The sequence below is a fragment of the Ruegeria sp. F5 genome (assembly GCF_056533845.1).
Map to the genome: position 1 here is coordinate 109,249 of NZ_JBQFOU010000010.1, position 57,349 is coordinate 166,597.

At 62.9% G+C, this 57,349-nt stretch carries 47 protein-coding genes and 1 pseudogene (2 of these 48 running past the window's edge); 27 read left to right on the forward strand and 21 right to left on the reverse strand.

The features are described from left to right. The 4 genes from ACR0K1_RS16145 to ACR0K1_RS16160 all read right to left on the reverse strand — a co-directional run. Positions 1-552: the 5' portion of a queuosine precursor transporter gene (locus ACR0K1_RS16145; RefSeq protein ID WP_480612058.1), read on the reverse strand. It extends 96 nt beyond the left edge of the window; 552 of the gene's 648 nt are visible here — the first part of the coding sequence; it begins with the start codon at positions 550-552; its stop codon lies beyond the left edge, outside the window. A gap of 91 nt (positions 553-643) precedes the next feature. After that, complete coding sequence (locus tag ACR0K1_RS16150; RefSeq protein WP_480851274.1) at positions 644-1,528, reverse strand: esterase-like activity of phytase family protein; 885 nt, start codon at positions 1,526-1,528, stop codon at positions 644-646. After that, the gene (gene mepA, locus ACR0K1_RS16155) at positions 1,501-2,364 is read right to left on the reverse strand and encodes a penicillin-insensitive murein endopeptidase (protein WP_480612056.1); all 864 of its coding nucleotides are present in this window, start codon (positions 2,362-2,364) and stop codon (positions 1,501-1,503) included. The genes ACR0K1_RS16150 and mepA overlap by 28 nt, the downstream gene beginning before the upstream one ends. Continuing rightward, positions 2,361-3,728 (reverse strand): MFS transporter, encoded by a 1,368-nt coding sequence (locus tag ACR0K1_RS16160; RefSeq protein ID WP_480612055.1) that lies wholly within the window; start codon positions 3,726-3,728, stop codon positions 2,361-2,363. Before ACR0K1_RS16160 ends, mepA begins: the two co-directional genes overlap by 4 nt. A gap of 129 nt (positions 3,729-3,857) precedes the next feature. Between ACR0K1_RS16160 and ACR0K1_RS16165 the strand changes: the two genes are divergently transcribed. From ACR0K1_RS16165 to yaaA, 3 genes are all read left to right on the forward strand, one after another. Further along, positions 3,858-4,145 carry a YggT family protein gene (locus tag ACR0K1_RS16165; RefSeq protein WP_480612054.1) on the forward strand — a complete coding sequence of 96 codons (288 nt, stop codon included), beginning with the start codon at positions 3,858-3,860 and terminating at the stop codon, positions 4,143-4,145. Between the two features lie 78 nt (positions 4,146-4,223). Then, positions 4,224-6,263 carry a DNA helicase RecQ gene (gene recQ, locus ACR0K1_RS16170; RefSeq protein ID WP_480612053.1) on the forward strand — a complete coding sequence of 680 codons (2,040 nt, stop codon included), beginning with the start codon at positions 4,224-4,226 and terminating at the stop codon, positions 6,261-6,263. A gap of 33 nt (positions 6,264-6,296) precedes the next feature. Continuing rightward, positions 6,297-7,067 (forward strand): peroxide stress protein YaaA, encoded by a 771-nt coding sequence (gene yaaA, locus ACR0K1_RS16175; protein WP_480612052.1) that lies wholly within the window; start codon positions 6,297-6,299, stop codon positions 7,065-7,067. Here yaaA and ACR0K1_RS16180 read toward each other — a convergent pair. Together ACR0K1_RS16180 and ACR0K1_RS16185 are read right to left on the reverse strand one after the other, a co-directional pair. Next, positions 7,058-7,192 (reverse strand): hypothetical protein, encoded by a 135-nt coding sequence (locus ACR0K1_RS16180; protein ID WP_480612051.1) that lies wholly within the window; start codon positions 7,190-7,192, stop codon positions 7,058-7,060. The two genes, yaaA and ACR0K1_RS16180, sit on opposite strands and share 10 nt — an antisense overlap. Positions 7,193-7,620: 428 nt before the next feature. Continuing rightward, positions 7,621-9,833, reverse strand: a pseudogene (locus ACR0K1_RS16185) (response regulator). A 117-nt stretch (positions 9,834-9,950) separates the two neighbouring features. Here ACR0K1_RS16185 and ACR0K1_RS16190 point away from each other — a divergent pair. The 3 genes from ACR0K1_RS16190 to pbpC are packed head-to-tail and all read left to right on the forward strand — an operon-like array spanning position 9,951 to position 17,966. Continuing rightward, a complete protein-coding gene (locus tag ACR0K1_RS16190) occupies positions 9,951-15,377 on the forward strand; it encodes an alpha-2-macroglobulin family protein (protein WP_480612049.1) in 5,427 nt (1,808 codons plus the stop codon). Next, on the forward strand, positions 15,374-15,937 hold the full coding sequence (locus tag ACR0K1_RS16195; protein ID WP_480612048.1) for a putative glycolipid-binding domain-containing protein: 564 nt from the start codon (positions 15,374-15,376) through the stop codon (positions 15,935-15,937). Before ACR0K1_RS16190 ends, ACR0K1_RS16195 begins: the two co-directional genes overlap by 4 nt. Beyond that, positions 15,930-17,966 carry a penicillin-binding protein 1C gene (gene pbpC, locus ACR0K1_RS16200; protein WP_480851277.1) on the forward strand — a complete coding sequence of 679 codons (2,037 nt, stop codon included), beginning with the start codon at positions 15,930-15,932 and terminating at the stop codon, positions 17,964-17,966. The genes ACR0K1_RS16195 and pbpC overlap by 8 nt, the downstream gene beginning before the upstream one ends. A 95-nt stretch (positions 17,967-18,061) precedes the next feature. Here pbpC and ACR0K1_RS16205 read toward each other — a convergent pair whose 3' ends face one another. The 4 genes from ACR0K1_RS16205 to ACR0K1_RS16220 are packed head-to-tail and all read right to left on the reverse strand — an operon-like array spanning position 18,062 to position 24,739. Further along, on the reverse strand, positions 18,062-20,104 hold the full coding sequence (locus ACR0K1_RS16205) for a hypothetical protein (protein WP_480851278.1): 2,043 nt from the start codon (positions 20,102-20,104) through the stop codon (positions 18,062-18,064). Continuing rightward, a complete protein-coding gene (locus tag ACR0K1_RS16210) occupies positions 20,101-22,863 on the reverse strand; it encodes a DUF4159 domain-containing protein (RefSeq protein WP_480612045.1) in 2,763 nt (920 codons plus the stop codon). The genes ACR0K1_RS16205 and ACR0K1_RS16210 overlap by 4 nt, the downstream gene beginning before the upstream one ends. Further along, a complete protein-coding gene (locus tag ACR0K1_RS16215; RefSeq protein WP_480612044.1) occupies positions 22,860-23,735 on the reverse strand; it encodes a DUF58 domain-containing protein in 876 nt (291 codons plus the stop codon). Before ACR0K1_RS16215 ends, ACR0K1_RS16210 begins: the two co-directional genes overlap by 4 nt. After that, positions 23,732-24,739, reverse strand: a complete 1,008-nt coding sequence (locus ACR0K1_RS16220; RefSeq protein WP_480612043.1) for an AAA family ATPase — start codon at positions 24,737-24,739, stop codon at positions 23,732-23,734. Before ACR0K1_RS16220 ends, ACR0K1_RS16215 begins: the two co-directional genes overlap by 4 nt. A gap of 64 nt (positions 24,740-24,803) precedes the next feature. Between ACR0K1_RS16220 and ACR0K1_RS16225 the strand changes: the two genes are divergently transcribed. Further along, positions 24,804-25,385 carry a DUF1285 domain-containing protein gene (locus tag ACR0K1_RS16225; protein WP_480851279.1) on the forward strand — a complete coding sequence of 194 codons (582 nt, stop codon included), beginning with the start codon at positions 24,804-24,806 and terminating at the stop codon, positions 25,383-25,385. Here the strand turns inward: ACR0K1_RS16225 and ACR0K1_RS16230 are convergent. Then, on the reverse strand, positions 25,371-26,315 hold the full coding sequence (locus tag ACR0K1_RS16230; protein WP_480612041.1) for a DMT family transporter: 945 nt from the start codon (positions 26,313-26,315) through the stop codon (positions 25,371-25,373). The genes ACR0K1_RS16225 and ACR0K1_RS16230 overlap by 15 nt on opposite strands. A gap of 175 nt (positions 26,316-26,490) precedes the next feature. Here ACR0K1_RS16230 and ACR0K1_RS16235 point away from each other — a divergent pair, with 175 nt between their 5' ends. Continuing rightward, the gene (locus ACR0K1_RS16235; protein WP_480612040.1) at positions 26,491-27,246 is read left to right on the forward strand and encodes a hydroxypyruvate isomerase family protein; all 756 of its coding nucleotides are present in this window, start codon (positions 26,491-26,493) and stop codon (positions 27,244-27,246) included. Positions 27,247-27,308: 62 nt separating this feature from the next. Then, positions 27,309-27,539, forward strand: coding sequence for a DUF2798 domain-containing protein (locus ACR0K1_RS16240; RefSeq protein WP_480851282.1), 231 nt, complete (start codon positions 27,309-27,311; stop codon positions 27,537-27,539). A gap of 43 nt (positions 27,540-27,582) precedes the next feature. Here the strand turns inward: ACR0K1_RS16240 and polA are convergent, their stop codons facing one another. Beyond that, a complete protein-coding gene (gene polA / locus ACR0K1_RS16245) occupies positions 27,583-30,384 on the reverse strand; it encodes a DNA polymerase I (RefSeq protein ID WP_480851283.1) in 2,802 nt (933 codons plus the stop codon). On the opposite strand from polA, the gene ACR0K1_RS16250 reads away from it, so the two are divergent. Beyond that, positions 30,346-30,903: a hypothetical protein gene (locus ACR0K1_RS16250; RefSeq protein WP_480851284.1), complete on the forward strand. Its 558-nt coding sequence runs from the start codon at positions 30,346-30,348 to the stop codon at positions 30,901-30,903. The genes polA and ACR0K1_RS16250 overlap by 39 nt on opposite strands. A 30-nt stretch (positions 30,904-30,933) precedes the next feature. Here ACR0K1_RS16250 and ACR0K1_RS16255 read toward each other — a convergent pair whose 3' ends face one another. From ACR0K1_RS16255 to ACR0K1_RS16265, 3 genes are all read right to left on the reverse strand, one after another. Further along, positions 30,934-31,404, reverse strand: coding sequence for a hypothetical protein (locus tag ACR0K1_RS16255; protein WP_480851285.1), 471 nt, complete (start codon positions 31,402-31,404; stop codon positions 30,934-30,936). Positions 31,405-31,485: 81 nt separating this feature from the next. Next, positions 31,486-32,148 (reverse strand): YrbL family protein, encoded by a 663-nt coding sequence (locus ACR0K1_RS16260; RefSeq protein ID WP_480851286.1) that lies wholly within the window; start codon positions 32,146-32,148, stop codon positions 31,486-31,488. Between the two features lie 67 nt (positions 32,149-32,215). After that, positions 32,216-32,395, reverse strand: coding sequence for a zinc-finger domain-containing protein (locus tag ACR0K1_RS16265; RefSeq protein ID WP_480815607.1), 180 nt, complete (start codon positions 32,393-32,395; stop codon positions 32,216-32,218). A gap of 87 nt (positions 32,396-32,482) precedes the next feature. Here ACR0K1_RS16265 and ACR0K1_RS16270 point away from each other — a divergent pair, with 87 nt between their 5' ends. Then, positions 32,483-33,475 carry an ABC transporter ATP-binding protein gene (locus ACR0K1_RS16270; protein ID WP_480612398.1) on the forward strand — a complete coding sequence of 331 codons (993 nt, stop codon included), beginning with the start codon at positions 32,483-32,485 and terminating at the stop codon, positions 33,473-33,475. On the opposite strand, the gene ACR0K1_RS16275 is transcribed toward ACR0K1_RS16270, so the two are convergent. Next, positions 33,472-33,939, reverse strand: coding sequence for a DUF1203 domain-containing protein (locus tag ACR0K1_RS16275; protein WP_480612034.1), 468 nt, complete (start codon positions 33,937-33,939; stop codon positions 33,472-33,474). The two genes, ACR0K1_RS16270 and ACR0K1_RS16275, sit on opposite strands and share 4 nt — an antisense overlap. Before the next feature lie 120 nt (positions 33,940-34,059). Between ACR0K1_RS16275 and ACR0K1_RS16280 the strand changes: the two genes are divergently transcribed. From ACR0K1_RS16280 to ACR0K1_RS16290, 3 genes are all read left to right on the forward strand, one after another. Next, positions 34,060-36,978 (forward strand): error-prone DNA polymerase, encoded by a 2,919-nt coding sequence (locus ACR0K1_RS16280; RefSeq protein WP_480851287.1) that lies wholly within the window; start codon positions 34,060-34,062, stop codon positions 36,976-36,978. 49 nt (positions 36,979-37,027) lie between these two features. Further along, complete coding sequence (locus ACR0K1_RS16285) at positions 37,028-37,441, forward strand: group III truncated hemoglobin (RefSeq protein ID WP_480612032.1); 414 nt, start codon at positions 37,028-37,030, stop codon at positions 37,439-37,441. 137 nt (positions 37,442-37,578) lie between these two features. Next, complete coding sequence (locus ACR0K1_RS16290) at positions 37,579-38,514, forward strand: DMT family transporter (protein WP_480612031.1); 936 nt, start codon at positions 37,579-37,581, stop codon at positions 38,512-38,514. Between the two features lie 51 nt (positions 38,515-38,565). On the opposite strand, the gene ACR0K1_RS16295 is transcribed toward ACR0K1_RS16290, so the two are convergent. Further along, entirely contained in the window at positions 38,566-39,678 is a 1,113-nt protein-coding gene (locus ACR0K1_RS16295) for an S-(hydroxymethyl)glutathione dehydrogenase/class III alcohol dehydrogenase (protein ID WP_480851289.1), read from the reverse strand. 130 nt (positions 39,679-39,808) lie between these two features. On the opposite strand from ACR0K1_RS16295, the gene ACR0K1_RS16300 reads away from it, so the two are divergent. Beyond that, the gene (locus ACR0K1_RS16300) at positions 39,809-40,099 is read left to right on the forward strand and encodes an I78 family peptidase inhibitor (protein ID WP_480612029.1); all 291 of its coding nucleotides are present in this window, start codon (positions 39,809-39,811) and stop codon (positions 40,097-40,099) included. A 62-nt stretch (positions 40,100-40,161) separates the two neighbouring features. Next, on the forward strand, positions 40,162-41,814 hold the full coding sequence (locus tag ACR0K1_RS16305) for a DUF6504 family protein (RefSeq protein WP_480612028.1): 1,653 nt from the start codon (positions 40,162-40,164) through the stop codon (positions 41,812-41,814). A gap of 17 nt (positions 41,815-41,831) precedes the next feature. Here the strand turns inward: ACR0K1_RS16305 and ACR0K1_RS16310 are convergent, their stop codons facing one another. Next, positions 41,832-42,557, reverse strand: a complete 726-nt coding sequence (locus ACR0K1_RS16310) for an SDR family NAD(P)-dependent oxidoreductase (RefSeq protein WP_480612027.1) — start codon at positions 42,555-42,557, stop codon at positions 41,832-41,834. 188 nt (positions 42,558-42,745) lie between these two features. Between ACR0K1_RS16310 and ACR0K1_RS16315 the strand changes: the two genes are divergently transcribed. Genes ACR0K1_RS16315 through ACR0K1_RS16335 form a run of 5 tightly spaced genes read left to right on the forward strand, consistent with a single transcriptional unit; the run spans position 42,746 to position 46,952 of the window. After that, positions 42,746-44,077, forward strand: coding sequence for an NAD(P)/FAD-dependent oxidoreductase (locus ACR0K1_RS16315; RefSeq protein WP_480612026.1), 1,332 nt, complete (start codon positions 42,746-42,748; stop codon positions 44,075-44,077). Next, complete coding sequence (locus ACR0K1_RS16320; RefSeq protein WP_480612025.1) at positions 44,031-44,576, forward strand: hypothetical protein; 546 nt, start codon at positions 44,031-44,033, stop codon at positions 44,574-44,576. The genes ACR0K1_RS16315 and ACR0K1_RS16320 overlap by 47 nt, the downstream gene beginning before the upstream one ends. Further along, on the forward strand, positions 44,576-45,799 hold the full coding sequence (locus tag ACR0K1_RS16325; RefSeq protein WP_480612024.1) for an MFS transporter: 1,224 nt from the start codon (positions 44,576-44,578) through the stop codon (positions 45,797-45,799). The genes ACR0K1_RS16320 and ACR0K1_RS16325 overlap by 1 nt, the downstream gene beginning before the upstream one ends. After that, positions 45,796-46,413, forward strand: coding sequence for a DUF3833 domain-containing protein (locus tag ACR0K1_RS16330; RefSeq protein ID WP_480612023.1), 618 nt, complete (start codon positions 45,796-45,798; stop codon positions 46,411-46,413). The genes ACR0K1_RS16325 and ACR0K1_RS16330 overlap by 4 nt, the downstream gene beginning before the upstream one ends. Then, positions 46,410-46,952, forward strand: a complete 543-nt coding sequence (locus ACR0K1_RS16335) for a DUF3833 domain-containing protein (RefSeq protein ID WP_480612022.1) — start codon at positions 46,410-46,412, stop codon at positions 46,950-46,952. Before ACR0K1_RS16330 ends, ACR0K1_RS16335 begins: the two co-directional genes overlap by 4 nt. Before the next feature lie 24 nt (positions 46,953-46,976). Here ACR0K1_RS16335 and ACR0K1_RS16340 read toward each other — a convergent pair whose 3' ends face one another. Continuing rightward, a complete protein-coding gene (locus tag ACR0K1_RS16340; protein WP_480612021.1) occupies positions 46,977-47,150 on the reverse strand; it encodes a hypothetical protein in 174 nt (57 codons plus the stop codon). Positions 47,151-47,273: 123 nt separating this feature from the next. After that, on the reverse strand, positions 47,274-47,483 hold the full coding sequence (locus tag ACR0K1_RS16345; protein WP_480612020.1) for a hypothetical protein: 210 nt from the start codon (positions 47,481-47,483) through the stop codon (positions 47,274-47,276). Positions 47,484-47,964: 481 nt separating this feature from the next. On the opposite strand from ACR0K1_RS16345, the gene ACR0K1_RS16350 reads away from it, so the two are divergent. Then, positions 47,965-48,171, forward strand: coding sequence for a hypothetical protein (locus tag ACR0K1_RS16350; RefSeq protein WP_480612019.1), 207 nt, complete (start codon positions 47,965-47,967; stop codon positions 48,169-48,171). Positions 48,172-48,670: 499 nt separating this feature from the next. On the opposite strand, the gene rtcR is transcribed toward ACR0K1_RS16350, so the two are convergent. Beyond that, positions 48,671-50,233 carry an RNA repair transcriptional activator RtcR gene (gene rtcR, locus ACR0K1_RS16355; RefSeq protein ID WP_480612018.1) on the reverse strand — a complete coding sequence of 521 codons (1,563 nt, stop codon included), beginning with the start codon at positions 50,231-50,233 and terminating at the stop codon, positions 48,671-48,673. Positions 50,234-50,406: 173 nt separating this feature from the next. On the opposite strand from rtcR, the gene ACR0K1_RS16360 reads away from it, so the two are divergent. From ACR0K1_RS16360 to ACR0K1_RS16380, 5 genes are all read left to right on the forward strand, one after another. Continuing rightward, positions 50,407-51,963, forward strand: a complete 1,557-nt coding sequence (locus ACR0K1_RS16360; RefSeq protein WP_480851291.1) for an RNA-binding protein — start codon at positions 50,407-50,409, stop codon at positions 51,961-51,963. Between the two features lie 696 nt (positions 51,964-52,659). Then, a complete protein-coding gene (locus ACR0K1_RS16365; RefSeq protein ID WP_480612016.1) occupies positions 52,660-53,010 on the forward strand; it encodes a hypothetical protein in 351 nt (116 codons plus the stop codon). Continuing rightward, positions 53,003-54,418: an RtcB family protein gene (locus tag ACR0K1_RS16370; protein ID WP_480612015.1), complete on the forward strand. Its 1,416-nt coding sequence runs from the start codon at positions 53,003-53,005 to the stop codon at positions 54,416-54,418. Before ACR0K1_RS16365 ends, ACR0K1_RS16370 begins: the two co-directional genes overlap by 8 nt. A 502-nt stretch (positions 54,419-54,920) precedes the next feature. Then, complete coding sequence (locus tag ACR0K1_RS16375) at positions 54,921-56,660, forward strand: ABC transporter substrate-binding protein (protein ID WP_480612014.1); 1,740 nt, start codon at positions 54,921-54,923, stop codon at positions 56,658-56,660. Between the two features lie 81 nt (positions 56,661-56,741). After that, on the forward strand, positions 56,742-57,349 hold the 5' portion of the coding sequence (locus ACR0K1_RS16380; RefSeq protein WP_480612013.1) for an ABC transporter ATP-binding protein. The gene runs 442 nt beyond the window's last position; only the first 608 of its 1,050 coding nucleotides appear in the window; its start codon is at positions 56,742-56,744; its stop codon lies off the right edge, out of view.

Below are 57,349 nucleotides of genomic sequence, written 5' to 3' on the forward strand. Positions count from 1 at the left end.
GGCCAGCGTCACCCACAGCGGGGCCATCGGGCCGGACAGCATGAAGGGCACCGGTTCCCACGCCCAGTTGATCGCGGCGTCGGCATTGGCCCCAAAGAATGTGACCGAGGCGGAAAAGGCGATGGTGAAGAACAGCGCGGTGTCCAGCGCCGAGCCCACAAGGGTCGACACCAGCGGCGCGCGCCACCAGCGGCCGCCGCGCAGCGAATTGAACACGGTCACGTCGGTCAGTTGCGCGATCAGGAAGGCGGTACCCGAAGCCACGGCAATCCGCAGCGGCACGGCGGCATAGGTGAAGCCATCGCCCTGCAGCATGATCTGGCTGCCGATCAACGAGCAGATGATGCCGGTGATGAAGCCTGCGAAAACGACCTTGCGGGCAGTGGCCACGCCGTAGACGCGGTTCATGATGTCGGTGACCAGAAAGGCCAGCGGATAGGTGAAGGCACCCCAGGTCAACAGCCCGTCAAAGATCAGGAACTGGACCAGAATGTTCGAGGCCACGACGATGGCGGCCATGGCAAGGATGCCGGGAATGTAAGCGCGTTGCATGTTTTGATGCCCGTTTTGACAAGGTAGCGGCGACTTGGCCAAGGGCTCATCCCAAGGCAGGCCGTGCGTTTAGACCTTTGCAGGGGCCCTGTCAATCGGGCAGCAGATATTCGACCAGTTCGGTGCGCTGCAGGGACAGAAAGTTATCGTCCGAGATCATCGTGGCGCGCAGCCGGCCCTGATCGTCGCGCCAGACCGACAGCCCTTCGAGGTTGTCATGGGTGCCGGTGGCGGTTTCAAACAGAACCTCCTCGGCACTGGGTTGGTCGTCGGTGAGGGTCCAGCGCCGCAGGCGCGACCGGAAGCCGGGCACGGACACCGCGCGTTCCAACACATAAAACCGCCCGTCCGGGCCGAAATCGGCGGATACGGGCAGGAACTTGCCCCGCTGCGGCAGAACAAAAGGCGTGGTCCACACCCGCCCGTCCCAGCGGTACACCGGGATGTCGCCCTGTTCGGTGCGGCTTTTTTCGGTCAGGGTGTAAAGACGGGCCTGGTCGTCGATGGCCAGCCCCTCGAACGAACCATTGCCATCCAGCCGGTCAAACGCCGCAGGGCGTGGCAGAACGCGGGCCGTGCTGCCCGGTGCCGCGTAATAGGCCACGCGGTGGACCCCTTCGAACGAGATGTAGAAGCCGCCATCCGGCGCAATCGCGATCCCCTCGGAATCGCCGACATAGCCCGGCAGTCTGCGCCCGGTGCTGGACAGAACCGGCCAATGTTCTGAAATCCGAAGGCCCGTGATCCGGTCCCCGTCCCGTTCGATCTGCGCCGAGGCCAACAGGGCGCGGTCGCTCAGCACCATCGCGTCGCGCCCGTCCGCTGAGAGATGCAGCGCCGAGAACCCTCCGAACCAATCGGCGCTGTGGTGCCACGTAAAACTGTCCAGCAGGGTTGCGGTTTTGATCTCAACCGCCTGCACAGGCAGGGCCAGCAGCAAAGCCGCAATCAGTTGGACTGCAAAACAGCGGCGCATTGCTGGGGCAGATCGGCCAGCCGGTATTCCCGGCGTTTCTTGGGCGGCGGGGCGTTCGGGTCGGGGGGCGGCGGGTTCAGGATATTCTGCACCCATTGCTGCGCCTCGGCGCAGCCATCGCCCTTGGGCGGCGGGTCCTGATTGACGCAGCCGCGCGAGCCGCGCGGGCATTTCAGGCGCACGTGGAAATGATAGTGATGCCCCCACCACGGCCTGATTTTGCGCAGATAGGCCTTGTTGCCCTTTTCATCGTTGCACATCTGAACTTTGGCGCCGGGAAAGACAAAGATCCGCGCCACGCGCTTGTCCTTTGCGGCCTCGCGCAGCACCGCATGATGCTGTTTGGTCCAGTTGCCGTTCACATAAGCCCCGCCCGCGCGGCGCAGGGAGATGGACGAGATATTCTCGCGCGCCTTGCGGCTCAGCCGCATGTTGTCGCCGGGCAGCATCCAGATATCGATATCCAGACCCAGCTGATGCGAGCGATGGCCCGAGGTCATCGGCCCGCCCCGCGGCTGGCTGATATCCCCGACATAAAGCCCGTTCCACCCCGGCTGTTTCGCCGCAAACTTACTCAGGTCCTGTACATAGTCGATCGCCTGCGGATGCCCCCAGTTGCGGTTGCGTGACAGGCGCATGGCCTGCCATGTCGGCCCCGTTTCCGGCAACTGCACCGACCCGGCGGCGCAACCGCGCGAATAACTGCCGAAAGCGGCCGGTTTTTGCTGCGAGTTGACCTTTTGCGCCCCGAACAATTGCTTGGCCAAGGGTTGCGCACCCGCCGCCCCGGCCAGTGTCATTGCGGCCAGAACGGCCAGAAAACGTAATAAAATCATCTGCTCTGATCCCCTTCCGGCCTCACCCAGCGCATCAGGATTAGGCCCAGAATAAACAACCCGATGATCGGTGACACCCCCAGACGCGCGTCTCCGGTCACGGTTGTGGCAATCCCGATCAGCAGCGGCGCGGCAAAGGCGGTGGCGCGGCCCGACAGGCCATAGAGGCCAAAGCTTTCCACCGGCGCGTCGGGATCGGTATGGCGCACCATCAGCGACCGGCTGGCCGATTGCAGGATGCCACCCATGCCCCCGATCAGGATGCCGCAGCCAAAGAACACGATGTCCGGCAGGCCCGATCCTGCGGGCAGCGAGATGCCGAAAATCTGCGTCCGGTCCATCGACACAACGGTCAGGCAGACAAAGATCAGCACCCAGATCGCCACCAGAATCACCGGTTTAGGGCCGTATTTCTTGTCCGCCTTGCCTCCGATCCAGGCAAAGAGGGCCGAGGCCAGAACGCTGACAATGCCAAAGACGCCGATCTTGATCAGCCCCCATTCCAGCACCAGCCGCGCATAGATGCCACCGAAGCTGTAAAGCCCGTTCAGCGCATCGCGGTAGAACATGGACGAGCCCAGATAGGTCGCCAGACTGACCCGGTGGCGCAGGTCGGAGATGGATTTGCCCAACAGCCGCAGCGCCTGACCCAGCGATCCCTGCTTGCCGCTGTCCGGATCATCCCGCACCCACAGGAAGTACGGCACCATGAACAGGATGAACCAAATGGCGGTAAACGGCCCGACGAACCGCGTGCCCTGCTGCTGCGCCGCGTCCAGCCCAAAGGCCGGATCAATCCCGATCAGGGTCTTGCCGTTGGGCTGTTCGACAAACAGCGTCAACATGATCGCCAATGAGATCAGCCCGCCGAAATAGCCAAAGGCAAAGCCCGAACCCGAAATCTCACCCACCTCATCGTCATCGCCCAGTTCGGGCAGTTGCGAGTTGATGAAGATCAGCGCGTATTCGGCCCCCACAAAGCCCAAACCAAAGGCCGACAGCATCAGCCACATATTCGACCCGTCCGGCATCGTGTACCACAGCGCGGCCGAGCCCACCGCGTACATCACCGAAAACGCGAAAATCCACGGGATACGCCGCCCCGAGACATCCGCCATCGCGCCCAGAAAGGGGGCCCCGAACGCGATGATCAATCCGGTTATGGTCAGGCAGTTGGCCCAGACCGTCTGCGCCCGCGCTGCCGCCGCCTGCGCATCCAGACCGGTGCCTGCGAAATACCCCGCCGCAACCCCGGCAAAGTAGGGCCCGAACACAAATGTCACCAGCAATGAGTGATAGGGCTGCGATGCCCAGTCAAAAAACCACCAGCCCCAAATGCGCCTGCGCCTGGAAATCTCAGCCATGACTGCCCCTGTTATCGTTGATTTCATAAGACGGGGCTTTGGGGCAATTCGCAAGCGTTCTGTTGGCGCGCACTTGCTCTTTGACGCGGGGGCGCTTAGGTCTCAGGGCAATTGAAGACCGGAGGGCCCATGCTGTCGCTGATCCAAATCCTGCTGCTGATCCTGGACATTGTCTGGTTCATCATCCTTGCCCATGTGATCATGAGCTGGCTGATCAACTTTCAGGTGCTGAACCTGCATCAGCAACTGGTGGCGCAAATCTGGTACGGGCTGAACCGCTTGTTAGAGCCTATCTATGGCCCGATCCGCCGTATCCTGCCGAATATGGGCGGGCTGGATCTGACGCCTCTGGTCGTTCTGATTGCGGTTTACGCGCTGCGGATCATCCTGATCAACAATGCGGTCTATTTCGTCTGACCTCTTGTTCACCGAATCTTAGTATGTGATTGTCCTGTCTTAAGAGCAGATAAACCTTAATACAGGGCCTCCCGACGCATGTTCGACTCCGCACCCTTGTTGCGAGACGTCTTTGGATTCGACGCCTTCCGCCCTGGGCAGGAAGAGATTGTCGATGCCGTGACCTCGGGCGAAAACGTGCTGGCGATCATGCCCACCGGGGGCGGAAAATCCTTGTGTTTCCAGCTGCCTGCCCTTTTACGCGACGGGGTGACGGTGGTAATCTCGCCGCTGATTGCCCTTATGCGCGATCAGGTGCGCGGATTGCAGGAAGCGGGCGTTGAAGCCGGGGCGTTGACCTCGGGCAACACGCCCGAGGAAACCGACGCTGTGTGGGAGGCGCTGGAGGCCGGACGCCTGAAGCTGCTCTACATGGCCCCCGAACGTCTGGCCGCGGGGTCGGCCTTGGGTATGCTGCGCCGGATCAATGTCAGCCTAATTGCAGTCGATGAGGCCCATTGCGTCAGCCAATGGGGTCACGATTTCCGCCCCGACTACCTGCGGATCGGAGAGCTGCGCCGCGCCTTGGGCGTGCCGCTGGCTGCCTTCACCGCCACGGCGGATGCAGAAACGCAAGACGAGATTGTCGAGAAACTGTTCGACGGCACCGCGCCGCGCAAATTCCTGCGCGGGTTCGACCGGCCCAATATCCATCTGGCCTTTGGTGCCAAGGACGGACCGCGCAAGCAGATCCTCGACTTCGCCTCTGCCCGAAAAGGGCAATCCGGCATCGTCTATTGCGGCACCCGCAACAAGACCGAGGTGCTGGCGCAAGCCCTGCGCGCCGAAGGGCACTCGGCCTGCCACTATCACGGCGGCATGGACCCCGAAGACCGCCGCATCGTCGAGACCCGCTTCGCCCGCGAGGACGGGTTGATCGTCGTCGCCACCGTGGCCTTCGGCATGGGTATCGACAAGCCCGACATCCGCTGGGTCGCCCATGCGGACCTGCCCAAATCCATCGAAGGGTACTATCAGGAAATCGGCCGCGCCGGGCGCGATGGCGGCCCTGCGGAAACACTGACCCTGTTCGGCCCCGACGATATCCGCCTGCGGCGGTCCCAGATCGACGAAGGGCTCGCCCCGCCGGAACGCCGCATGGCCGATCACGCGCGGCTGAACGCGCTGCTGGGTCTGGCCGAGGCGTTGGTCTGCCGCCGCCAGACCTTGTTGGGCTATTTCGGTGAACAGGCCGCGCCCTGCGGCAAATGCGATCTGTGCGACACGCCTCCGGAAGTGTTCGACGGCACCACCCCGGTCCGCATGGCCCTGTCCGCCATCCTGCGCACCGAGGAATGGTTCGGCGCGGGCCATCTGATCGACATCCTGCTGGGCAATGAGACCGACAAAATCCGCGCCCGCCGCCATGACAACCTGCCGACCTACGGCATCGGCAAAGACTGGTCGCGCCCGCAATGGCAGGCGATTTTCCGGCAGATGATGGGCCACGATCTGGTCCGCCCCGACCCCGACCGCCACGGCGCGCTGCGCATGACCGAGGCGGCCAAGCCGATCCTGAAAGGCGCGGCGCAGATCGACCTGCGCAAGGATACCATCCGCAAAGCCACCCGCCGCCCCGCCGTCAAGGCCATGGTATCCGAGGAAGACGCGCCGCTGCTGTCGGCGCTCAAGGCCAAGCGCCGCGCGCTGGCGGAATCCCAGCGGGTTCCGGCCTATGTCATCTTCCCCGACCGCACCCTGATCGAAATGGCCGAGACCCGCCCGATGACCCTGGACGACATGGCCCGGATCGGCGGCGTGGGCGCGAAAAAGCTGGAACGCTATGGCGACACCTTCTTGGAAGTGATCGCCGGAGAGGCCGAAGCGGTCCACCCCGCTCGCCGCAAGCTGGCGGGCCGGGAACAGGGCGAGATCTATGACCAGTTGCTGGCCGTTCAGAACGATCTGGCGCGCGGGCCCGACGGCATCGACAAACCGCTGACCTGCACCGCCTCGCAACTGGCGAAGGTGGCGCAGCTGCGCAGCGATGATCCGCGCGGGATGGAGCAGGTGCTGGGCGACCGCCGCCACGAAAGGTTCGGGGCCGCCTTTCTGGACGTGCTGCGGCAGGCGGGCTAGGTAGCAGCCAACAGGCAAGGAACGAGGGCGGATATGCTGACAGTGATTTCCCCGGCCAAACGGCTGGACTGGGCCGAACGCGACGTTGCGATCACGCAACCCGATTTTCAGAACGACGCGATCCGGCTGTCGAAAACCGCCCGCAACCTGACACTGGGCGATCTGAAAAAGCTGATGGACCTGAGCGATGATCTGGCCCGCCTGAACCGCGACCGCTATCGCGCGTTTTCCGATGCGCCGGGCACGGACGTCACCCGCCCCGCCGCGCTGGCCTTTGCAGGCGACACGTATCAGGGTCTGGAAGCGGCCTCGCTGGATGCCGAGGAGCTGGCCTGGGCGCAGGACCACCTGCGCATCCTGTCCGGCCTTTACGGGGTGCTGCGCCCGCTGGACGCGATTCAGCCCTACCGGCTTGAGATGGGCAGCAGGCTGAAAACCCGGCGCGGCAAGAACCTGTACGAATATTGGCGCGATCAGCTGAGCAAAGCCCTGAACGCGCAGGCCGGCGAGATTGGCAGCGATGTGCTGATCAACTGCGCCAGTCAGGAATATTTCGGCGCGGTCGATCTGAAAGCGCTGAACCTGCGGGTGATCACGCCGGTGTTTATGGAGGACAAGGCGGGCACGCCCAAAATCGTCAGCTTCTTCGCCAAAAAGGCACGGGGCGCGATGGCGCGGTATATCATCCAGCATCGCCTGAGCGACCCGAAAGGCCTGCTGGATTTCGACACCGGCGGGTACGCATACCGCCCCGACCTGTCGGATGAGGACAAACCGGTTTTCGTGCGCCCCTATCAGGCCTGATCCGACAGCGACGGGTCGCAGGGGGCCTGCGTGGCCGTTTTGCCTTTTTGGTCCGAGGTTAGTATCCGGCGCTGGCCAATCCCGCCACCGGGTCTTAACCCTGTAGGGTTGTCCGATGCCGTCATACCAGCGCGCCACTTTCCCCTGTTCCGCAACTGGCAGGGCGGGGCGTTTTAAGGCTGATACGACCCTTACCGGTCACAGGCTGCGTTTCGCTGGTCGGATGCAGACCGGGGCACGGCCTTGCGCTGGGATGGAACAAGGCCAGACCCTGCATGTACACGCCAAACCCTTCGGCAATGTGGCATTGCCACGTCGTGATCCCGGTGCAGACGCTCAAGTCCGGTGACGCGTTCGTGGAACGCACCCATCACCCGCATATCAGCACAGCGGATGGCACTCTCGCCCAAGGCGCGCGAGGGCGGAATTCGCGGATGTTTGACCTCCGCTCAACCCAAAACGCTTTGGGCTTGATCTGAGTCGAAATACGCCGTCTCTCCCATTGGCCGACCGTGCATTTCGATAGAACTGCCTCAGACAAACGCAATACGCCTCAATCCGCCTGTTCAGGCTCTGCAGTCAACGGGCTGGCCTCCTTGGGCATATGCTGCCGGATCATCTGATGGATCAGGTTCTTGTGCAGCGGCTTCGTCATATAGTGATCCAGCCCGGCGGCCAACACGCCCTGATCGTCACCGGCCTGCGCATGGGCGGTCAGCGCCACAATCGGCACGTGCCGCCCGGTCTCGACCTCTTGCCGCCGGATTTCGGCGGTGGCCTGTTTGCCGTCCATGCCGGGCATCGAGATATCCATGAAGATCAGATCCGGGTCGAAGTCCCGATAAGCCTCGACCGCTTCGATCCCGTTATCGGCAAAGCGCAACTCGATGGACAGGTCCTTGACCATCTTCTTCAGGATCAACTGATTGGTCCGGTTGTCCTCGGCGGCCAGCACCCGCGTCAGGCGTTGGCCTGTGGGGGGTGCGCCCGGCGGTTCAGAGGGCGTGCCGGGATCGTCCTGCCCCCCCGGCTGCCTTGCAGGGCTCTTGAACGTTTTCAGTTTTGCATAAAGCTCGGCCCGTGAGATCGGCTTTTGCAGCACGCCTTCGATCAACTGGCGGGCCGGGTTTGCATGGATCAGAGCCGGATTGGCCGACATCACCACCACCGGCAGGTCCGCCCACCCCCGATCCCTGAGAAGGGTTGCCAGTTCCAGCGCATCCATGTCCGGCAGATCGTGATCGCAGAGCAGCAGATCGACAGAGGCGCTCATCTGCGACAGCGCGTCCCGGCCCGATGTGCAGACCGTGACCCGGACGCCAAGGCGGCCCAGTTGCTTGGTCAGGATGGCGCGGTTCACCACCATATCCTCGACAATCATGACATGGCTCAGATGCCCGGCCAGATCCGGCGGTGCGGGCTGGGCCCCTTCGGCAATCGGCAGCGACACCCGGAACCCGAAACACGAGCCCTGACGCGGTTCGCTTTCGACCCAGACCGTGCCACCCATCAGGGTGATGAGGCGTTTGGTGATGGCCAGACCCAGCCCGGTGCCCTCAAAGCGGCGGTTCCGCTCATCCTCGACCTGATTGAACTCGCCAAAAATATCCGCGACCTTGTCGGCCTCGATCCCGATGCCGGTGTCTTCGATCGCCACATGAATGTCACAGCTTTGCCGGTCGGCATGCGGCACGCCCGTGACCCGCACCAGAACGTGGCCCCTGGCGGTGAACTTGACCGCATTGCCCATGAGATTGGTCAGAATCTGCCGGATGCGCCCGGGGTCGCCATGAACAGCGTCGGCATGAACAGGTCGTAATCCACCAGCAGGTTCAGCCCCTTTTCGCGCACGCTGGGCTGCATCAGCATCGCGACCTCAAGGATACAGCGTTCAAGATCGAACTGTTCGGGGTGCAGGATCAGCTTGTCCGCCTCGATCTTGGAGTAATCCAGAACGTCGTTGATGATGACCAGCAGCGCCTCGCCCGAGTTGCGGATCGTGTTCACGTAAAGCCGCTGATCTTCGTCCATGGGCGTCTCAGACAGCAGTTCGGTCATCCCGACAATGCCATTCATTGGGGTCCGTATCTCGTGGCTCATATTGGCCAGAAAGGCCGATTTCGCCCGGTTTGCGGCCTCGGCCCGTTCGCGGGCGGCTTTCAGCTCGGCCTCATGCCGGACCGAGGCGGTGATGTTGAGCGCAAGGCTGACCACATCGCCGCTGTTGCCGCGCTGGTCGATCAGCCGGATATAGTGACCGTTCCACAATTGGATCACCACCGGCGGTGGGTTCGGGCGCGCCCAGCGGTCGAGCATTCTGGCCCGCCAGTCCGCCGCCGGTTCCGGGCCGATATCGACGATCCCCTCGGTCGTCAGCAGGTCCAGAATGCGGGGGTAGGAAATCCCCGACGCGACCTCATCCAGTCCTTCGAACACGCTCAGATAGGCCGCGTTGGCGCTGATAAGCTGGCTGCTGCCATCAAAGAATGCGAACCCGTCCTGAATGGTCTGGATCGAGTGCCACAGCCGCCGCTCGGCCAGTTCGATCTTGGCATTGGCTTCGGTCAGATCGGATTTGACCTTTTCGTTCTCATCCCGGACGGTTTCAACCTCGGCCTGGGTTTCACCGATGCGTTTGGTCAGAGCGATGGCGTGGCGGCCCAGCTTGCGGTTGGCGGCGGACAGTTCCGCCTGTTTCAGATGCAGCAACCGCTCAGCCGCCAGCCGCGCGCGTCGTTCCTGTGCCAATTTGTTTGCAAGACTCATTTTTTCGCGATTCCGGATCAGCCTGCGGCCACCATCGCGGCAGAGCGTGAAAAAGTGTTTAAGCCGTTGCGCAACCGGCGCGCGCCATGCAAGGCTGAGTGCAAAGAGGAGGCCGCAATGCACCGCTTTGCCCTGATTTCAATTACTTACGTTTTTCTGCATCTTATTCTTCCCGCAGTCGTCTGGGCGCAAAACGCAGTGCCCGAGTTTCGCTATATCGCCACGCGGGATGCGGATTTTTACGGCTCGGATCTGGATGCGCTGTTCGATACGGACCTGAAATCCTGCATTCAGGCCTGCTCGGCCAATGACCTTTGCACCGCCTTCACCTACAATTCCCGGTCCAATGCGTGTTTTCCCAAAAGCGGGGTGAACCGTCAGGAGGCATATGAGGGCGCGCTGTCTGCCCGCAAAGCCTTGACGCCTGAATCGACCCTAACATTGGGAAAAACGCAGGCAGATGCGCTGGATATCCTGCGGGCCGCCGACCTGAGTCAGGCCGAAAAACAAGCGCGTGACCTTGGCTTTTTCCATCCTGCAGGCGGGTATGATCTGGAAACCGTTCTGGATGCAGCCCGTAGTGCAGGCAACGTGACGCAGGCGATGCAGTGGACAGGCGTTGCCGTGTCGCTCAGCGATGCGCCGGATTTGTGGGTCGAATATGCACGGCTGCTGCTGGCGATGAATCCGTCGGATTGGAACGAAAAACGCGCCCTGCGCGGCCGCGCGCTGAATGCGGCGATCAACGGGTATCTGCGGTCCGACACGCAAGGCGCGCAGGTCGCGGCGCTGATGACCCTTGCAGAAGCGCTGGAACAGGTTGAGCGTGGCCGGGATATGATCCCGGTTCTGCGGCTGGCCGAACAGTTGCAACCGCGCGAGGATGTGCTGGCCGCGCTGAACGATGCCATCGGGAAATACGGTTTTCGGGTGCTGGACAGCACGGTGGAAAGCAATGCCGAGGCCCCGCGCATCTGCGTCACCTTCTCGGAACCTCTGGTCAAGGCCGGGGTCGATTACGACCCCTTCGTGCAGCGCAGTGCTGAGGGGCTGATCGTGCAGGTCGACGGCTCGGGCCTGTGCGTCGATGGTGTGGCGCATGGCGAGCGGTACCGGCTGACCCTGCGCGCGGGCCTGCCTGCGGCCTCGGGCGAGGTGCTGAACCGCAATGTGGACCTAACCCATTACGTGCGCGACCGCGCGCCCTCAGTCCGGTTTCCGGGGCGCAGCTATGTGCTGCCCAAATCCGCCGACGCTGCCCTGCCGGTCGAGACCGTGAACCTGTCGGAACTGGACCTGACCCTGCGGCGCGTCAGTGACCGCAACCTGCTGCGCGCGGTGCAACAGGATTTCTTTGGCCGCCCGCTCAGCCAGTGGCAAGAGCGGGAGTTTTCGGACGAGATTGCCGAGGATATCTGGACCGGCACCGCCGAGGTTCCAACCCGGCTGAACCAGACCATGACCGCCCGCCTGCCGATGGCCGAGGCGATCACGGACCAGCCCGCCGGTATCTATGCGCTGACCGCGCGGGTTCCGGGGGCCGATCCCTATGACGATCCCGGCGCGACCCAATGGTTCGTGCTGACCGATCTGGGCGTCAGCACGGCGCTTGGAACCGACGGCCTGCATGTGACGGTGCGCGGGTTGCACGACGCCCTGCCGCGCGCGGGGATCGAGGTTTCTCTGGTGTCCAAGGCCAACGCGGTGATCGCCACATCACTGACCGATGCCACCGGCTATGCAAGGTTCGAAACCGGCCTGACCCGCGGCACCGGGGCCAGTGCGCCGGCGCTGGTGATGGCCGCCGACGGCGATCGGGACTTCAGCTTCCTGTCCCTGACCGACCCGGCCTTTGACCTGTCCGATCGCGGGGTCGAGGGGCGCGCGCCTGCGGGCCCCGTCGATGTGTTCCTGACCACAGACCGGGGCGCTTATCGCGCCGGTGAGGTGATCCACCTGACCGCCCTGTCCCGCGATGCCGAGGCGCAGGCCATCGACGGCCTGCCGCTGACCGCGATTCTGTATCGCCCCGATGGGGTGGAATACCGCCGCTTCGTCTCGGATGGCGGCGTTGCCGGGGGGCATGTATTTGCCCTGCCTGTCGCAGCCGACGTGCCGCGCGGGGCCTGGAAGATAGAGGTCAAATCCGATCCCAAGGGCGATGCTCTGGCCCGGCAAACGGTGCTGGTCGAAGACTTCCTGCCGGAACGCATTGATTTCACCCTGTCCCTGCCCGACGCGCCCCTTCGCCCCGGCGACAGCCCGCCCCTGCGGATCGACGCGCGGTATCTGTTTGGCGCGCCGGGCGCGGACCTGAGCATCGACGGGCAGATGATCGCCCGTGCATCCGACAGCGTTCCGGGATTCGAGGGCTACCATTTCGGTCGTTATGACGCGGATATTCAGACCAAGAGCACCTATTTCGGCGATGCCCGCACGGATGCCGCCGGTCAGGCCACGGTTGCGGTAAAAATTCCTTTGTTAGAGACCGAAGGCAGACCCGTTGAGGCCACCGTGATCGCCCGTCTGGCCGACGGATCGGGCCGCCCGGTGGAGCGCAGGTTGGTCGCCCCTGTCCAGCCCTCGCAACCGGTGATCGGCGTCAAACGCCTGTTCGACGATGTGATCCCCGAAGGCACCGAGGCCGCGTTCCAGATCGTCGGCCTGTCGCCTGATCTGACCCCCAGCCCGATGCGCCTGCGCTGGACCCTGAACCGGGTCGAGACGCGCTATCAGTGGTATCAGCTGTACGGCAACTGGAACTGGGAACCCACCACGCGCCGCACGCGCATCGCCACGGGTGAGGTCGATTTCACCGCCGACCCGCTGACACTGACCCAACCGGTCGATTGGGGCCGGTATGAGCTGGTGGTGCAAAGCGTGGGTGGCGCCTATGCCGAAACGGCGGTGGATTTCTACGCGGGCTGGTATCAGGGCGGTGATACTTCGACCACGCCGGACCGGTTGGAGCTGTCGCTGGACCGCGACAGCTACCGTGCAGGCGACACGGCGCAGTTGCGCATCGTCCCGCGTATGGCGGGGGTGGCGCAGATCGAGGTTCTGTCGAACCGCCTGATCCAGCGCCAGATGATCGAGGTGCCCGAAGGCGAAACCGTGATCCCCATCGAGGTCACACAGGATTGGGGCACCGGGGCCTATGTCACTGCGACGGTGATCCGGCCCATGGATGTGTCTGCCGGGCAGAACCCCGCGCGGGCCCTGGGCGTGGCCCATGCCGCGGTTGATCCGGTGGGGCGCAAGCTGGATGTGACGATTGACGTCCCAGCCGTCACATCCCCGCGCCAGACGCAAAAAGCCCGTATCAGGGTCGAAAACGCAGGTGAAGGCGACCCGGTCTGGTTGACACTGGCCGCCGTGGACGTGGGTATCCTGAACCTGACCGGATTTGAAAGCCCTGATCCGCAGACGCATTACTTCGGCCAGCGACGGCTGGGCGTCGACCTGCGCGATGTCTATGGCCGCCTGATCGACGGCATGAATGGCGCGATGGGCACGGTCCGCTCCGGCGGCGACGCCGATAACGGGCTGCGGCGGCAATCTCCGCCGCCGACACAGGACCTGATGGCCGTGTTCAGCGGCCCCGTGCAGGTTGACGCAAACGGAGAGGCCGAGGTCGATATCCCCCTGCCCGCCTTCAACGGCACCGTGCGCCTGATGGCGGTGGCGTGGTCACGGGCGGCGGTGGGGCAGGCCGAGGCCGAGATGATCGTCCGCGATCCGGTGGTCGTCACCGCCAGCCTGCCGCGCTTTCTGGCCCCGGGCGATCAAAGCCGCATGCTGCTGGAAATTGTCCATGCCGATGGCGCCGCCGGAGAGATGGCGCTAGGGCTGGTCTCGTCACGCGGGCTGGAGTTGGGGGAGGTCCCCAACAGCTTTGCCCTGGAAGAAGGCGGTAAGGCCGTGTTCGACATCCCGATCCGCGCCATTGCGGTCGGCGATCCCGAAATCGGCGTCTCCATCACCACGCCGGACGGGCGCGACCTGACACAAACCCTGCGGATGCCGGTGCGCGAGAATGACCCGGTTGTGGCCCTAACCCGGCGGTTTTCGCTGGGTTCCGGCGACAGTTTCCTGTTCTCGCAGGATGTCTTTGACGGGTTCCGCCCCGGCTCGGCCAAAGCAATCCTGTCTGCCGGACCGCTGGCAAAGTTTGACACGCCCGGCCTGCTGGACCGGCTGGATCGCTACCCCTATGGCTGCACCGAGCAGATCACCAGCCAGGCGCTGCCACTTTTATACCTGTCTTCGGTGGCTCAGGCCACGGGGCTGGGCGACGGACCGGAGATGGATCAGCGCATCGGCACCTCGATCCGCAGCATCCTGTCGCGGCAAGCCTCGAACGGAGCATTCGGCCTGTGGCGCGCGGGCAGCGGTGATTTCTGGCTGGACGCCTATGTGACCGACTTCCTGTCACGCGCACGGGCGCAGGGGCATGCCGTCCCGGATCGCGCTTTTGCGCAGGCGATGGACAACCTGCGCAACCGCATCAACTATGCGCCCGATTTCGACAAGGGCGGGCAGGACATCGCCTATGCGCTGATGGTTTTGGCGCGCGAGGGGGCAGCCGCCATGGGCGATCTGCGCTATTATGCGGATGTGAAGGGCGACGCCTTCGACACGCCCCTCGCCGCCGCCCAACTCGGTGCGGCGCTGGCATCTTATGGCGATCAGAGGCGCGCCGATGGCATGTTCGCCCGCGCCGCTCAAATGCTGGCCCGGCAGCCCGATCAGGCCCAGACCTATTGGCGCGCCGATTACGGTACAAACCTTCGCGATGCCGCCGGGCTGCTGACCCTAGCCGTGGATGCCGGAAGCGAGGCGGTGGATCGCGACGCTCTGGTCCAGCGCGTTGCCGCAAACGGCGCGCATCTGTCCACGCAGGAGGCCGCGTGGTCCCTGCTGGCAGCGCATGCGCTGGTCTCGGACCCCGCAGGGTCGGGCCTGATGGTCAATGGCGCGCCGGTAAATGGCCCCTTTGTGCAGGTTCTGGACGGCGCAGATGCGGAGGAACTGAACATCACCGCCGCAAGTGGAAGCCCCACGGACATCACCCTGACCGTCACCGGCATCCCACAAACCGCGCCGCCGGCGGGTGGCACCGGATACGCGATCCAGCGCGCCTATTACTCGATGGAAGGCGAACCGCTTGACCCGTCCGCTTTCACCGTCGGCGACCGGTTCGTGACGGTTCTGACGGTCACGCCGTTCGAGACTGGCGGCGCGCGGCTGATGGTGGACGACCCGCTGGCGGCGGGGATCGAGATCGACAACCCCAGCCTGCTGCGCTCGGGCGATGTGCGGTCGCTCGACTGGCTCGACCTGTCGGAGGCCACACATACCGAGTTCCGCTCGGACCGGTTTCTGGCCGCAATCGACCTGACCGACCGCCGCACCGTGACGCTGGCCTATGTGGCCCGCGCAGTCACGCCCGGAGAGTTCCACCACCCGGCCGCATCGGTCGAGGACATGTACCGCCCGCAGAACCGCGCCCGCACCGACACAGGCCGCGTTGTGGTCAGATGACTGGCAGAACCGCCATAGCCACCGCCCATTGGCGGCGTCTGGACCGGGAAGGCACCGACCGCTGCACCCTGTCGCGGCTGGATCACGGCTGGATGCTGGTCGGACAGGCGATCTGGCATGACGCAGGCGTCGATAGCGTCCTGACCTATGACGTGCGCTGTGCCCCGGACTGGCAGAGCCTGTCGGCCGATATCGGCGGAGAGGTGGACGGGCGCGAGGTCGCTCTGCGGCTGCTGCGCAGCGATGACGGCTGGGTTCTGAACGACGCGCCACAGGCCTGCGGTCCCGAATGCACCGACCTTGACCTCAGCTTTACCCCCGCGACCAATCTGCTGCCGCTGCGACGGCTTGCCCTTACAGAAGGGGGGGCCGCTCCGGTCAAGGCGGCCTGGCTGAAGCCGGATCTCGGGTCGGTGGCACAGCTTGATCAGGTCTACACGCGGCTGAGCGACGAAACAGTTCTGTATGCATCGGCAAACCACAAGACCGAGCTGACCGTTCACCCCTCGGGCTTTGTCACCCACTACCCGGATCTGTGGGAGGGATGGGTCGATGCCTAGACCCGCACGCTGGCTGCTGACCCTTGCGGGGCTGCTCTACCTGACCGGATTTGCGCGGGACCGGGCCGAGGAGTGGGTGGATGCGACCGTCCTGCCCCCGGTTCTGGCCGAGACATCGGTCGAAATGCGCGACCGCAACGGAAGCCTGCTGCGCGTTTTCCCGGTTGCGGACGGGATCTGGCGGATGCGATCCGGCGCGGTCGATCCGACCTTCACCGATATGCTGATCCGGTATGAGGATAAGAGATTCCTGACCCATGCGGGCGTCGATCCGGTTGCGATGCTGCGCGCCGCCGGGCAATCGCTTTGGAACGGGCGTGTTGTCTCTGGCGGATCGACCCTGACCATGCAGGTCGCGCGGCTGATCGAGGACGGGTCAACCGGGCGGTGGAGTGGCAAAATCCGCCAGATCCGGGTCGCATTGGCCTTGGAGCAGCGGCTGACCAAGCAGCAGATTCTGAACCTCTATCTGACCCATGCGCCCTATGGCGGCAATCTCGAAGGCATCCGCGCCGGAACCCGCGCGTGGTTCGGCAAGGACCCCGCGCGTCTGACCCCGGCGCAGGCTGCGCTGCTGATTGCCTTGCCGCAATCGCCCGAGGCGCGGCGGCCCGACCGCAACCCTGACACTGCGCGCAAGGCGCGGGATCGCGTACTGGGCCGGATGCAGCGCTACGGGGTTCTGTCGGCGTCCGAAACGCGCAGCGCACTGACCGAAGCGATGCCCGCGCAGATGAACCCCTTTCCCCGCCTTGCCCCGCATCTGACCGAGCGCGCGCGACGCCAACACCCCGAGGCCAGCACACACGATCTGACCCTGAACGCAGACCTGCAGGCCCGGCTTGAACCGTTGGTTTCCCAAGCGGCATCGCGCGCTGGCCCCCATGTCTCGGGCGCGCTGTTGGTGGCGGATCACCAAAGCGGAGAGATTCTGGCCTCGGTCGGGTCGGCAGGCTATCAGGACGCACGGCTGGGGTTCGTCGATATGACCCGGGCGCTGCGCTCGCCGGGATCGACGTTGAAGCCGTTGGTTTACGGGCTGGCCTTCGATCAGGGGCTGGCCCATCCCGAGACGCTGATCAGCGACAGCCCGGTGATGTTTGGCCGCTACGCGCCGCGCAACTTCGATGGCGTTTTCCGAGGTGATGTACGGGTGCGCGAGGCGCTGCAGATGTCGCTGAACATCCCCGTCGTGCGGCTGACTCATGAGTTGGGCCCAGCGCGGGTGATGGCAGCGCTGCGGGATGCCGGGACCGACCCGCGCCTGAGCGGCGGCGCGCCGGGGCTGGCTGTATCGCTGGGCGGTGTGGGTCTGAGCCTGCACGATCTGGTCCAGCTTTACGCGGCTCTGGCGGCAGGTGGGCAAAGCCCGACGCTGCACTCTGACATGCTGGCGGACGCCGTGACAACCAAGCGCATCCTGTCCGAGACCTCTGCCTGGCAGGTCGGGGATATCCTTGCCGGCCTGTCGCCGCCGCCCGGCGCGCCGACCAGCGGCTTGGCCTATAAGACCGGCACCTCTTACGGGCACCGGGATGCCTGGGCCATTGGCTTTGACGGGCGGCACGTGATCGGTGTCTGGCTGGGCCGCGCCGATGGGACCCCGGTTCCGGGCGCGTTTGGAGGCGATCTTGCCGCGCCCTTGCTGTTTGAGGCCTTCGGACATCTGAAACCCCCGCTGGACCCGCTGCCGCCCCCGCCGCCCGCGACCCTGATCGTGGGCGCGGCGCAATTGCCGCAGCCATTGCAACGCTTCCGCCCGCGTGATGCCGCGTTTGAGGCCGACCCGGCGGCCCCTGACCTGCTGTTTCCCCCGGATCGCGCTGTGTTAGAGACAAATGGCGCGCCCCTGACCGTCAAACTGCGCGGTGGTGTCGGGCCGTTTTCGGTTCTGGCCGACGGGGTTCCGGTTCTGACCGGCCAGCGCCGGCGCGAGTTCGAAATTCCCAATCCCGGCTCCGGATTTGCCGCGCTGGTGGTGGTCGATGCGCAGGGCCGGTCGGATCGCGTCTCGGTGCGGATCGACTAGGGCGTTTTGCGTTTTATCTGAGCCATTCTATCGAAATGCGCGGTCGACCGAAGAGAGAGGCAGCGCATTTCGATTCAAATCAAACGCAAAGCGCCCTAGCGACGCCCCTCACGCAGCCAGCCGCCCAGCAGGAAGCCCCCCGCCAGCAGCAGGACCAGCCAGGGCGGCAACAGCCCGGCCTGCGTGACATCGCGCGTCTCGTATGCGTTGCGCGGCGTCAGCCCGATCCAGCCGCGCCCCGCAGCGGGACGCCCGGCGCGGACGTTGCGTATGGAGGGCAACCCGTCCTCCAGCCGAATGACACCACCCCGCATCGAAGCCAGAACCGGTTCCAGAACATCCCCGGTCGCAATGGTGCGCTCGAATTCCTTTGGTGCGGCCGGACCAAGGCCGATCACCGCCATATGGTCGCCCTCCTGCAGGCGGTAGAGACCGATCTCGGGGCCGAAATACTGCGCCTCGAACCGGCCCGGCGATACCTCATCCAGCGTCACCTCAAGCGTTTCGCCGTTCGGGCGGGTGACGGTGACAGGCCCGACCTCATCCTCGAGCGTCTGGCGGATGATGCGCATGGACTGGCCGTTGGCTTCGGCCCACAGCGCCTCTTCCTCCAGCTCGGGCTCTTTCATCATCCAGTGGGCCAGACGGCGCAGCAGTTCCAGCTGCGGACCGCCGCCTTCGAAGCCCCTGCTCCATAGCCAGGCATGGTCCGAGGCCAGCATGGCAACGCGCCCCTCGCCCACACGGTCCAGAACCAGCAGCGGGCGTTCATCCACACCCGTCATCAGCACCTCGCCCGAGCGGTGCTTTACGTCGACCTGCCGCAGCCACGCGCCCCAATCCTCGGAATCGCCCAGATTGGTCGTCACCGGGTGGCGATGGCCCAGATCGCTGACCATCGGCACATAGCGTTCCTCGATCACCCGGGCCGAGGGTTGGGCCGGCAGGATCGGGGCCAGCGGCGACCGGAAGATACTGTCGGCGGTGGCGAAATCGGGACCGGCGGCGATCAGCACGGCCCCGCCGTCGTTGATGTAATTGGTGACGTTGTCCAGATAGATCGCGGGCAGAATGCCGCGCCGTTTGTAGCGGTCAAAGATGATCAGGTCGAAATCATTGATCTTTTCCAGAAACAACTCGCGCGTCGGGAATGCGATCAGCGACAGTTCATCCACCGGCACCCCGTCCTGCTTTTCCGGCGGGCGCAGGATGGTGAAATGCACCAGATCAACCGAGCTGTCGGATTTCAGCAGGTTGCGCCATGTCCGTCCGCCCGGATGCGGCTCGCCCGAGACCAGCAGCACCCGCAGCCGGTCACGCACGCCGTTCATCTGGATCAGGGCGGTGTTGTTGCGGTCGGTCAACTCGCCCTCGGCCTGCGGCACCGAGAATTGAATGACGTTGCGCCCGCCATGGGGCAGCGTGATCGGCAATTCGACATCCAGCCCGATGGGGATGTTGAACTGGTCCGGTTCACCCCCATCGACCGAGATTTCCAGCGGCGCGGTTGTGGCCCCCGCAGGGGCGGCCCCGCTGTCTTCGACGCGCAGGGTCAGGGTCACCGGTTCGCCGATAATGGCAAAGGCCGGGGCGTTGCGCACGATCAGGCGGCGATCCCAGTCGCTGTCGCGCCCGGTTTGCAAAAGGTGCATCGGCGCGGGCAGGTCGGGGGCCTGTTCAACGTCATGCACGATGCCGTCCGACACCACGAGGATACCGGCGATGCGGGCGCGGGGTTCCTCGGCCAGCGCGGCGTTCAGCGCGGCCATGACCTGCGTGCCCTCATCCCCGTCGCTGTCGCCGATGCTTATGCGGCGCAGTTCGGTGTTGTCGCGGGATTCGATCTCGGCGGCCAAGGCCTCGGCGGCCTCAGCCGTCTGATCAGCGCGGTCGGCCAGGGTCTGGCTGGCGCTTTCATCCTCGATCATCAGGACGATATCGGTCAGCGGCGCGCGGTCTTCGACCTGATAGACCGGGCCAGTGAGGGCCGCGATCACGACCAGAGCCGCCAGCCCCCGCAAAGCCCAGCCAGACAAGCCGCGCCACAGGGCCAGAAGGATGCCCGCAACTGCAATGGCCGCCACGATGGCCAGCACGGGCCACGGGATCAGCGGGTCAAAGATGACGGTTCCTGTCATTGTCCCAACCTGTCCAGAAGGGCGGGCACGTGCACCTGATCGGATTTGTAATTCCCGGTCAGCACATGCATCACCAGATTGACCCCAAACCGATTGGCCAGCTCGCGCTGGCGTTCACCCGCATAGCCGCGCCCGACCGGCAGCAGCGCCTGCCCGTTGCGGTCCACGGCCCAGGCCCCTGCCCAGTCATTGCCGCCGATCACCACCGGCGTCACATTGTCGTTGAGGTTGCGGAACGGCATGCCTTCGATCTGTTCCGCATCCATCGGTGCAGCCTCGACCCAGACCTCGGTGCCTGCGTAACGGCCCGGGAAATCCTGCAGCAGGTAGAAGGTACGGGTCAGCACGTGATCGCGTGGAATCGGCTCTAATGCAGGGATATTCAGCGGGCCTGCCAATTGCTGCAGCTTGCGGCCATTGGGGCTTGATGTGCCGAACCCGGCGATATCCGCATCCCGCGTGTCGAATAGGATCATCCCGCCCGAGCGCAGATAGGCGTTCAGCTTGGCATAAGCCTCGGTCGAGGGTTGCGGCTGATCCGGGGTAATCGGCCAGTAGAGCAGCGGGAAAAACGCCAGCTCGTCGCGCTCCAGATCGACGCCGATGGGCTCGGCCGGTTCGACCGAGGTGCGATAGAACAGCGTCTGCGCCAGCCCGCGCAGCCCGGCCTGCGCGATATCGTCCACCTGCGCATCGCCGGTCAGCACATGGGCCAGAACCAGCTCATGCGTTGCCGCCAGTGCAAAATCGGTCTCATCCGGGGTTTGCGCCTGCGCCTCGGGCACCAGCATCATTGCGCCCATCGCAACCGCCGCTGCGCGCGCCAGACCCAGCCGCCCGGACAGGGCCAGCGAGGCAATCACATCCACCGTCAGCAGGATCAGCGCAAGGCTCAGCAGGATGCCACCCAAAGGCGTTTCGGTTGTAACCTCCTGCCCCTTGATCGGCACGTCCGAGGGCCAGACCGCCGGTTGCAGCACCGCATCCTCGGCCAAAACATTCAGCGCCAGTTTCTGCTTGCCGCTTTCATAAAGACCCGGACGCAGATCGGGACCAAGCTGGCCGGACAGAAGCTGCACACCATCCACCCCTGCCAGATTACCCGCATCGGACAATGTGCCGAACCCGTCCATGATCTGAACCGGCTCCCACGTGGTGCCCTGCAACTGCGCCACCTGACGGGATTTCGCAGCCGAGGCCACCGCCAACCGGTCCAGCATTTCGACAAACAGCCCGGACAGCGGCAGGCTGGACCATTCCGCATCCGCCGTGACGTGGAACAACACCACCTGCCCCAGCCCCAGCGCCTTGCGCGTGACCAGAGGGGTGCCATCGGACAGCGACGCGATCACCCGATCCGCCAGATTAGGGTCTGGTTGCGCCATGACCTGCGTCGAGACCACTACATCATCCGGGATCTGCAACCCATAGAACGGAGAGGTCTCGGGGAAGGGCGCAAGGGTCTTGGCCTCCCCCCAGCTCATCGCGCCGCCCACCGTCCGGCCTCCGGTGCGCAGACGGGCGGGCAGCAAAGTGTCTTCTTCGTCGCGGCCCAGATCGCTGGCGGCCATGCGCGGACCGGCAAAGCGCAGCAGCAGACCGCCCTGTTCGACCCATTCGATCAGCCCGGCCTCTTCGGTGTCGGACATCTGCGCCACATCGGACAGGACGATCACGTCGGGGTTCGCGGGCAGCACGTCCAGCAAGCCGCCCTCGACAAAATCGGCTGTGGGGATCAACACCTGCGTCAGGTAGTGCAGCGGCGACAGCAGCTCCAGCCCTTCGCGGTTCAGGGTGCCAGCGATCAGCGCAACTTCGCGCCGGCGCAAGCTGTCATCGGTCAGCGTTACCGCCCCGGCAGAGCGCTGGCCGCTGATCTCGAACCGGGTGATCCGGGCGCGCAGTTCCGAGGGCAGGGCAAGGTCGATCTGCGCCTCGGTCGCGCCGGCTTCGAAACTCACCTCGGCCGATTGCAGCACGCGGGCTGTCCCTGCCGGGTCGCGGCCCTGCGCCAAGATTGTAACGGTATCCATCGGCCCCGGTTCGGCGCGCAGAACGGTCAACCGGATGACCCCGTCCTGATAGACAGCGGGCAACACCGCCAGCGCGGATGAGGGCGCGCGGTACACTGTCACGTCCCCGCGCGATTGCAGGGCACGGACCAGCCGGTCATGCCCGTCGAAACCCAGCCGGTCGCTGAACCAATGGGTGTCGAACCCGCCCTCAACCGCGTCCAATACGGTCAGGACTTGCGAGGCCTGCGCCTCGGTCGGTTGCCACGGGTTCGGGGTCAGGCCCGGCAGGCGGCTGCGCCATGCCTCAGCCGACTGAAACACCGGCGGTTCCGGCTCGGTCAGGCGCAGGATCGAGACCGGGCGACCAGCACGGCCAGCCTCGGTCAGTTGCGCGTCGATCTGATCCAGCGTCGCCGACCAGCGCGTGGCCCCGGCCCAGCTGGCATCCAGCACCAGCAAGAGCGGCCCCGATCCGGTCCGATCGCGCGAAGGGTTCAGGACCGGCCCGGCCAGCCCGATGATGATCGCCGCCGCCGCCAGCATGCGCAGCAGCAACAGCCACCACGGGGTGCGGTCGGAAACACTTTCGTCGTCTTTCAGCCCCAGTAGCAGCGTCACCGCCGGGAACAGCCTGCGGATCGGTGCCGGCGGCACCGCGCGCAGGATCAGCCACAGGATCGGCAGGGTCAGCAGACCCAGCAGCACCCACGGTGCGGTAAAGCCGATGCCCGCCAGAACCGTCATCGCGTTCCCCCGTCCAGCGCATGGTAGAGCCACAACAGGGCCGCCTGCGCACTGTCGCCGGTGTGGTGCAGCCCCAACCGCCAGCCCGTGGCGCGGCAGAGTTGGGTCAGCGCGTCTTTGCGTTGGGCGAGGCGATCCAGATACCGCTCGCGCAATTCCCCCGCCTTGAGGGTTTCGTGCCGCAGCGTGCCACCGACGCTTTCGAAAATGGTGCGCCCACGATAGGGGAAGTCTTCTTCTCTGGGGTCCAGCACCTGCAAGATCACGCCGCGCACGCCGCGGTCGGCAGCCTTGGTCAGCGCCAGTTCGACCTCATCCATCGGGCCGAGGAAATCCGAGATGAACACCGCCCGTGCATGTGGGATCATCGCGCGATGCTCGGGCGGGGAATAGTCCGCCTGCTCATCTTCGGACCAGGCCTGCGCCAGCCGGATGATCTGCGCGTTGCCGCGCCGGGGCGGCAGGGTCGTGCCGGTCAGACCGACGCGTTCACCGCCGCGCACCAGCAGGATGGCGGTGGCCAGCCCCAGCAACCGGGCGCGATCGGCCTTGGTCGGCAGGGATTTGTCGGACGCAAAGCGCATCGACGCGCCCTGATCGACCCAAAGCATGATGGATTGGGCAATCTGCCATTCGCGTTCGCGTACAAACTGCTGATCCCCGCGCGCCGAGCGGCGGTGGTCGATCATCCGGCGGCTGTCGCCGATCTGGGCCGGGCGGTATTGCCAGAAATCGTCACCCATCCCCGATCGCCGCCGCCCGTGATCGCCCAGCAGCACCGTGCCCGCCAGATGTTCGGCGCGCGCCAGCAGGGGCGGCAGCCGTGACGCCTCGGCCTCGGATCTTTCGCGAAGGGTCAGCGCCGCATTCACGCCGCAGCCTCAGTGCGGATCAGACCGGCAGCGGTGGATTCGATCAGGTCAGCCAGACTGTCGCCCCGCGCCCGCGCGGCAAAGTTCAGCGCCATCCGGTGGCTGAGCACCGGGCGTGCCATGTCCAGCACATCCTCGGCGTTAGGGGCCAGCCGCCCCTGCAGCATCGCGCGGGCCCGCACTGTCATCATCAGCGCCTGCGCCGCGCGGGGGCCGGGGCCCCAGGCCACGGTTTCGGCGACACGTTCGGACACACCCGCCTCTTCCGGGCGGAACGCGCGGACCAGATCGAGGATCAGTTCGACCACGGATTCACCCACCGGCATGCGCCGCAGCAGCACCTGCGCGGCCAGCAATTCCTCTTTGGTGAAAATCTGGTGGGCCTCTTCTTCCTCGACGCCAGTCGTGGCCAGCAGAATGTCCCGCTCGGTCTGGCGGTCGGGGTATTCCACATCGACCTGCACCAGGAAGCGGTCCAACTGCGCCTCGGGCAGCGGATAGGTGCCTTCCTGTTCAATCGGGTTCTGCGTCGCCAGCACGTGAAACGGCACACCCAGCGAGCGATCCTCGCCCGCCACGGTCACAGTGCGTTCCTGCATCGCCTGCAGCAGTGCCGATTGCGTCCGGGGGCTGGCACGGTTGATTTCATCCGCCATCAGCAGCTGGCAGAAGATCGGGCCGGAAATGAAGCGGAAATGGCGGCTGCCATCGTCAGCCGTATCCAGAACCTCGGACCCCAGAATATCGGCGGGCATCAGGTCAGGCGTGAACTGGATGCGGTTGCCATGCAGCCCCATCACCGTCGACAGTGTCTCGACCAGCCGCGTCTTGCCCAGACCGGGCAGACCGATCAGCAGGGCATGCCCGCCGCACAACAGCGCGGTCAGGGTCAGATCGACAACCCGTTCCTGCCCGATAAAGCGGCGGGTGATCGAGGACTTGGCCTCTTGCAGCTTGTTTTCCAGCGCTTCGATCTCGGACACGAGGTCGGCGGGTTCGGTCATGACTTTCCCTTCCGTGGACTATTATGTTTGAAGTGTATCGCGCTGAGAGGAAATGGCAAAAGCAATGAGCGGACAAAAACCTGTGAAACCTTCGCCAGATGGTCTGGCTGCATCAGTCAAAGCTGCCAAAACGCGGGGTTTGCCCCCTGTTCACCTGTGGAATCCTCCGTTTTGCGGCGATCTGGACATCCGGATCGCAAAAGATGGCACCTGGAGTTATTTAGGCTCGCCCATCAACCGGTTCGAGTTGGTGAAGCTTTTTTCCTCAATTCTTAAGAAAGAAGACGGCAAGTATTTTCTGGTCACGCCGGTGGAAAAGGTGGGAATCACCGTCGAAGACGCGCCTTTTGTGGCGGTCGATTTCGATTGCAGCGGGGACGGTGAGGGTCAGACGCTGACGTTTACGACGCATGTGGGCGATACCGCTGATGCCGGGCCCGATCACCCGATCCGCGTTGTAACCCATCCCGAAACAGACGAGCCCGCGCCCTATATATTGATACGCGCAAACCTCGAGGCCCGCATCGACCGCAAAAGCTTTTACCGCCTTGTCGATATCGGAACCGAACATGATGGCTGGTTCGGTGTCTGGTCGGGCGGACAGTTCTTTCCGCTGATTGCCGCCGAGGCGCTAAACGGGCTGTGACGATTTCCGGTCCTGCGCCAGCACCACGGCCAGCGCCACAATCGCCGCGCCCAGCGCTCGGGTCCAGTTCCACTCATCCCCCAGCATCACCATGATCACCATCACATAGAACGGCGCCACGTTGATGTGGAACGAGGCCAGCGCCACCCCCAGCTTGCCGACGGAGGCGATGAACAGAACCTGGCTCAGCGACATGGCGATCAGCGCATAGATCACCAGCATGCCCATCTGCTGGGCATCGACCGGCGCCGAGGGCATGACGTCCATACCCAACTGATTTGCCGCCAGGATCAGAAGGCCTGCCATGGCCAAGCCGCCGATGAAGGTAATGGTTGCGCGCCCAACCTGGCTGAGTTCCGGAAAATCGCGGGCGGTGGCCATGCTGGCCCAGCAGAACAACACTGTCGAGGCAATCGCGCAGGCCGCCCCCAGGCCAAGCTGCGCAGGTGCGACGGCACTGGTGGCAATAAGACCTCCGACGATGGAAACCACAACGCCCAGCGCAAAATTCCACCGCAACCGGCGGGTGCGGGTCATCAGTTCCATCAGCGTCGCCACCAGCGGCGCGCAGGATGCGATGATGGCAACCGTGACAGGATCGGTCAGCTTTTGCGCCAGAACCAGCAGGAACATTCCGTTTCCAAAGCCGATACCCCCGACGAACAGCGCATGGCCCCAGCGCGCGCGCAGAACCCGGGTCGGACCGTCGATCAGCAGCCAAAGCGGCACCAAAATCACAACCGCTAAGGCAAGACGCGCCGCCAGCAGCGCGACCGGGGGCCAGGTTTGCAGCAAGACCTCGGCCGCCGGAAACCCGGCCGCCCATGCCAGCATGGACGCCACCGCCAGACCGTTGCCGGTCAGGGCGGGGCTGCGTCCATAGGGCACAGCAACAGGGCTGCCGCGCACGGGATCAGGGCTCAGGGCCATTCTGTTCAAACCTTTTGTTGGCACGGCGTCGCTAAAATGATTCGCCGCATTGCCCCGATCCTGTCCGATCCGCAAAAGGCGATCTGGCCGATTTTCGACAATCTGTCGTTTTCAGTCCCTTTCCTGAATCCGGCCTGCCCGCTAAGCTTCGGCCACCAGACGACCGGGACCGCTCATGCCCAGATTTGCCGCCAATCTTTCGCTGCTCTTTACCGAGCTGCCCTATCTCGACCGCTTTGCCGCCGCTGCCGAGGCCGGATTTGAAGCGGTCGAGATTCTGTTCCCCTACGATCTGGCCGCCAAGGAAACGCGCCGCGCGCTGCTGGCCAACGGGCTCGAACTGGTTCTGATCAACGCCCCGCCGCCGAATTACACCGGCGGTCAGCCGGGTTACGCCGCAGTTCCGGGCGGAGAGGATCGGTTTCGGTCCGACATCCGCCGGGTTCTGCGCTATGCCGGGGTGCTGCGCCCAAAGCTGATCCACATCATGTCCGGCTATGCCTCGGGGCCGCAGGCCATGGCCTGTTTCATCGAGAACCTGCAATGGGCCGCTGATTTTGCACCGCAGCAGCGGTTCACCATCGAACCGCTCAACCCGGTTTCGCAGCCCGATTACTTTCTGAACGATTATGATCTGGCGGTTCAGGTTCTGGACCGCGTCGACCGCCCCAATGTCGGCCTGCAATATGACAGCTTCCACGCCCATATGATCCACGGCGACGCGCTGGATATCTGGCACCGCTTCCACCCAAGGGTCGTCCACGCCCAGATCGGAGCCGCCCCGGACCGATCCGAACCCGGTCGTGGGCCAACGGATTTTGCCTCGCTGTTCTCTGCGTTCGAAAATGCGGGCTATTCCGGCTGGGTCAGCGCCGAATACACGCCGTCAACGGCCCGAACCCCGGACAGTTTCGGCTGGATGCGCGCCTGAACTATGGCCTTTTGGACAAAAATCCCGCAGATGAAGACGTCCCTGTCTGAAGGATGCGCTTTATGATCCCAGCCCGTTACGCCCGCGCCGTGTTCAGCCTGATCATGTCTGGTATGATGTCCTGTATCGTGACCGGCATCGCAACGGTGAAAGCCATCGGCTTTGGCCCCACCACCCTGGCGGACTGGATGGCGTCCTGGGCGTTCTGCTGGCCCATCGCGTTCATCGTGATCCTTCTGTTCGGGCCCACGGTGCAACGGCTGGTCAACCGCATGGTCGGACCGCAGGACTGACCCGCTGTGAAGAGGGCCCGCCGGGCCTGATGAGCAGCGCCGCCTAGTGCGCCTCGGCCCAGTTTGCGCCCTGGCCGGCATCGACGCTCAGCTTCACATCCAGCTTCACCGCCGGATCGGATGCGCCCTCCATCACGTCGCGCGCCACACCGATCACCTGATCCACCGCATCCTCGGCCACTTCGAACAGCAATTCGTCATGCACCTGCAGCAGCATCTTCGCAGGCAGCCCGTTGATCGCCTCTGGCATCCGAACCATCGCCCGCCGGATCACATCCGCCGCCGTGCCCTGAATCGGAGCATTGATCGCCGCCCGGCGCGAGAACCCGGCATGGGGCCCTTTGGCATTGATCTCGGGCGTGTGGATTTTGCGCCCGAACAGGGTTTGGACATAACCATGCTCTTTGGCGAAGGCGACCGTGTCGTCCATGTACCGCCGAATGCCCGGGAACCGTTCGAAATAGCGGTCGATGAAGCCCTGCGCCTCGGCCCGCGGAATGCGCAGGTTGCGGGCCAGACCAAAGCCTGAAATGCCGTAGATCACCCCGAAGTTTATCGCCTTGGCTTGACGGCGGATATCCGGCGTCATTTCGTCAAGCGGTACGTCGAACATCTCGGACGCGGTCATGGCGTGAATGTCCAACCCATCGGAAAACGCCTGTTTCAGAGCCGAAATATCCGCGATATGGGCCAGAATCCGCAGTTCGATCTGGCTGTAGTCGAGGCTGACCAGCACGTTCCCCGGCTCGGCAATGAACGCCTCGCGAATACGGCGTCCTTCCTCGGTGCGCACCGGGATGTTCTGCAGGTTCGGATCGGTCGAGGCCAGACGGCCCGTGTTGGCCCCGGTGATCGAATAAGACGTATGCACCCGCCCCGTATCAGGGTTGATATGGGTCTGCAGCGCGTCGGTGTAGGTCGATTTCAGCTTGGATAGCTGCCGCCAGTCCAGCACCCGGCGGGGAAGTTCATGCTCGGTCGCCAGATCCTCAAGGATATCCGCCCCGGTGGAATATTTCCCGGTCTTGCCCTTCTTGCCGCCTTCCAGACCCATCTTGTCGAACAGGATCTCTCCCAGCTGCGCGGGCGAGCCGACATTGAAATTCTCTCCAGCCAGTTCGTGGATTTCAGCCTCTAACCCGGCCATTTTCTGGGCAAAGGCGTTGGACATGCGGCTGAGAACATCGCGGTCGACCTTGATGCCGTGCATTTCCATCTCGGCCAGAACCGGCACCAGCGGGCGTTCGAGTGTCTCGTACACCGTCGTCACCTGCACCTGATGCAATTGCGGCTTGAACAGTTTCCACAGCCGCAGCGTGATATCCGCATCCTCGGCGGCATAGGCGGTGGCCTCATCAATCGGCACCTTGTCGAAGGTGATCGCCGACTTGCCCGAACCCAGCAGCGGTTTGATCGGGATCGGTGAGTGATTCAGATAGCGTTCCGACAGCGTATCCATCCCATGCCCATGCTCACCCCCATGCATCGCGTAGGACATCAGCATCGTGTCGTCGATGGGGGTCACGTCGATGCCATAGCGCGCGAAAATCTTCGCGTCATATTTCATGTTCTGCCCGATCTTCAGGATCGACGGGTCCTGAAACATCGGCTTGAGCAGGGTCAGAGCCTCATCCAGCGGCATCTGCCCTTCGACCAGCGCATCCGAGCCGAACAGATCATCCGTCGCACTTTCACGGTGAGTCAGCGGGATATAGCAGGCCTCACCCGCCTCGACGCAAAGCGAGATGCCCACCAGATCGGCAATCATCTCGTTCAGGCCGGTGGTTTCGGTATCCACCGCGACCCAGCCGCGCTCATAGGCCTGATCGATCCATTTCTGCAGTGCAGCCGCATCGCGCACGCATTCATATTTCCCGGCGTCAAACGGAATATCCTCGGCCTGCGGCTCATCCACAGGCGCGGGCGCATCGGCAATTACCGGAGCCTCGGCCCCCAACTTATCCGCGATCCGCTTGGTCAGGGTGCGGAATTCCATCTCGGCGAGGAACCCCAGCAGGTTTTCGGGCTCGGGGTCGCGCACCTCAAGATCGTCCAGTGTGAAATCCAGTGGGGTGTTTTCGTCCAGTTGCACCAGCTTCTTCGACAGCTCGATCTGGTCGCGCTTTTCGATCAAGGTCTGGCGGCGCTTGGGCTGCTTGATCTCTTCGGCGCGGTCCAACAGGGTTTCCAGATCGCCATATTCGTTGATCAGCAAGGCGGCGGTCTTGATCCCGATCCCCGGCGCGCCCGGGACGTTATCCACCGAATCCCCGGCCAGCGCCTGCACATCGACCACGCGTTCGGGCCCAACGCCAAATTTCTCGACCACCCCATCGCGGTCGATGCGCTTGTTTTTCATCGCGTCCAGCATTTCCACGCCGTCGCCGACCAGCTGCATCAGGTCCTTGTCGGAACTCACGATGGTCACGCGGCCCCCGGCATCGCGCGCCTGAACCGCCAGCGTGGCGATGATGTCGTCGGCCTCGTACCCCTCAAGCTCTTTGCAGGCGATGTTGAAGGCCTTGGTCGCTTCGCGGGTCAGGGGCATCTGCGGGCGCAGGTCCTCGGGCATCGCCTCGCGGTTGGCTTTGTACAGGTCATACAGATCGTTGCGGAACGTGTGCGAGCCCTTGTCGAAGATCACCGCCACATGGGTCGGCGCATCCGGCCCGGCGTTTCCTTCTACATATTTCTGCAGCATGTTGCAGAACCCCGACACCGCCCCAATCGGCAGTCCATCGGATTTCCGCGTCAAGGGGGGCAGGGCGTGATAGGCCCTGAAGATAAAGGCCGATCCGTCGATCAGATGCAGGTGACAGCCTTTTCCGAATTCGCTCTTGCTCATGGTGTCGCGCCCCCTAAAGTGCTGATCATGTTCATTCAGCGCTTTTTATCCGTCATCCCGTTTGTGACCGCAATCACTGTTCTGGCTACACCCACACTTTCCGGCCCCAAACTGCCGGCCGATTGCGTAGCTGACCAGTCAGCCAGTGCAAATTGCGTACCGATCCTTGCCTGCCTCGGCCAGGACGGCATCTACTTTACCGGTCGGGCCATTGGATGGAACTCGGGGACTTTTGCTGGGCAAAGCAGTGCTGAGTTCGCATGTTACGGCGAATGGGTATCGCAAGGATCATTCGGATTGGGTGAAGCCAATATCACTTGCGATAACGCGCTGACAGGGCGGGCTTTTTTCACCTATCAACATCCAGAGACCGGCACCGCTACCGGCCTCGGTACGCTGAGCAACGGTGAACCGTTCCGCGTTTGGACCGGCTTTAATGTCGAACAATTCCTGCTCAATGAGTATGGCGATATCGACACCGCAGAAATGTGCCAAGCGGCCTCTAAACCCACAAGTTAGAGATGTTTTGCCACCTCGAATGCTATCAAGTTAGCCGCCGAACAGGCCCGAGAAAAAATCGGAAAAACTGTGCAGCAGCGCCATGATCACCAGCACGCCCAAAAGCGCGAAAAAGGCCATCGCGAAGAACTGGAACAGGATCGCGCCCACACCGATCACGATGCCCGCAATCGCCGGGCGCGTCTGTTCGTGGCGCAGCAGGCCGATCACGGACAGGACAATGGCCGCACCGCCCAGCATGGCGACCCCGATCTGCAGGAAGTCGTCCAGATCCCGCGTGGGCGCAACCGGTGCGGGCTGTTCCAGACCCGCCGCTGCGCGCAAGGTGGATTTCCCGATCTCTGCGGCAAGCTCGCCCAATGACACGCCGGTGGATTGCTGCGGCGCAAAAGGTCCGGCCCAGAACACAAACAGCGCGGCAAACAGCGCGGCGGCCCCGGCACAAAACCCGATCCACCCGAATACCGGGCTGTTGATATGTGTTGCTGTGGCGTCCGTCATCTCAGTCTCTCGTTCCGCCGCCCGGATATCACCGAAACGGGGCGAGACTGAGGCAACGCGAGGCGGCCTTTCCCAAGGCGCTCAGGCGGTGCTGAACATCCGATGCGTGTTGTCCCAAAGCAGCCCCGTCTTTTCGGCAATACGCTGCATCTGTTTGTTCAGCGACCGGTCGTTCAGCCTGCGGCTGAGCGTGCGCAGGGGCACCAGATTGCGTTCGCCGTACCCGTCGATCAGAAAGAACATCCGGGTCTGGCCGCGACGCCCGTAGACGATATTGGTCTCGTGTATATCGCGCCCGACGATCTGCAGCTGAAACAGTTTTTCTACAAAGCCGTTGAGGTCTGCCAGAACGTCATCGCCCAGCCCACCCTGCTCGCACAACGCCGCAAGATGGTCAGCAAGCTGCCCGTCATCGGATTGTATCCGCTCCACTACCACACCCGGCCCGACATCGGTCTGCACCACGCCAAAGGACCGCGCCAAGGGCAGTTGCGCGATGTCAGCGCCGATTTTCAGCGCCGCTTTCAACTCGCACTCGATCTCTTTCAGGGCATTGCGGAACATCGAATCCGGAAGAAGCCGCCGGATCAGCCGCTTGGTGAAGGATCGGTTCGGCCGCGTACGAGGCCGCGTGACCTTGATCAAAAGCTCCGGCTGACCCGGACAGGCATAGACGTTTCTATGGCCGCCTGTTGCAAGCAGGTCCTGATCCGAAAGCTGCAGAAGCTCTGTTGCAAATGGCATCCTGCCTCCGTCCTGTTTCAAATAGACGCGCCTATTCGGGTCCGGACAGGCCCGATAATCACTGCGATCAGCTTTGCGCCTCGGTGCCCTTCAGAACGTATTTGCAGTCGCAATAGGGGCATTCGACCCAGCCGGTATCCTCGGGGATCTGCAGCCACACGCGCGGATGGCCCAGCGCACCTTCGCCACCGTCACAGGCGACACGGGTGGTTTCGACGATCCTGGTTTCCGGCGCTTCGATGGTCACGGCTGGCAGTCCTTCTTCGGTTGTCGGCCTCGGGGGCATGTAATAGGTGCGTTTATGAGCGATGAGCAAACCGGGGGCAAGAGCCACATGAGCGATGCGGCAATCAGGATCGAGGGGCTGCGCAAGACCTATCGCGGCAGCAGGAGCCAGCCCGAGAAACAGGCGCTGAAGGGCATCGATCTGACCGTACCGCGCGGATCGGTCTTTGGGCTGCTGGGGCCGAACGGGGCCGGGAAATCGACCCTGATCAACATTCTGGCCGGTCTGGTGGTGAAGTCATCGGGTTCCGTGTCGATCTGGGGCTTCGATCAGGACCAGCACCCGCGTCAGTCGCGTGCCGCCATCGGCGTGATGCCGCAGGAACTGAACCTAGACCCGTTTTTCACCCCGCGCGGCGCGCTCGAAGTTCAGGCCGGGCTTTACGGCGTGCCCAAATCGCAGCGCCGCAGCGATGAGATTCTGGAACTGGTGGGCCTGAGCGACAAGGCCGAGGCCTATGCCCGCACCCTGTCCGGCGGGATGCGGCGGCGTCTGCTGCTGGCCAAGGCGCTGGTGCATCATCCCAAGGTGCTGGTGCTGGACGAACCGACAGCGGGCGTGGATATCGAGTTGCGGCAGATGCTCTGGGCCAATGTGCGAAAGCTGAATGAACAGGGCATGACCATCATCCTGACCACCCATTATCTGGAAGAAGCGCAGGAGATGTGTGACCAGATCGCCATCATCAACCACGGCGAAAAGATCGCGCAGGACAGCACCGCCAACCTGCTGGGCCGCATGGACAGCCGCACCATGGTGATTGTCCCCGACGCGCCCGTGACCGATCTGCCCGTGACGCCGGATGTCGAGGCCAGCCTGCGCGACGATGGCAGCCTTGTGCTGCACTATCGCAGCACCCAGACCAGTGCCGAACAGGTTCTGGAATCCGTCCGCGCCGTGGGCATCCGCATCCGCGATGTGCGCACCGAAGAGGCCGACCTCGAGGATGTGTTCCTCGCGCTGACCTCCTCGCGCCAGGACGCTCCGCCGGCGGATGATCAGGATCAGCCGCGCCGGGGGATGCATCGGGTCAGGCTCTAACCCCGATCGATCCGGGCGTGATAGCAGTTGTTGAGCGCCGAGCGGATGTGGATATAGGCCACGTCAGCGCGGGCAAAGATATCTTCGGCCGCCTCGTGCAGTTGCGCCTGCGGCGTGATGATCCCGGTGCCGTATACGATCCGGTCATCCGGCCCGTATCCCTTGATCAGGTAGTTCGGTGAATCGGTCAGCGCCTCGGGCAGGTCCGCAGGGTCCTCGTATCGCTGACAAGGCTCTGCACACAGGTAAATCGGCCCTGTTTCGGCAAATGGCTGCGTTTCCGGAAACGGCCGATGGGCCAGCACCAGCATCTCCTGTCCTTCCGGAATATAGGTCAGGCAATGGCGGCAGGGGTTGCCTTGCCCGTTCGATATGGCCCGCTCGGGCGGATTGCCATAGCCATCCGGCGCACCGTCGCGATACGCCTGAACCTGATCGGTGGGCAGGGCGGAAATTCTGTGCATGTTGTGCCTCCTTCTCTGCCCTGACCATGCCCGTCGCCCTGCGCCCCGGCGACCCGTTTCCTGCGCAATGGCGCAAAGGACTCGAAAAAGAACAAAACGTGAATATAATGGGGAATCGTCATGTATGCCGAACTGTCGATCACGTCGAACTTCACCTTTCTCACCGGGGCCTCGCACCCCGAGGAATATATGGAGCGCGCCGTCACCCTGGGCCTGCCCGCCATCGCGATTGCCGATGACAACTCGGTCGCGGGCATCGTGCGCGCCCACACCCAAGCGCGCGAGATCGCCCGCAAGGTGCGCGAACGGCTGGAGTGGGAGGCGCAGCATATCCCCATCGGCCCGCCCTGCCCCGATCACATCGCCAAGCCGCCCTCGTATCCAATCCACGCGGTGCCCCGCCTGATCCCGGCGGCGCGGCTGATCTTTACCGATGCACCCACCGTCACCGCCCTGCCCCTGAACCGGCAGGGCTGGGGCAACCTGTGCCGCATTCTGTCCAAGGGCCGCCTGCGCGCCGAGAAAGGCGACTGCATCCTGCACCTGTCCGACCTGATGGAGTTTTCCGACGGTCTCCACCTGCTGCTCTGGCCACAGACGGATCGATCCAAAGACGGGCGGAGCCCTTGGCGGACACAGGCGCAACAGCTGACGCGCCGCTTTGGTGGGCGGATGCATCTGGTGATGCACCCCCGGTATGACGGCGCCGACAGCGCGTATTTTCACGAATTAGAGACTGAATCACAGCATCTCGGCATCCCCACACTCGCCAGCGCCACGCCAAGGATGCATCACGGCACCCGCCGCAAGCTGGCCGACGTGCTGACCGCCATCCGCCTGCGCCGCAAGGTTGATGAGCTGGGCCGCGACGCGCTGGCCAATGGCGAACAGCGGCTGCGGTCCGAGGGTGAGATGCTGCGCATCTTCAAGGGTCATGAGGGCGCTGTTGCCCGCGCCCACGCGCTCAGCAAAAACCTCAGCTTCTCGCTGGACGAACTGCGTTACGAATACCCCAACGAGGGCAGCGAAGATGAAACCCCGACCGAACGCCTGCACCGTCTGGCGTATGAAGGGTTGAACTGGCGTTACCCGGCGGGGGCGTCGGAAAAGGCCAGGAAGATGCTGGCGCATGAGTTGGCGCTGATCGGCAAACTGAAATACGAACCCTATTTCCTGACCGTCCGCGATATCGTCAAATTTGCCCGCTCGCGCGATATCCTGTGTCAGGGGCGCGGCTCGGCGGCCAATTCGGTGGTCTGCTTCTGCCTCGGCATTACCGAGGTCAGCCCCGAACTGGGCACCATGGTGTTCGAACGCTTCGTCTCGGAAGCCCGCGACGAGCCCCCCGATATCGACGTCGACTTCGAACATGAACGGCGCGAAGAAGTGATCCAGCACATCTATGACCGCTATGGCCGTGAACGCGCCGGCCTCTGCGCCACGGTCGTCCACTACCGCGGCAAGCGTGCCATCCGCGAAGTGGGCCGCGCCATGGGCCTGACCGAGGACACCATTGCGGGCCTCAGTTCCCAGCTTTGGGGCTTCTTCTCAGCCGATGGGCTCGAGGCGCACCGAATGCGCGAGATCGGCCTCGACCCAGAGGATCGCCGCCTGAAACAGACTCTATCATTGGTCTATGAGATCGACGGCTTCCCCCGTCATCTGTCTCAGCACGTGGGCGGTTTCATCATCACCGAGGGTCGTCTGGACGAACTCGTCCCCATCGAAAACGCCACGATGGAAGGCCGCACGGTCATCTGCTGGGACAAGGACGACATCGACAGCCTGAGCATTCTCAAGGTCGATGTGCTCAGCCTGGGGATGCTGACCTGCATCCGCAAGGCCTTCGACCTGATCCAGCAGCACCACCGTACCGGCTATACGCTGGCGACCCTGCCGCCCGAGGACCCGGTGGTCTATGACATGCTGTGCAAGGCAGACTCTATCGGTGTGTTTCAGGTGGAATCACGTGCACAGATGAACTTTCTGCCCCGGATGAAGCCGCGCACCTTCTATGATCTGGTGATCGAGGTCGCCATCATCCGCCCCGGCCCGATTCAGGGCGACATGGTGCATCCTTACATCCGCCGCCGGAACGGAGAGGAGGAGGTCAGCTTCCCCTCGGACGCGCTGGGTGAGGTGCTGGGCAAGACGCTGGGCGTGCCGCTGTTTCAGGAACAGGCGATGCAGATCGCCATCGTGGGCGCAGATTTCACCCCGGAACAGGCCGACCGGCTGCGGCGATCCTTGGCGACCTTCAAGAAGCATGGCAATGTCAGCGAATTCCGCGCGCTCTTTTTGCGCGGCATGAAGCGTAACGGCTATAAGGATGACTTTGCCGAGCGCTGTTTCTCGCAGATCGAAGGCTTCGGCTCTTACGGTTTTCCCGAAAGCCACGCGGCCAGCTTTGCGCTGCTGGTCTATGCCTCGGCCTGGATCAAATGCCACCATCCGGGGATTTTTGCCTGCGCGCTGCTGAACTCACAGCCGATGGGGTTTTATGCGCCTGCCCAGATCGTGCGGGATGCACGCGAACACGGGGTGCAGGTGCGCCCGGTCTGCATCAATGCCAGCTTCTGGGACAATGTGATGGAGCCCGACGGGCGGGGCGGGCTGGCCCTGCGGCTGGGCTTCCGCCAGATCAAGGGGCTGAGCGAGGAAGACGCCAGTTGGTTAACGGCGGCGCGCGGCAACGGTTACCATCAGGTCGATGACGTTTGGCGCCGCGCAGGGCTGGGGCCTGCAGTGATCGAACGGCTGGCCGAAGCCGATGCCTTTGCCGCCTGCGATCTGACCCGGCGCGAGGCACTGTGGCAGGCCAAGGCGATTGCCACCGCCAAACCTCTGCCGCTGTTCTCGCAGGATCTTGAGGGTGAGGCGCTGGACGAGCCCGAAGCCCATCTGCCGCAGATGACGCTGGGCGAACAGGTGGTCGAGGATTACGTCGCCACCCGCCTCAGCCTGCGGGCGCATCCGGTGGCTTTGCTGCGGCATATCCTGACACCCGAGCCGCGCGACAAAACCACGCCTGTTGCCTGACGGCTGAACCGGATATTGGCCCTGAACAGAGCCTGAATCCGAGACAGACATGACCCGCCCCACCCTGCCGCCGCGCTTCCCGGCCACGCCCGAGCAAATCAACGCGCAGGTCCGCGCCTTTTACGCCCGCGTTCGGGACGACAAGGTACTGGGACCGGTCTTCAGCAAACACGTCCACGACTGGCCCGCGCATGAGGACAAGATCGCCGCCTTCTGGCGCAACGCCATCCTGTATGAACGCAGCTATGACGGCAATCCGCAGCGGGTCCATATCGAACGGCCCGACGTGAAGCCGGAATTCTTCGCCCATTGGCTGGACCTGTTCGAAGATGTCGCGACCCGGACCCTGCCCCCGGAAACCGCAACCCCCTGGGTCGCTCTGGCCCGGCGCATCGGGGTGGGAATGAAGGCGGGCGTGCAGTCGGCCCGCCAGCCCAAGGATGCGCCGCCAATCCTGCGTTGACCGCGCGGCATAGCAGCTTTGCGATGTTAGCGGTAAAATAGGGGCTATGCGGCCTGTCAAAATGGGGTTACTCAGGGGCAAGCCAGCCGCTGCGTCGGCCCATACCCACCACACCGACATCGCCCGAGGCCATATCGATGAGCACTCAAAACACCACCCTCCGGGGACTTGGTTTCGCGTTTCTGGGATTCGCGGTCTTTGCCAGCCATGACGCGCTGATCAAGGTACTGGGCGGGACCTATTCGGTGATGCAGATCATCTTTTTCGCGACACTGTTTTCCTTTGTGCCGATGACGGTGACAATCCTGACCGACCGGACCACCGGGAATTTCCTGCCGCGTCACCCGTGGCTGGTGCTGCTGCGCTCGGCCCTGCTGGTGACGTCGATGGTCTGCGTGTTCTACGCCTTCTCGGTGCTGCCTCTGGCCGAGGTCTATTCGCTGCTGTTCTCGTTCCCCCTGATCGTCACCGTCCTGTCGATCCCGATTCTGGGTGAGGTCGTGCGCGTCCAACGCTGGGCCGCCGTGGGTGTTGGGCTGATCGGCGTTCTGATCGTCCTGCGCCCCGGCACGACGGACATCACCCTCGGCCACCTCGCGGCGCTCACAGCCGCTTTCTGCAGTGCCTTCGGGTCCGTTCTGGTGCGCAAGATCGGGAATGAGGAACGTTCCGCCGTGCTGATCCTTTACCCGATGCTGCTGGCCATCGCGACCATGAGTGTGGCGCAACCGGCGGTCTATTTGCCGCCATCCCTGCCGCATCTGGCGATGATGGCGCTGGTGGGCGTGTTCTCGGTCATCGCGCAGCACCTGATCATCCTGGCCTACCGCGCCGCGCCCGCCGGAGTCGTGGCCCCCAGCCAATACAGCCAGATCATCTGGGCCACCCTGTTCGGGATGATCTTTTTCGGCGAAAAACCCGACGGCTGGGTCGCCGTCGGAGCCAGCATCATCATCGCCTCGGGTGTGTTCGTGGTCTGGCGCGAAAGCCGGGCAAACGCCTCGGCCAACACGCCGGTACTGCGGGTGCGCTCCCCCCGTTCGGATACGGGGGCGACGCGACCGGGAAAATAAATACGGCGCGCCAATCAGCGCGCCGTCCTCTAAAATTCAGGGTTCAGAGCCTTAGTAAACGACCACAGACCGGATGCTCTCGCCCCGATGCATCAGGTCGAACCCGTGGTTGATGTCGTCCAGACCCATCGTGTGGGTGATCATCGGGTCGATCTCGATCTTGCCTTCCATGTACCAGTCGACGATCTTGGGCACATCGGTCCGGCCCCGTGCGCCGCCAAAGGCGGTGCCGCGCCATGACCTGCCGGTGACCAGCTGGAACGGACGGGTCGAGATTTCGGCCCCCGCGGGTGCCACGCCGATGATGATCGATTCGCCCCAGCCCTTGTGGGCCGATTCCAGCGCATCGCGCATCACGCCCACGTTGCCGGTGGCGTCGAATGTATAATCCGCGCCGCCCTTGGTCAGGTCGACCAGATAGGGCACCAGATCGCCCTCGACCTCTTTGGGATTGACGAAATCGGTCATGCCGAAGGCGGTGGCCATATTGACCTTCGAGGGGTTCAGATCGACGCCGACGATCTGATCGGCCCCGGCCAGACGCAGACCCTGAATCACGTTCAGGCCGATACCGCCCAGACCGAACACGATGGCACGGCTGCCGATCTCGACCTTGGCGGTGTTGATCACTGCGCCGATGCCGGTGGTGACGCCGCAACCGATGTAGCAGATCTTGTCGAACGGCGCGTCCTCGCGCACCTTGGCCAGCGCAATCTCGGGCAGGACCGTGTGGTTCGAAAAGGTCGAGCAGCCCATGTAATGCAGGATCGGATCGCCATCCAAAGTCGAAAACCGCGAGGTGCCGTCGGGCATCAGCCCCTGACCTTGTGTCGAACGGATCGCCTGGCACAGGTTGGTCTTGGGATGCAGACAGTATTCACACTCGCGGCATTCCGGCGTGTAAAGCGGGATCACGTGATCGCCGGGTTTCAGGCTGGTGACACCCGGCCCGACCTCAAGCACCACGCCTGCGCCTTCATGGCCCAGAATCGCGGGAAACAGGCCCTCGGGGTCGGCGCCCGACAGGGTGAATTCATCGGTGTGGCAGATGCCGGTGGCCTTGATCTCCACCAGAACCTCACCCGCCTTGGGGCCTTCGAGGTTTACATCCATCACTTCCAGAGGTTTGCCCGCCTGAACGGCGACGGCGGCACGGGTACGCATGTTCACTGTCTCCCTGTCTTGCTTTGCACGACCCTGCGTCAATTGCCGGGCGTTTTCAACTGCGCTTTGGTGACAGATTGGCTAAACATCTGATATTGCAGAAACGACATTGCCCGAAAGAGGAACGCCAATGCACCGTTTTATTCCCGCGCTGGCCCTGCTGGCCGCCTGCTCCGAGGCACCGCCGCCGCCCGAAGACGCCCGCCTTGCGCCCGAAGCGGCCCCGGTGGATCTGGCTTTTTGCGAAGGCGAGGCCTTTGCCAATTCCATCGGTCAACCGGTTTCGACCATTCAAGCAGCGCTCCCCGAGCGGTCGCGTGTTCTGGGGCCGGATGACCTTGCCACGCAGGATTACCGGATCGACCGGCTGAATGTGTTCGTGGATGGCAGCGGCATCATTGAGCGGCTGACCTGCGGCTAGGCGTGGACTCGGGGGCTGATTCTCATTTAAGAACAAAATGAGAACATTTTGATGTCTGCCCGATGCCCAAACGCCGAATACTCTCGTTGTGGTTCCCCCGTCTGGGGGCTGAACGGCTGATCCGCGCCGCGCGGGGCCTGCAGGACGGGCCGTTGGCCGTGGTGGCCGAGCAGGCGAACATGCAGGTCGTGAGCTCGCTGAACGCGCAAGCCCAGGCCGCTGGTCTGCGGGTCGGCCAGCCGGTGCGCGACGCCCATGCCATGTGCGCGGCGCTTGTCACCCGCCCCCGCAACGCCCCGGCCGAGGCCGCGTTTCTGACCGCACTGCGCCGCTGGGTGGGCAAGTTCAGCCCCTGGGTCGCCGAAGAAGCGCCGGACGGGCTGATCATCGATCTGTCGGGCTGCGCGCATCTGTTCGGCGGGGAAGAGGCCTTGCTGAACGTGATTGAGGCCGACTGCGCCGATATGGGGCTGAGCGTGCAGATGGGCATCGCCGACACGCTGGGTGCCGCCTGGGCGCTGGCGCGTTATGCGGGGCAAGAGGCGACCTCGGACCGTACCGGCGACGCCATCAGCCAGGAGGCGCGCGCCACCCGCGCCCGCGCCACCAAGCGGCGGCACTGGACCAAGGGCGGGGCCGCGCCGCAGGTGATGGCGCTGGGCGGCGGTGCCCGGATCGCCGCGCCGGGGCAATCTTATGGCGCGCTCAGCCCGCTGCCCATCGCGGCGCTGCGGCTTGAGGATCAGGTGGTGACCCAACTGAACCGTCTGGGCCTGCGCCGGATCGGCGATCTGCTGGGCCAGCCGCGCGCGTCGCTGGCGCGCCGCTTCGGACGCGGATTGGTGCTGCGGCTGGATCAGGCGATGGGCAGCGCGCCGGAACCGGTCTCACCCGCCCGCCCGCCGCATCACTTTGCGGTGCGGATGACCCTGCCCAACCCGATCGGTCTGGTCGAGGATGTGATGGCCGCCATCGACCGGGTGCTGCCGACACTCTGCGCCAGGCTCGAGGAAAAGAGCCGCGGCGTGCGGGTGTTGCGGCTCGAGGCCCATCGCGCCGATCAGGCGGCTGAGGTCATCGAGGTCGGTCTGGCCCGCCCGACCTATGACAAACACCGCATTCGCCCTTTGTTAGAGATGAAAATCGATCAGATCGACGCAGGTTACGGCATCGACATGCTGCGGCTCGAAGCAATCCGGACCGAGCCCATCCACGCCCGCACCATGGCCGGCCATGCCGAGGCCCGCCGGGCCGTCCAGGACCGGCTGGAAGGCAACACCGCCGTCGAGGACCTTACAGCCAAGCTGGGCGCGCGGGTCGGGCTGGACGCGATCACACGGCGGCATCCCGCAGCCTCGCATATCCCCGAGAAGACCGCGCAGGTTCTGGCGGCGGCATGGTCGGAACCGGCGCGCGACTGGCCTGCGCCGCCGCGCCCCCGGCCTTTGCAAATGTGGCAGCCCGAACCGGTGATGGCCCCGGAAAGTCCGGATGTGCCCAGCGCCTTTCGCTGGCGCGGCCGCGACTGGCAGTTGGCGCAGGCCACCGGGCCGGAACGGATCGCGCCGGAATGGTGGCTGGACGACCCCAACTGGCGCAGCGGCGTGCGCGATTACTGGGTGGTGGTGACGGAACAGGGCGAGCGGCTGTGGCTGTTCTACGGCCATGGCGGCACGATGTCGGCGGGCTGGTTCTGTCAGGGGCAGTTTGGCTGAAAGCCCCTTATCAGAGTCTATTTTCCGCGATAGACCAGCCAATCCGGCAGATAGTCGATCAGCCGGACCACCCATGAAAACGGGGCCGGGAAATCGGTGCGAAAGCGGCGGCGCGTCATGGCTCTGACGACCCGATCCGCCGCATCCTCGGCGCTCATCAGCATCGGCATCTTGAACGTATTCTTCTCGGTCAGCCGGGTCTTGATGAAGCCCGGATTGACGATCCGCACGGTCACGCCCGAGCCTGCAAGATCATGCCGCATGGTCTCGGCCAGCGAGATCAGCGCCGCCTTGCTGGCCCCGTAGCCAACCGCCGCAGGCAGACCGTGATACCCCGACAGCGATCCGATCAGGGTGATATCCCCCCGCCCCACACGGATAAATCCGGGCACGGTTTCCCCCAGAACCCGCAGCGCGCCGGTGTAGTTCACGTCGGTCATGGTCAGAACGGCCTGCGCATCCCACTCCGCCGTCCGCATCGGCTCGTAGGCGCCGGCATTGTAGACCAGCCCGTCGACCTCTCCGGCCTCGGCCACGGCGCGGCGCACCGCCTCTGTGTCGGTGACGTCAAAGGGAACGGCGCGGGCGTCGGGCAAATCGGCACACAGCTCGGCCAGCCGCTCGGAATTGCGGGCAGACAGGATCAGACGCGCGCCCTGAGCGCCAAGCGCCTGCGCCAAAGCGCGGCCCAGCCCTTCGCTGGCGCCGATGATCCAATAGGTTTTTCCGTCAAAGCTGCTCATGATCCGACCGTTTCAATCTGTTTAGTGTTTTACGGCCCCGCAATTGCGTTGGATCACGCCCCGAAACGATGAACGGGTCGTGACGCGAAGTCACAATATAGTGCAACGCCGAAAAACTTCTAATCCGATTGATCCACCGCCGCCTATCCTGCGTATCCTATTGTAAAATGTCACATAACGAGGCTGGAATGTTTGACGAAACCCGGGGCGTACGGAAGAAAATCGCAATAGTAGGTGCAGGCATTTCGGGTCTTTCCGCCGCGTATTACCTGTCAGAAGACCACGATATCACCCTGTTCGAGGCCGAACCCCGGCTGGGCGGCCATGCCCGCACCGTGATGGCGGGCAAGAACGGGGACCAGCCGGTCGATACCGGGTTCATCGTCTTCAACTACGCCACCTATCCTTATCTGACGACGCTGTTCGACGAGTTGAATGTGCCCGTGGTCAAGTCCGAGATGAGCTTTGGTGCCACCATCGACAATGGCCGCATCGAATACGGGCTGAACAACCTGCGCACGCTGACCGCGCAAAAGCGCAATCTGGCGCGCCCCGCCTATTACAAGATGATCGCCGACATCCTGCGGTTTTCCAAGGAAGCCCCAGACGCCGCGCGCGACGATGACACCACGATCGGTGAGCTGGTGGATCAGATGCGTCTGGGCCACTGGTTCCGCCACAACTACCTGATGCCCATGTGCGGCGCGATCTGGTCCACGCCGGTCGAGTTCGTGGATCAGTTCCCGGCCCGATCCTTGGTGCAGTTCTTCCGCAACCACGCGCTGCTGGCCTCGGGCCGCGCCAAGCAGCATCAATGGTGGACGGTCAAGGGCGGCAGCATCGAATATGTCCGCCGCATCGACGCCGCCCTGAGCGCCCGGGGCTGCGAAATCCGCCTTGGCGCGCCGGTCGATCACATCCGCCGTGACGATGCTGGCGTGACCCTTCACAGCCAGGGTCAGGCCGATCTGTATGATGAGGTCATTCTGGCCACCCATTCCGACCAGTCGCTGGCCATCCTGGGTGAGGCCGCAACGCCTGCGGAAAAATCCGCCCTTGGCGCGATCAAGTATCAGCCCAACACCGCCATCCTGCATTGCGACCCGAACCAGATGCCCCGGCGGCGCGCGTGCTGGTCCAGCTGGACCTATCGCTCGCAAGCCGGGAATGTGGGTGTGACCTACTGGATGAACCGGCTCCAGAACATACCCGACAGCGATCCGCTGTTTGTCACGCTGAACGCATCATCGGAAATTCCTCAGGATAGGGTCTTTGATCAGGTCGAATTCGCCCATCCGGTGTTCGACAAGGCGGCGCTGCGGGCGCAGGGGCATATCCGGGCGATGCAGGGGCAGAACCGGACCTGGTTTGCCGGGGCCTATAACCGGCACGGATTTCATGAAGACGGGATTACCAGCGCGATGCATGTCGTCGACCGGATCAAAGGCACCCCGCACACCATCGGAGCTGACAATGGCCGTTCTGAAACAGACCCGTCCATATCTGTTGCGGCGGAATAGCGGGTTTTTCCACGCCGCGCTGCTGTCGCTGGCGCTGCTGGTCCCCGGCGGAGTGGCGGCCTCGCCACTGTCCAACTGGCTGAGTAATCCCAAGCAGCTCGGCAGCTCGACCTTCCGCTTTCTGGGCCTGCCGGTCTATGACGCCAAGCTGTTCACCCCGAACGGCGCGGCTTTCAGCTGGGCCGAGGATTTCGGTCTGCAAATCACCTACCGCAAGAATATCTCGCAACAGACACTGGTGAACTCGACGCTGGACGAGATGGCGCGGCAGGGCAACCCTGCCCCAACGCAAGCCCAGCTTGAGGCCTGTTTTCGCTCCATCTCCAAGGGCGACACCTATCTGGCCATCTCGGAAGGACCGAACAAGGTCGGGTTCTGGCTGAACGGGGCTCAGACCTGCACCCTGACGAACACAGGCATCAAACGCTCGTTCATGTCGGTCTTTCTGGGCGACAACACTCGTTCTGCCAGCTTTACGCGGCAGTTGAAGGGGCAATGATGCTGTACCCGCGTGTCAGCCTCTATGCGCTGATGCTCGCTGCGGCGGGTATTCCGCTTTATATTCACCTGCCCCGGTTTGCGGCGGTGAATCTGGGGATCGGTCTGGGCGTGATCGGAACCGTCTTGCTGGTGATCCGGCTGGTGGATCTGGTGCAGGACCCGGCGATTGGCTGGGCGATTGACCGCTGGCCCGGTGCTCAGATGCTGTTCGCCGCATTGGCGGCCATCGGTCTGGCCATCGGGTTCCCCTTGTTGTTTTCCCTGCCCCAAGGGGCAAGCGTCGCGGCGCTGGTTGCCATTCTGGTGCTGCTGTTTTCGGCCTATAGCCTCGGGACGATCCTGCTTTATGGCCGCAGCGCCACGCTGGCGAAACATCCCGCCCCGAAAGAGCTGATGACACTGGCCGCCTATCGCGAAGGCGGGCAACTGACCGGTGTGATCATCGCGGCCAGCGCCCCCGCCCTGTTCGTGGCCTTTGGCGCGCAGGCGCAGGGCTATCCGGCCTTTGGACTGTTTCTGGGCCTGCTGGCGGTTCTGACCCTGGCCCTGACCCTGCCGATGTGGCGGCGCACGCCGATCACCGGGCATGGCCTGTCCTTTTCCGAACTCGGTCAGGCCGGGGCGCTGCGCCTGCTGGCGCTGGCGCTGGTCAACAGCCTGCCCGTGGCGATCACATCGACCCTGTTCCTGTTCTTTGTCGAAGACCGGCTGCAACTGCCCGGCAAGGCAGGCCCATTGCTGATCCTGTTCTTCCTCAGCGCCGGGGCCAGCGTGCCGCTCTGGGCGCGGCTGAGCAACCGGATTGGCCCGAAACAGACTCTGATCATCGCCATGCCGCTGTCGATTGCGGGCTTTATCGGCGCCGCCACCCTGTCTGCCGGAAACCTCGGCGGATTTGCTCTGATCTGTCTTGCGTCCGGAGCGGCGCTTGGGGCGGATATGGTGGTTCTGCCCGCCATGTTCTCGGTGGTGCTGACGCGCGCGGGGCTGAATGCCTCGGCCGCGTTTGGCATCTGGTCTTTTGCAGGCAAGCTGGGCCTTGCGCTGGCTGCCTTTTTCACTCTGCCGCTGCTGGAACGCAGCGGCTTCACACCCGGTCAAACCAATTCCGCGCAGGCGCTCGAGACGCTCAACCTGGCCTATGCGGTGCTGCCCTGCATCCTGAAACTCGGGGCGTTCGGAATGGTTCTGACCCTGCCGACAGAGGTCACACGCACATGAACACCATCGTCCTCCTTTTGCTCGCTGTCCTTGCTGCCCTCATCGCGCGCAGCCGCCTGCTGAGCTTTCGCGCCCAGTCGCCGGCGGATTACACCGGCACCGGGCCGGAGTTTTCGCTCAGCACCCATCTGAACGGGGATATCCTGTCCGAAGGGCTGATCTATGGCCCCAATGGCAAGGTGTCGAACAGTTTCGTGGCCCGCATGGTGGGCGAATGGGACGGCAACACAGGCACGCTGGCCGAATATTTCACCTATTCCAACGGCAAGCAGATGACCCGGAAATGGTATCTGACCATGGGGACCGGAAACATATTCACCGCCAAAGCGGACGATATCGTGGGTGAGGGCAAGGGCACGATTTCAGGCTCGACGGTCAAGCTGACCTACCGGATCGTCCTGCCCAAAGATGCGGGCGGACATGTTCTGGATGTCACCGACTGGATGTACCTGACCGAAAACGGCGCGATCATGAACCGGTCCGAGATGCGGAAATTCGGCATCAAGGTCGCCGAGCTGATCGCCACCATGCGCCCGGCACCCGTCCCCCAACCGGCGCATCTGAACGGCGCAAACGGCTATGATGCCGAGGCCGAGCCAAGGCCGCTGCAATGACGGTTTACCGGTCCCTGATAACCCTCCTGGCCATTGCCGGCCTTGCCCTCCTGGCAGCCTGTTCCGCCAAGCCGAAGGTTCCCAAATCCTTTCTGTCCGACCGGCAACTGAACCTGGAAGAGTTCTTTGAGGGTCAAACGGTCGCCTACGGCCAGTTTCAGGACGTCCTGGGCAATGTCCCGCGCCGCTTTACGGTCGAAATCGACGGCACATGGGACGGCGAAACTCTGACGCTGGTCGAGGATTTCGTCTATGACGACGGCGCCACCGAACAGCGTATCTGGACCCTGACCAAAACCGGCGATGACACCTGGACCGGCACCGCCCCCGGCGTTCTGGGCACGGCCACAGGGGTCGAGCGGGGCGATACCTTCAACTGGACATACAAGATCGACCTGCCGGTCAAGGACGGCACCATGCGGGTGAATTTCGACGACTGGATGTGGCTGCTGTCCGATGACCGCCTGCTGAACCGCGCCTATGTCTCGCGCTACGGGATCCGTCTGGGTGAGGTCATTCTGTTCTTTGAAAAGAAATAGACGGTCCTGCGCCACAAACTCAGGCTACCTAAATACAAACTCGTCAATCGCCAGCGGTGGGGTGCCCTCGGCTACCGCAGTGTCGGATTTCGGCGGATCGACCGGATCAGGCTGCCTTGGAAGCCCCAGACGCGCACGCTCAAGCTCGGCCCACAGGAAAAACAGGGCATCCCGTTTGCCCCTGAGGGGTTCGGGCACCGTTGTCCGCACAACGCGCGGCGATCTGAAGGGGCTCTGCTCGATCTTCGCCTCCGGTGGGTTTGCTCTTTTTTCGCACCCTATCAAACCTCGCAAAACTTAACAAATTGATTGAGCCGCGCGTTACTCGCCTTGCAATTGATTTGATTGCACTTTTCGCGCGCGCCGCACAGGCAGATCATTCTGCTTCTCATCCAGCACATTGCGAAACAGTATCGTCAGTTCCGATCTGCGGACCAGCGGGCGCCCGTCGGCGGGCGTGGGGTTATCCTGCGCCGTGCTGCGATCGGGTTTCGCACTGTCAAAGCGTTTCAGGATTGATTTGATTTGCATCTTCATAGTCCTTCAACGTCAGAGTTACGATTTTGCCGCTGCGGATCTGATCCGAACCCGTGGTAAGGGGCTCGAGGATCGAAAAACCGTGAGTGGTAATCCGCAGCGACAGCGCTCATCTAAGAGGTGGTTTCGCCAGCGTAAGGGGGAAGAAACCCGCCAAATACATCATATTTGACCGTGCGGTAAAAATTCCTGAGTGTATTCGGCATCCTAGGGATCAGCCTTAAAGTGTGAACGGTTTTTGGCGACGTAGCGTCACAACGAGACCATCGGCTGAGAGCCCCTGTTTTTCAGGCCGGATGGGGCCGTGCCATAGGGATATGCCTGCCGACCAACAGAGCTGTTTGCGCTCGGAAACATACGCAAACCCGGCCGGTCCGTTTTCTGGACAAGTCTTAATCTTTGTGACGGCTCACGCTCATCTGCGCATCCCATACTGATGTCATGACGTGTTCACCCGACGAACGGAGGTCCTGAAATGTCTTATGCAAACAGCGGCTCTGGCAGCTTTTTTAAAGGTCTGTTTTCGACGGCGGAAGAAAGACGGGCCCGACGCAAACGCAGGGCCGAAGAGCGGCGGAAACAGCGGGAAGCCGACCTTGAATCCGCAAAAGACCTGCGGGACAGTGGCTATTACGACGATCACCTGCCCGACGCCGTTTTCTATCGCCACTACTATTTCTGAGGCAAAGCGACCCGGCGTGAAGGATGCCTTAGCGGCAACGAAAATAGGGCGCGCCACCACCAGCGCGCCCCAGTCACAGGGAGGATAATGAAAATCCGCGCCCAAAAAACCGAACACAGGCGCAAACTAGGTAATGACTGTCATCATGCCATGTCTTGCCGGGCGGGTCAGTGATCCGGATCACATAACTCAAAACCTGCCGACGCTTTTCGCCGCGCGCAGTCCGGGTTGTCCCGCCAGTAGCTTTGGGCCGTGAAACACCCGCCGGACCACCGGCTTGGGCGAAAAAAACTTCACGCTACGGGAAACCCCCAATTTCGCAGGGATGAATTGGCCGGTAGGGTCTGGGTAACGGACCACTCAACTCAATCCGTTGCAACATGATAAGGGGCTGACAAACCTACCCCCTCACTCACGTCAGCCCCTCACATCATCCGATCAGTTCAGGAAAGGCGTGCGCTGGTCGTGACGACGAACCACGAGGAATGACGCTCAGCTTTTAGATCGCGCCCCATTCCAGCCCGAACTTACCCAAGTATTTCCTCAACCGATCCGCATCGTTCTGGGTTTTGCGTTTGCTGCGCGACACGGCGAACAAGGCCCGCCCGGCGGCACTGAGGCTTGCGGAACTGCGACAGACCCGGATCACTTCGGCCAATTGCACAAGATCAAACGGGTCCACGTCAGACACTGCTTCGCCCATCACATCTGCGACCAGCTTGAAGTCATCATCGGACTGGGCCGACTTCCAATCCGATTGGAGCGTCTCGATTTCAGATGCCACCATCGCCCTTGTAATGCGGCCCCTTGGCGCAAGCGTGCACAGCCTGCGGATCGACCCGGAAAAGTCGCGGAAGTTTCCCGGCCATTGGGTTGCAGGGTCCTTGGCAAAACCAAGATACTGTGCGCGCGCGTCGGTGTTGAAACCGACATGCGTGCCCAAATCCCGTTCGCAGCGATCCAGTTCATGCAGAAGATTTGCCTCGATATCCTCGCCGCGGTTGCGCAGCGCGGGCAAGGTGAAACTCCATGTGTTCAAGCGGGCCAACAGATCGGGGCGAAACTGTCCCGAGGCCGTCAAACTGCGCAGATCGCGGTTGGCACCGGCAATCAGGTGGAACCGGCTTGAGATCTCGTGGTCAGACCCCAAAGGATAAAACCGCCCGGTCTCGATCGCGTGCAGCAGAACCGACTGCATGTTGGGGTTCAGTTCGTCCACATCATCCAGAAACAGGACGCCGCCATCCGCTTCGCGCAGCAACCCGCTGCGCTCGGTCCCTGCCGCCCCAAGGTAGGAGCGGCGCTGGCCAAACAGCGTTGCCATGGCGTCTGGCCCGTTCAATGTCGCGCAGTTCACATGGACCAGACGCCCCTTTATGCGGCGCCGATCAAGTTTGAGGCCGTGAATGCGTTCTGCCAGTTCGGTCTTGCCCGTACCCGTTTCACCCAAAAGCAAGACGGGTTCGTCGGAATTGCTTGCGACCAATTCAATCCGGTCGATCAAGGCATTATAGGCCGGATTGCGCGTTTCGATCCCACCCTTCAGTTGGTCGCTGTATTCGCGTGACAATTGGTCGAACCGTTGCTGCAAGGCGTTGTAACGGCTGAGGTCCAGATCGATGATATCGAATTTCGGCCCGTCATCATTCGGGCCCGGTGGGCCAGTCTGGATCAGCCGGGCCGGAACATGTCTGCTTTCGGTCAGCAGGAACCAGCAGATCTGCGCCACATGGGTGCCTGTGGTCAGGTGGACGTGATATTGCTCGCGCTCTTCGTCGAACCCATAGGCGCGGGCAAAGTCGAACAGCTTCCCATAAACCTCCTGAAAATCCCACGGGTCGGACAGGTCCATTCGGTGCAGCAACACCTCGGTCTGGGGTGACAGTTCTTCGATCTCGCGTTTGACCTGATGGGCGAGGCGATTGAATTTGTGGTCGTGCAGCAGCTCAAGCCGGTCGACCTTGAAATGGTCATGAATGGTCAGACTGGGCGTGGGTTTCCAGCGCCGTTTCTTGCCCATATCCAGTTGCGTTCCGAGGAATCCGATGACGACGTTTTGCATGATCTATCTAGATTTATATTTCACGATCCAACTGTATCGTATTGCAGGGCATGAATTTCATCAATAGTGGAAAAATATAAAACAAATCATATACTTACGCCGACCTCAGGTTTTTCTCTGATCGCAGGCTTAACCATGGCAAAACATCCTCACAAACAAACGAGGACAAGGAAATGGCGAACAAATCCGTGTTTGCATCGATCAAAGGCCGGTTGCTGCCGAAGGCAACAGCGAAGAACGCCCATGGCGCGCCGGCCTACGCTTATTCCGATGCCCATGCTCTGGCTCAGGTCGCCGTGACCGGCACCTTCGGGGGCATGTTCTATCAGTCGCCGCAGGAGGAACTGGAATACGTTCTGGATGTGGCCGAAGCCGTCGTGCCGCACTTTCTGGCACAGGCGGCGATCTATGCCCGCCAGTCGGGATACATGAAGGATATGCCTGCGGTTCTGCTGGCCATTCTGGCCCGGCGTGATCCGGTCCTGTTCCGGGCGGCGTTCGCCCAGGTGGTCGATAACGGCAAGATGCTGCGCACGTTTGTGCAGGTCATCCGGTCGGGTCAGACAGGGCGCAAGTCTCTGGGGTCGGCACCGAAAGCGATGGTACAGAACTGGTTGAACACCGCGTCTGACCGGGCGCTGCTGAACGCCAATATCGGGAATGACCCGTCTTTGGCGGACGTGATCAGGATGGTGCACCCGAAACCGGCCTCGGCCGAGCGGGAGGCGTTGTTCGCCTGGATCGTCGGGCGGCCGTGCAATCTGGCACGGCTGCCACGGGCCCTGAGGGACTGGATCGCGTTTCGCGAGACCGGCAAGGGTCCGGTGCCGGATGTGCCGTTCCAGATGCTGACGCAGCTGGAGCTGTCGCCGGAACACTGGGCGCGGATCGCGCGTAAAAGTTCGTGGCAGATGGTGCGGCAGAACCTGAACACATTCCAGCGCCACGGCGTTTTCAACGTGGCCAGGAACGTGGATCATGTGGCGGCCTTGCTGCGCGACCCGCAGGCGATCGCCAGGGCACGTGCGTTTCCGTACCAGTTGATGGTGGCGGCACAGAACGTGACCGGCGATATGCCGCCTCAGATCGTGGACGCGCTGCACGATGCGATGGAAATCGCGGTGCAGAACGTGCCGAAGTTTGCGGGTCAGGTTGTCGTGTGCCCGGACGTTTCGGGTTCGATGACCTGGGCCGTGACCGGGTATCGCCCGGGGGCGACCTCGGTAGTGCGTCACGTGGATGTGGCGGCGCTGGTCGCAGCGTCCTTCCAGCGCGTGAACCGCGGATGTCAGGTGCTGCCGTTCGACTTCGACGTGCGTGATGTACGTCTGAGGCCGCGCGACACGATCCTGACCAATGCCGAGCGTCTGGCGGCCTTGGCCGGAGGCGGAACAAACTGTTCCGCACCGCTGGCCTGGCTGAACAATCGCGGCCGCGCGCCGGATCTGGTGGTGTTCGTGTCCGATAACCAATCCTGGGTGGATGCCCGGGTCGGTGGACAGGGCACGGCGATGTTGAAGGAATGGGAGGTGATCAAGCGTCGCAACCCGAAGGCCAGACTGGTCTGCATCGATATCGCCCCTTACGGGACCACGCAGGCGCAGACGCGTGAAGACGTGCTGAATGTCGGCGGGTTCTCGGATGCCGTCTTTGACCAGATCGCGGCTTTTGCCGCCGGTCAGACCGGACCGGATCACTGGGTCGGCGAGATCGAGAAAATCGAACTATGAAAACGGGTCAGGCGGAATGCCTGTGGGACTACAGCCTTGAACTCTGTCAGATTTCTCACAAACATCTTGTCCGCCTGACCCAAACAGACAATTCCCGGCGAATGCTGGTGGAACTACAGGTTAGAGCGCCGGTCGGCAGGCCGGAGGTCGCGGGTTCAACTCTCGCCGCGCGTTGCGCGTAGCTCAGTGAAGATGTTTCACCAACCCTTTGTCGCCGGGACCCGAACAACGTCAGGCAGAATGCCGGTGGGACTACATCGCTGTTAACGATCCGCGCCCGACAAAGGGCGCTGTCTCACCACTTCTTGTCTGCTTGACCCGAATTGAAAGGAAACTGTCTCGGCGAATGCCGGTGGAACTACAGATTGTTAATCTCCGTGTCGCGGGTTCGAATCCCGCTCGTCCCAGCCCCCTTGGGGGAGGGACGGTAGCTCAGTCAGGTAGAGCGGGCGTTTCACCCTGGTCGTGCTTTGCACGCAAACATGACCGCTTTGTCGTCGAGACCCAATCAGAAGGAATACCCCGGCGAATGCCGAAGGAACTACATGGCACACCAGGGACAGGTCGAGCGGGTTCAACTCCCCTCCGTGCCGGCGCCCAGACGGCAAACGCATCTGCCCATTCAGATGCGGGGCGGGCCTCCCAACTGTTTCTTCACCACTTGTCGTCGGGGCCTTGGATCGTTGAGATAGAGTGATGAAAGACTACCGAGAGTACCCACCACAGAACTTGGAATCAGACGTCGACTACGCCCGTCGGCTCGAAAATAGCGGCGCGGAAGAGATGTGGATTCGAAAAGCCTTAAGGTTCCATCGCCAGATGCCCTTGGAAGATATGGGCAATTTCTTCGAGGCGTTTTCCGAAGCTCGTTTGAAACACCTGCAACTGCTCATCAGTGTCCACCCTCAGCGAACCTACGAGTCTTTCGTCAAGAAGGTCTCCAAAAACCTTGGGATATCTGAGGAGCGCGCCGAGTTTTGGGTCAAGAAGTTTGAAGAGATGCAACCGAACAAGACTGATTTTTTGAACGGTAAAGTCAATGACTGAAGAAAACACATTCGACCCCGTAACCGGGGAACATCTGAAAGATTGGGGGCATCGTCCCGGCAAACAATTCCCGGCCCTGCTGGCGCGCGCGAATGATATGCGGGCAGAGGGGTTTGGTCTGGTGCGCATCCGGCAGGAACTGGAGGGCGAGATCCCTCCAATCCCGCCTACGCTGGACCTGCGCGCGCCCGCAGAGGTTGCGTTTCACGAGAACATTGACGCAGTGCATCCGGATGAAGAGGACAACGTCTCGAAGGTGCGCGAGACGATGACGGCGCTGATGCGGACACCGACCATTGAGGCCGGGGCGATCATGCCTGATGCCTGTCCGGCCGGGCCGGTAGGCACGATCCCGGTTGGTGGTGTGGCGGCGACACGGAATGCGATCCATCCGGGGATGCACTCGGCGGATATCTGTTGCTCGGTCATGATCACGGATCTGGGTCACGCTGACCCGAAAGCGGTGCTGGATGCGGCGCAATCCGTAACCCATTTCGGGCCGGGCGGGCGAGCGCAGGGCAAGCGGTTCACAACCTCGCTGAAACTGCTGGATGCGTTCCGCGAGAACCCGTTTCTGGACAACCCCAAGTCGCTGCGCATGGCGCAAGAACATATGGGGACGCAGGGCGACGGGAACCATTTCCTGTTTGTCGGGCGTTCGCGCAAAACCGGGCGGACGGCAATTGTGACCCACCATGGCTCGCGCGGGCCGGGGGCGGTTCTGTATAAGAACGGCATGGCTGTGGCCGAACGGTTCCGCAAGGAACTGTCGCCGCAGACATCCAAGCAGAATGCCTGGATTCCGGCGGACACCGAAGAGGGTCGCGATTACTGGGAGGCACTGCAACTGATCCGCAAATGGACCAAGGCCAACCACAACGCGATCCACCAGGCGACGGTCGAAGCCGCGCGTGTCGGCGATGTGGGTGAGCGGTTCTGGAACGAACATAACTTCGTCTTCAAACGGGGTGATCTGTTCTACCACGGCAAGGGCGCGACACCGGCCTGGGGAGACTATGCGGCGGACGCAACAGGTCTGACGCTGATCCCGCTGAACATGTCGGAACCGGTTCTGGTCGTGCGTGGAAAGGATGCGGGCCACGGTCTGGGCTTTAGCCCGCATGGGGCCGGCCGGAACTTTTCCCGCTCCGAGCACAAGCGCCGGATGGGGTCGGTCACGCCGGATGAGATGCTGAAGGCAGAAACCGAAGGTCTGGATATCCGGTTCCACGCCGGTGGGGTCGACGCATCCGAGCTGCCATCCAGCTACAAAAACGCGGACAGCGTTGTGGCGCAGATCAAGTCCTATGATCTGGCCGAGATCGAGGATTACATCGATCCCTACGGCTGCATCATGGCCGGAGATGTGCCGCCGTTCTGGAAAAACAAGAAGAAAGGTCGCCGGTAATTGCCGGCGACCCTGACGGCTTCCAGCTTAGCATCCTGATGATAGCCGTCCTGCAGTCTTGGCTGAGACCGACATGCAGGCGATCAAACCGAGCCGTAGCAGCATGATCTTGTAGCGGTTCCAGCGCGTATTGAAACGCGTGGGCGCTGACCCTGAATCACAGGAAGCGTCCATTTTCTGCGCTTGCGCACAGATGAGTTGAACATTGACGTCAGCCGAGACTCAGCCTTGCCGTCAACCCAATTCGCGCTTGCGCATTGGGTGCGGGGCAGCCTCAGGTCTCGGGGTTTGTTTGTGATAGCTTCATCATCTGCGGGCCATAATTGATCGAAAAATACTCCAACGCCCATCACTCATGGATCGCGAAAGGGGTTAGTTTTCAACGTGTTGGGTTGATTTCCTCTCTATTACTAAAAATTTAGTTTGACAGCGGCGCCGAATATCACCGATGCTGATTGCCATCCGGTCTGCACCGGATCACATAATCTTTGGGAGGAGACAGATGCGGAGACATCTACTTTCCGCCGTGGCGGCAGCGGCCGTCATTGCGGGGCACGGTCCTGCTTGGGCCGACGAAGCCGCAGCACAACGTTGGATCGACGACGAATTCCAGCCATCGACTTTGTCGAAGGACGAACAGTTGTCGGAAATGAAGTGGTTCATCGAAGCTGCACAACCGTATTCGGGCATGGAAATCAATGTCCTGTCCGAGGGTATCCCGACGCATTCCTATGAATCCGAGGTTCTGACCAAGGCGTTCGAGGAAATCACCGGCATCAAGGTCAACCACCAGATCCTCGGCGAAGGCGAAGTCGTTCAGGCCGTTCAGACCCAGCTGCAAACCGGGCGGAACCTCTATGACGGCTATGTTAACGACAGCGACCTGATTGGCACGCATTCGCGCCTGCAACTGGCCTATCCGCTGACCGACATGATGGAAGGCGACTGGGCGGCGACCACCTCGCCGACGCTGGATCTGGATGACTTCATGGGCATTCAGTTCACCACCGGCCCGGACGGCAAGTTGTATCAGCTGCCCGACCAGCAGTTTGCGAACCTTTACTGGTTCCGCAAGGACTGGTTCGATGACGAAGCCAACAAGGCCGCGTTCAAAGAAAAGTACGGCTACGATCTGGGTGTTCCGGTCAACTGGTCGGCATATGAAGACATCGCCGAATTTTTCACCAATGACGTGAAAGAGATCGACGGCGTAACGATCTATGGCCACATGGACTATGGCAAGCGTGCGCCTGATCTGGGCTGGCGCATGACGGACGCCTGGCTGTCGATGGCTGGCGCCGGTGACGTGGGCGAGCCGAACGGTGTTCCGGTCGATGAATGGGGCATCCGCATGGAAGCGGGCACCTGTAACCCAGTTGGCGCGTCCGTTTCGCGCGGTGGTGCTGCGAACGGCCCGGCTGCGGTCTATGCGATCCGCAAGTGGGATGAGTGGCTGCGGGCCTATGCGCCTCCGGGTGCCGCGTCTTACGACTTCTATCAGTCGCTGCCGGCGCTGAGCCAGGGCAACGTGGCCCAGCAGATCTTCTGGTACACCGCCTTTACCGCCGACATGGTGAAGCCGAAGTCCGAAGGCAACAACACCGTGGATGACGAAGGCACGCCGCTGTGGCGGATGGCGCCCAGCCCGCACGGCCCCTATTGGGAAGAAGGCCAGAAAGTTGGCTATCAGGACGTGGGGTCGTGGACCTTCCTGAAATCGACCCCTGCGGATCGTGCTCAGGCGGCCTGGCTCTATGCCCAGTTCGTGACGTCCAAGACTGTTGACGTGAAGAAGTCCCATGTGGGTCTGACCTTCATCCGCGACAGCTCGGTCAATCACGAGTCGTTCACCGAACGCGCACCCAAGCTGGGTGGTCTGGTCGAGTTCTACCGCTCGCCCGACCGTGTGGCCTGGTCGCCGACCGGCATCAACGTGCCGGACTATCCGAAGCTGGCCCAGATCTGGTGGCAGCAGATCGGCGACGTGAACTCGGGCGCATTCACCCCGCAAGAGGCGATGGACCGTCTGGCAGAAGAGATGGACATCACCATGGCCCGGATGCAGGCTGCGGATGAAAGCGCCGGTGTCTACGGTGGCTGTGGACCGCGTCTGAACGAGCCGCAGGATGCCGCCTTCTGGCTGGAAAAGCCGGGCTCGCCCAAGGCCAAGCTCGAGAACGAAAAGCCGCAGGGCCAGACCGTCAACTATGACGAACTGGTTCAGCGCTGGCAGTCTCAGTAAGCAAGCGAAACCGGGGGTGCCGTCTGCGGCATCCCCACCCCAAGGCCAGTGCGACGCACTGAAGGACCGGAACCCACGGACATGATCGAACTTCAAGACGCCACCAAACGGGTTGGCAATGTCATCCATATCAAGCCCACGAACCTGACGCTTGAGACCGGCCATTTCAACGTGCTGCTGGGCGCGACGGGATCTGGCAAGACCTCTCTGATCAAGATGATGGCGGGGCTGGACCCAATCGCCTCGGGCAAGGTCCTGATGGATGGGCAGGACGTCACGCGGCTGAACACGCAAAAGCGGCAGATCAGCCTGGTGCACCAGTTCTTTGTGAACTACCCGCATATGACCGTGTTCGACAACATCGCCTCGCCGCTGCGCGTGGCGGGCATGGCGAAATCCGAGATCGAAGGCCGCGTGGAAGAGGCCGCCGACCTGCTGCAACTGCGCCCGATGCTGCACCGCCGCCCGCATGAGTTGTCGGGCGGGCAGCAGCAGCGCACCGCGCTGGCCCGCGCGATTGCCAAGGAAAGCCGCGCGGTGTTTCTTGACGAGCCACTGGCGAACCTCGATTACAAGCTGCGCGAAGAACTGCGTGAACAGTTGCCCGACCTGTTCGCAGGGCGCGGGGCCGTGGTGGTCTATGCCACCTCGGAACCGGAAGAGGCGTTGCTGCTGGGCGGCTACACCGC

Bases quoted from the DNA above. Each gene is read 5' to 3' on its own strand.
- ACR0K1_RS16150 (WP_480851274.1), bottom strand. From the start codon at position 1,528: ATGCGCCGCTGTTTTGCAGTCCAACTGATTGCGGCTTTGCTGCTGGCC.
- mepA (WP_480612056.1), bottom strand. From the start codon at position 2,364: ATGATTTTATTACGTTTTCTGGCCGTTCTGGCCGCAATGACACTGGCC.
- ACR0K1_RS16160 (WP_480612055.1), bottom strand. From the start codon at position 3,728: ATGGCTGAGATTTCCAGGCGCAGGCGCATTTGGGGCTGGTGGTTTTTT.
- ACR0K1_RS16165 (WP_480612054.1), top strand. From the start codon at position 3,858: ATGCTGTCGCTGATCCAAATCCTGCTGCTGATCCTGGACATTGTCTGG.
- recQ (WP_480612053.1), top strand. From the start codon at position 4,224: ATGTTCGACTCCGCACCCTTGTTGCGAGACGTCTTTGGATTCGACGCC.
- yaaA (WP_480612052.1), top strand. From the start codon at position 6,297: ATGCTGACAGTGATTTCCCCGGCCAAACGGCTGGACTGGGCCGAACGC.
- ACR0K1_RS16180 (WP_480612051.1), bottom strand. From the start codon at position 7,192: ATGACGGCATCGGACAACCCTACAGGGTTAAGACCCGGTGGCGGGATT.
- ACR0K1_RS16190 (WP_480612049.1), top strand. From the start codon at position 9,951: ATGCACCGCTTTGCCCTGATTTCAATTACTTACGTTTTTCTGCATCTT.
- ACR0K1_RS16195 (WP_480612048.1), top strand. From the start codon at position 15,374: ATGACTGGCAGAACCGCCATAGCCACCGCCCATTGGCGGCGTCTGGAC.
- pbpC (WP_480851277.1), top strand. From the start codon at position 15,930: ATGCCTAGACCCGCACGCTGGCTGCTGACCCTTGCGGGGCTGCTCTAC.
- ACR0K1_RS16205 (WP_480851278.1), bottom strand. From the start codon at position 20,104: ATGACAGGAACCGTCATCTTTGACCCGCTGATCCCGTGGCCCGTGCTG.
- ACR0K1_RS16210 (WP_480612045.1), bottom strand. From the start codon at position 22,863: ATGACGGTTCTGGCGGGCATCGGCTTTACCGCACCGTGGGTGCTGCTG.
- ACR0K1_RS16220 (WP_480612043.1), bottom strand. From the start codon at position 24,739: ATGACCGAACCCGCCGACCTCGTGTCCGAGATCGAAGCGCTGGAAAAC.
- ACR0K1_RS16225 (WP_480851279.1), top strand. From the start codon at position 24,804: ATGAGCGGACAAAAACCTGTGAAACCTTCGCCAGATGGTCTGGCTGCA.
- ACR0K1_RS16230 (WP_480612041.1), bottom strand. From the start codon at position 26,315: ATGGCCCTGAGCCCTGATCCCGTGCGCGGCAGCCCTGTTGCTGTGCCC.
- ACR0K1_RS16235 (WP_480612040.1), top strand. From the start codon at position 26,491: ATGCCCAGATTTGCCGCCAATCTTTCGCTGCTCTTTACCGAGCTGCCC.
- ACR0K1_RS16240 (WP_480851282.1), top strand. From the start codon at position 27,309: ATGATCCCAGCCCGTTACGCCCGCGCCGTGTTCAGCCTGATCATGTCT.
- ACR0K1_RS16250 (WP_480851284.1), top strand. From the start codon at position 30,346: ATGCAGGTGACAGCCTTTTCCGAATTCGCTCTTGCTCATGGTGTCGCG.
- polA (WP_480851283.1), bottom strand. From the start codon at position 30,384: ATGAGCAAGAGCGAATTCGGAAAAGGCTGTCACCTGCATCTGATCGAC.
- ACR0K1_RS16255 (WP_480851285.1), bottom strand. From the start codon at position 31,404: ATGACGGACGCCACAGCAACACATATCAACAGCCCGGTATTCGGGTGG.
- ACR0K1_RS16260 (WP_480851286.1), bottom strand. From the start codon at position 32,148: ATGCCATTTGCAACAGAGCTTCTGCAGCTTTCGGATCAGGACCTGCTT.
- ACR0K1_RS16270 (WP_480612398.1), top strand. From the start codon at position 32,483: ATGAGCGATGCGGCAATCAGGATCGAGGGGCTGCGCAAGACCTATCGC.
- ACR0K1_RS16275 (WP_480612034.1), bottom strand. From the start codon at position 33,939: ATGCACAGAATTTCCGCCCTGCCCACCGATCAGGTTCAGGCGTATCGC.
- ACR0K1_RS16280 (WP_480851287.1), top strand. From the start codon at position 34,060: ATGTATGCCGAACTGTCGATCACGTCGAACTTCACCTTTCTCACCGGG.
- ACR0K1_RS16285 (WP_480612032.1), top strand. From the start codon at position 37,028: ATGACCCGCCCCACCCTGCCGCCGCGCTTCCCGGCCACGCCCGAGCAA.
- ACR0K1_RS16290 (WP_480612031.1), top strand. From the start codon at position 37,579: ATGAGCACTCAAAACACCACCCTCCGGGGACTTGGTTTCGCGTTTCTG.
- ACR0K1_RS16295 (WP_480851289.1), bottom strand. From the start codon at position 39,678: ATGCGTACCCGTGCCGCCGTCGCCGTTCAGGCGGGCAAACCTCTGGAA.
- ACR0K1_RS16300 (WP_480612029.1), top strand. From the start codon at position 39,809: ATGCACCGTTTTATTCCCGCGCTGGCCCTGCTGGCCGCCTGCTCCGAG.
- ACR0K1_RS16305 (WP_480612028.1), top strand. From the start codon at position 40,162: ATGCCCAAACGCCGAATACTCTCGTTGTGGTTCCCCCGTCTGGGGGCT.
- ACR0K1_RS16310 (WP_480612027.1), bottom strand. From the start codon at position 42,557: ATGAGCAGCTTTGACGGAAAAACCTATTGGATCATCGGCGCCAGCGAA.
- ACR0K1_RS16315 (WP_480612026.1), top strand. From the start codon at position 42,746: ATGTTTGACGAAACCCGGGGCGTACGGAAGAAAATCGCAATAGTAGGT.
- ACR0K1_RS16320 (WP_480612025.1), top strand. From the start codon at position 44,031: ATGGCCGTTCTGAAACAGACCCGTCCATATCTGTTGCGGCGGAATAGC.
- ACR0K1_RS16325 (WP_480612024.1), top strand. From the start codon at position 44,576: ATGCTGTACCCGCGTGTCAGCCTCTATGCGCTGATGCTCGCTGCGGCG.
- ACR0K1_RS16330 (WP_480612023.1), top strand. From the start codon at position 45,796: ATGAACACCATCGTCCTCCTTTTGCTCGCTGTCCTTGCTGCCCTCATC.
- ACR0K1_RS16335 (WP_480612022.1), top strand. From the start codon at position 46,410: ATGACGGTTTACCGGTCCCTGATAACCCTCCTGGCCATTGCCGGCCTT.
- ACR0K1_RS16345 (WP_480612020.1), bottom strand. From the start codon at position 47,483: ATGCAAATCAAATCAATCCTGAAACGCTTTGACAGTGCGAAACCCGAT.
- ACR0K1_RS16350 (WP_480612019.1), top strand. From the start codon at position 47,965: ATGTCTTATGCAAACAGCGGCTCTGGCAGCTTTTTTAAAGGTCTGTTT.
- rtcR (WP_480612018.1), bottom strand. From the start codon at position 50,233: ATGCAAAACGTCGTCATCGGATTCCTCGGAACGCAACTGGATATGGGC.
- ACR0K1_RS16360 (WP_480851291.1), top strand. From the start codon at position 50,407: ATGGCGAACAAATCCGTGTTTGCATCGATCAAAGGCCGGTTGCTGCCG.
- ACR0K1_RS16365 (WP_480612016.1), top strand. From the start codon at position 52,660: ATGAAAGACTACCGAGAGTACCCACCACAGAACTTGGAATCAGACGTC.
- ACR0K1_RS16370 (WP_480612015.1), top strand. From the start codon at position 53,003: ATGACTGAAGAAAACACATTCGACCCCGTAACCGGGGAACATCTGAAA.
- ACR0K1_RS16375 (WP_480612014.1), top strand. From the start codon at position 54,921: ATGCGGAGACATCTACTTTCCGCCGTGGCGGCAGCGGCCGTCATTGCG.